The organism is Parasphingomonas frigoris (genome assembly GCF_036663815.1).
Taxonomy (GTDB): domain Bacteria; phylum Pseudomonadota; class Alphaproteobacteria; order Sphingomonadales; family Sphingomonadaceae; genus Sphingomonas.
Window position 1 is genome coordinate 686195 of record NZ_JAXOJQ010000001.1, and the last position, 56708, is coordinate 742902.

53 protein-coding genes (2 of these 53 running past the window's edge) are annotated in these 56708 nt (G+C 66.9%); 26 read left to right on the forward strand and 27 right to left on the reverse strand.

Annotated elements, in window-relative coordinates:
• Positions 1-631, reverse strand: the 5' end (the start) of a protein-coding gene (locus U1872_RS03190; protein ID WP_332791410.1) for a leucyl aminopeptidase. The gene continues 845 nt to the left of window position 1, outside the view; the window shows 631 of its 1476 coding nt (coding positions 1-631); it begins with the start codon at positions 629-631; the stop codon falls past the left edge of the window.
• 195 nt (positions 632-826) lie between these two features.
• Between U1872_RS03190 and U1872_RS03195 the strand changes: the two genes are divergently transcribed.
• The 4 genes from U1872_RS03195 (at position 827) to rsmA (ending at position 6401) form a co-directional block, all read left to right on the forward strand.
• A complete protein-coding gene (locus U1872_RS03195) occupies positions 827-3061 on the forward strand; it encodes an LPS-assembly protein LptD (protein ID WP_332791411.1) in 2235 nt (744 codons plus the stop codon).
• Positions 3062-3176: 115 nt separating this feature from the next.
• Positions 3177-4571, forward strand: a complete 1395-nt coding sequence (locus tag U1872_RS03200; RefSeq protein ID WP_332791412.1) for a peptidylprolyl isomerase — start codon at positions 3177-3179, stop codon at positions 4569-4571.
• A gap of 16 nt (positions 4572-4587) precedes the next feature.
• On the forward strand, positions 4588-5583 hold the full coding sequence (gene pdxA / locus U1872_RS03205) for a 4-hydroxythreonine-4-phosphate dehydrogenase PdxA (protein ID WP_332791816.1): 996 nt from the start codon (positions 4588-4590) through the stop codon (positions 5581-5583).
• Entirely contained in the window at positions 5580-6401 is an 822-nt protein-coding gene (rsmA, locus tag U1872_RS03210) for a 16S rRNA (adenine(1518)-N(6)/adenine(1519)-N(6))-dimethyltransferase RsmA (protein ID WP_332791413.1), read from the forward strand. Before pdxA ends, rsmA begins: the two co-directional genes overlap by 4 nt.
• Before the next feature lie 63 nt (positions 6402-6464).
• On the opposite strand, the gene U1872_RS03215 is transcribed toward rsmA, so the two are convergent.
• From U1872_RS03215 to guaB, 3 genes are all read right to left on the reverse strand, one after another.
• Complete coding sequence (locus U1872_RS03215; RefSeq protein WP_332791414.1) at positions 6465-6971, reverse strand: tetratricopeptide repeat protein; 507 nt, start codon at positions 6969-6971, stop codon at positions 6465-6467.
• Between the two features lie 34 nt (positions 6972-7005).
• Complete coding sequence (locus U1872_RS03220) at positions 7006-8178, reverse strand: RsmB/NOP family class I SAM-dependent RNA methyltransferase (RefSeq protein WP_332791415.1); 1173 nt, start codon at positions 8176-8178, stop codon at positions 7006-7008.
• A 135-nt stretch (positions 8179-8313) separates the two neighbouring features.
• A complete protein-coding gene (gene guaB / locus U1872_RS03225) occupies positions 8314-9771 on the reverse strand; it encodes an IMP dehydrogenase (RefSeq protein WP_332791416.1) in 1458 nt (485 codons plus the stop codon).
• 612 nt (positions 9772-10383) lie between these two features.
• Here guaB and U1872_RS03230 point away from each other — a divergent pair.
• The 3 genes from U1872_RS03230 (at position 10384) to U1872_RS03240 (ending at position 12849) form a co-directional block, all read left to right on the forward strand.
• Positions 10384-11301: a COG2958 family protein gene (locus U1872_RS03230; protein WP_332791417.1), complete on the forward strand. Its 918-nt coding sequence runs from the start codon at positions 10384-10386 to the stop codon at positions 11299-11301.
• A gap of 133 nt (positions 11302-11434) precedes the next feature.
• Complete coding sequence (locus tag U1872_RS03235) at positions 11435-12403, forward strand: SPFH domain-containing protein (protein ID WP_332791418.1); 969 nt, start codon at positions 11435-11437, stop codon at positions 12401-12403.
• On the forward strand, positions 12400-12849 hold the full coding sequence (locus U1872_RS03240) for an NfeD family protein (protein WP_332791419.1): 450 nt from the start codon (positions 12400-12402) through the stop codon (positions 12847-12849). The genes U1872_RS03235 and U1872_RS03240 overlap by 4 nt, the downstream gene beginning before the upstream one ends.
• A 70-nt stretch (positions 12850-12919) precedes the next feature.
• Here U1872_RS03240 and U1872_RS03245 read toward each other — a convergent pair whose 3' ends face one another.
• The 3 genes from U1872_RS03245 to U1872_RS03255 are packed head-to-tail and all read right to left on the reverse strand — an operon-like array spanning position 12920 to position 15377.
• Positions 12920-13234 carry a hypothetical protein gene (locus tag U1872_RS03245; protein ID WP_332791420.1) on the reverse strand — a complete coding sequence of 105 codons (315 nt, stop codon included), beginning with the start codon at positions 13232-13234 and terminating at the stop codon, positions 12920-12922.
• A gap of 41 nt (positions 13235-13275) precedes the next feature.
• Entirely contained in the window at positions 13276-13728 is a 453-nt protein-coding gene (locus tag U1872_RS03250) for a hypothetical protein (RefSeq protein ID WP_332791421.1), read from the reverse strand.
• Between the two features lie 41 nt (positions 13729-13769).
• Entirely contained in the window at positions 13770-15377 is a 1608-nt protein-coding gene (locus U1872_RS03255) for a phosphoenolpyruvate carboxykinase (RefSeq protein ID WP_332791422.1), read from the reverse strand.
• A 167-nt stretch (positions 15378-15544) separates the two neighbouring features.
• On the opposite strand from U1872_RS03255, the gene U1872_RS03260 reads away from it, so the two are divergent.
• From U1872_RS03260 to U1872_RS03290, 7 genes are all read left to right on the forward strand, one after another.
• The gene (locus tag U1872_RS03260; protein ID WP_332791423.1) at positions 15545-16252 is read left to right on the forward strand and encodes a response regulator; all 708 of its coding nucleotides are present in this window, start codon (positions 15545-15547) and stop codon (positions 16250-16252) included.
• Positions 16221-17837 carry a sensor histidine kinase gene (locus tag U1872_RS03265; RefSeq protein ID WP_332791424.1) on the forward strand — a complete coding sequence of 539 codons (1617 nt, stop codon included), beginning with the start codon at positions 16221-16223 and terminating at the stop codon, positions 17835-17837. The genes U1872_RS03260 and U1872_RS03265 overlap by 32 nt, the downstream gene beginning before the upstream one ends.
• A complete protein-coding gene (locus U1872_RS03270; protein ID WP_332791425.1) occupies positions 17834-18259 on the forward strand; it encodes an HPr kinase/phosphorylase in 426 nt (141 codons plus the stop codon). The genes U1872_RS03265 and U1872_RS03270 overlap by 4 nt, the downstream gene beginning before the upstream one ends.
• Positions 18256-19221: an RNase adapter RapZ gene (rapZ, locus tag U1872_RS03275; protein WP_332791426.1), complete on the forward strand. Its 966-nt coding sequence runs from the start codon at positions 18256-18258 to the stop codon at positions 19219-19221. Before U1872_RS03270 ends, rapZ begins: the two co-directional genes overlap by 4 nt.
• Before the next feature lie 13 nt (positions 19222-19234).
• Positions 19235-19642: a PTS sugar transporter subunit IIA gene (locus U1872_RS03280; protein ID WP_332791817.1), complete on the forward strand. Its 408-nt coding sequence runs from the start codon at positions 19235-19237 to the stop codon at positions 19640-19642.
• Entirely contained in the window at positions 19642-19914 is a 273-nt protein-coding gene (locus U1872_RS03285) for an HPr family phosphocarrier protein (RefSeq protein WP_332791427.1), read from the forward strand. Before U1872_RS03280 ends, U1872_RS03285 begins: the two co-directional genes overlap by 1 nt.
• Positions 19915-20026: 112 nt before the next feature.
• On the forward strand, positions 20027-20827 hold the full coding sequence (locus U1872_RS03290; RefSeq protein WP_332791428.1) for a TrmH family RNA methyltransferase: 801 nt from the start codon (positions 20027-20029) through the stop codon (positions 20825-20827).
• A gap of 97 nt (positions 20828-20924) precedes the next feature.
• Here the strand turns inward: U1872_RS03290 and U1872_RS03295 are convergent, their stop codons facing one another.
• Positions 20925-21584 carry a tetratricopeptide repeat protein gene (locus U1872_RS03295; protein WP_332791429.1) on the reverse strand — a complete coding sequence of 220 codons (660 nt, stop codon included), beginning with the start codon at positions 21582-21584 and terminating at the stop codon, positions 20925-20927.
• Between the two features lie 63 nt (positions 21585-21647).
• Entirely contained in the window at positions 21648-23126 is a 1479-nt protein-coding gene (locus tag U1872_RS03300; RefSeq protein ID WP_332791430.1) for a DNA recombination protein RmuC, read from the reverse strand.
• 151 nt (positions 23127-23277) lie between these two features.
• On the opposite strand from U1872_RS03300, the gene U1872_RS03305 reads away from it, so the two are divergent.
• A complete protein-coding gene (locus U1872_RS03305; RefSeq protein WP_332791431.1) occupies positions 23278-24936 on the forward strand; it encodes a formate--tetrahydrofolate ligase in 1659 nt (552 codons plus the stop codon).
• Between the two features lie 188 nt (positions 24937-25124).
• Positions 25125-25310 (forward strand): hypothetical protein, encoded by a 186-nt coding sequence (locus U1872_RS03310; protein WP_332791432.1) that lies wholly within the window; start codon positions 25125-25127, stop codon positions 25308-25310.
• A gap of 135 nt (positions 25311-25445) precedes the next feature.
• Here the strand turns inward: U1872_RS03310 and def are convergent, their stop codons facing one another.
• The gene (def, locus tag U1872_RS03315) at positions 25446-25976 is read right to left on the reverse strand and encodes a peptide deformylase (RefSeq protein ID WP_332791433.1); all 531 of its coding nucleotides are present in this window, start codon (positions 25974-25976) and stop codon (positions 25446-25448) included.
• Between the two features lie 295 nt (positions 25977-26271).
• Positions 26272-26868 (reverse strand): recombination mediator RecR, encoded by a 597-nt coding sequence (gene recR / locus U1872_RS03320; RefSeq protein WP_332791818.1) that lies wholly within the window; start codon positions 26866-26868, stop codon positions 26272-26274.
• A gap of 132 nt (positions 26869-27000) precedes the next feature.
• Here recR and fmt point away from each other — a divergent pair, with 132 nt between their 5' ends.
• Positions 27001-27963 (forward strand): methionyl-tRNA formyltransferase, encoded by a 963-nt coding sequence (gene fmt, locus U1872_RS03325; RefSeq protein WP_332791434.1) that lies wholly within the window; start codon positions 27001-27003, stop codon positions 27961-27963.
• Positions 27960-28700 (forward strand): tRNA pseudouridine(38-40) synthase TruA, encoded by a 741-nt coding sequence (gene truA / locus U1872_RS03330; RefSeq protein ID WP_332791435.1) that lies wholly within the window; start codon positions 27960-27962, stop codon positions 28698-28700. Before fmt ends, truA begins: the two co-directional genes overlap by 4 nt.
• On the opposite strand, the gene U1872_RS03335 is transcribed toward truA, so the two are convergent.
• The 7 genes from U1872_RS03335 to U1872_RS03365 form a co-directional block, all read right to left on the reverse strand.
• A complete protein-coding gene (locus U1872_RS03335; protein WP_332791436.1) occupies positions 28691-29875 on the reverse strand; it encodes a class I SAM-dependent RNA methyltransferase in 1185 nt (394 codons plus the stop codon). The genes truA and U1872_RS03335 overlap by 10 nt on opposite strands.
• Positions 29872-31281: an NAD(P)H-hydrate dehydratase gene (locus U1872_RS03340; protein WP_332791437.1), complete on the reverse strand. Its 1410-nt coding sequence runs from the start codon at positions 31279-31281 to the stop codon at positions 29872-29874. The genes U1872_RS03335 and U1872_RS03340 overlap by 4 nt, the downstream gene beginning before the upstream one ends.
• Positions 31278-31697 carry a hypothetical protein gene (locus tag U1872_RS03345; protein WP_443025307.1) on the reverse strand — a complete coding sequence of 140 codons (420 nt, stop codon included), beginning with the start codon at positions 31695-31697 and terminating at the stop codon, positions 31278-31280. Before U1872_RS03345 ends, U1872_RS03340 begins: the two co-directional genes overlap by 4 nt.
• A complete protein-coding gene (ilvD, locus tag U1872_RS03350) occupies positions 31684-33405 on the reverse strand; it encodes a dihydroxy-acid dehydratase (protein WP_332791439.1) in 1722 nt (573 codons plus the stop codon). Before ilvD ends, U1872_RS03345 begins: the two co-directional genes overlap by 14 nt.
• Positions 33406-33413: 8 nt before the next feature.
• The gene (locus U1872_RS03355) at positions 33414-34157 is read right to left on the reverse strand and encodes an N-formylglutamate amidohydrolase (RefSeq protein WP_332791440.1); all 744 of its coding nucleotides are present in this window, start codon (positions 34155-34157) and stop codon (positions 33414-33416) included.
• Between the two features lie 202 nt (positions 34158-34359).
• On the reverse strand, positions 34360-35184 hold the full coding sequence (locus U1872_RS03360) for a 4-(cytidine 5'-diphospho)-2-C-methyl-D-erythritol kinase (protein ID WP_332791441.1): 825 nt from the start codon (positions 35182-35184) through the stop codon (positions 34360-34362).
• A gap of 120 nt (positions 35185-35304) precedes the next feature.
• Positions 35305-36948 (reverse strand): electron transfer flavoprotein-ubiquinone oxidoreductase, encoded by a 1644-nt coding sequence (locus U1872_RS03365; protein WP_332791819.1) that lies wholly within the window; start codon positions 36946-36948, stop codon positions 35305-35307.
• Between the two features lie 147 nt (positions 36949-37095).
• Between U1872_RS03365 and U1872_RS03370 the strand changes: the two genes are divergently transcribed.
• From U1872_RS03370 to U1872_RS03385, 4 genes are read left to right on the forward strand one after another with little or no spacing between them, the layout of a single operon-like run.
• Complete coding sequence (locus U1872_RS03370; RefSeq protein ID WP_332791442.1) at positions 37096-37848, forward strand: uracil-DNA glycosylase; 753 nt, start codon at positions 37096-37098, stop codon at positions 37846-37848.
• Positions 37845-39647, forward strand: coding sequence for a lytic transglycosylase domain-containing protein (locus U1872_RS03375; RefSeq protein ID WP_332791443.1), 1803 nt, complete (start codon positions 37845-37847; stop codon positions 39645-39647). The genes U1872_RS03370 and U1872_RS03375 overlap by 4 nt, the downstream gene beginning before the upstream one ends.
• Positions 39637-40164, forward strand: a complete 528-nt coding sequence (moaB, locus tag U1872_RS03380; RefSeq protein ID WP_332791444.1) for a molybdenum cofactor biosynthesis protein B — start codon at positions 39637-39639, stop codon at positions 40162-40164. Before U1872_RS03375 ends, moaB begins: the two co-directional genes overlap by 11 nt.
• Positions 40161-40493 carry a hypothetical protein gene (locus tag U1872_RS03385; RefSeq protein ID WP_332791445.1) on the forward strand — a complete coding sequence of 111 codons (333 nt, stop codon included), beginning with the start codon at positions 40161-40163 and terminating at the stop codon, positions 40491-40493. The genes moaB and U1872_RS03385 overlap by 4 nt, the downstream gene beginning before the upstream one ends.
• 9 nt (positions 40494-40502) lie before the next feature.
• Here U1872_RS03385 and U1872_RS03390 read toward each other — a convergent pair whose 3' ends face one another.
• Positions 40503-40841 carry a VOC family protein gene (locus tag U1872_RS03390; RefSeq protein WP_332791446.1) on the reverse strand — a complete coding sequence of 113 codons (339 nt, stop codon included), beginning with the start codon at positions 40839-40841 and terminating at the stop codon, positions 40503-40505.
• A gap of 57 nt (positions 40842-40898) precedes the next feature.
• Between U1872_RS03390 and U1872_RS03395 the strand changes: the two genes are divergently transcribed.
• Both U1872_RS03395 and U1872_RS03400 read left to right on the forward strand, forming a co-directional pair.
• Positions 40899-41972: a PA0069 family radical SAM protein gene (locus U1872_RS03395; protein ID WP_332791447.1), complete on the forward strand. Its 1074-nt coding sequence runs from the start codon at positions 40899-40901 to the stop codon at positions 41970-41972.
• Positions 41969-42262, forward strand: coding sequence for a DUF167 domain-containing protein (locus tag U1872_RS03400; RefSeq protein ID WP_332791448.1), 294 nt, complete (start codon positions 41969-41971; stop codon positions 42260-42262). The genes U1872_RS03395 and U1872_RS03400 overlap by 4 nt, the downstream gene beginning before the upstream one ends.
• 178 nt (positions 42263-42440) lie before the next feature.
• Here U1872_RS03400 and U1872_RS03405 read toward each other — a convergent pair whose 3' ends face one another.
• The 7 genes from U1872_RS03405 to U1872_RS03435 form a co-directional block, all read right to left on the reverse strand.
• Positions 42441-44021, reverse strand: a complete 1581-nt coding sequence (locus U1872_RS03405; protein WP_332791449.1) for a long-chain fatty acid--CoA ligase — start codon at positions 44019-44021, stop codon at positions 42441-42443.
• Between the two features lie 107 nt (positions 44022-44128).
• Positions 44129-47725 carry a DNA polymerase III subunit alpha gene (dnaE, locus tag U1872_RS03410; protein WP_332791450.1) on the reverse strand — a complete coding sequence of 1199 codons (3597 nt, stop codon included), beginning with the start codon at positions 47723-47725 and terminating at the stop codon, positions 44129-44131.
• 219 nt (positions 47726-47944) lie between these two features.
• Positions 47945-48424, reverse strand: a complete 480-nt coding sequence (locus U1872_RS03415; protein WP_332791451.1) for a glutathione peroxidase — start codon at positions 48422-48424, stop codon at positions 47945-47947.
• Positions 48421-49023: a GNAT family N-acetyltransferase gene (locus U1872_RS03420; RefSeq protein ID WP_332791452.1), complete on the reverse strand. Its 603-nt coding sequence runs from the start codon at positions 49021-49023 to the stop codon at positions 48421-48423. Before U1872_RS03420 ends, U1872_RS03415 begins: the two co-directional genes overlap by 4 nt.
• Positions 49020-49694 (reverse strand): ABC transporter ATP-binding protein, encoded by a 675-nt coding sequence (locus U1872_RS03425; RefSeq protein ID WP_332791453.1) that lies wholly within the window; start codon positions 49692-49694, stop codon positions 49020-49022. Before U1872_RS03425 ends, U1872_RS03420 begins: the two co-directional genes overlap by 4 nt.
• On the reverse strand, positions 49687-50937 hold the full coding sequence (locus U1872_RS03430; protein WP_332791454.1) for a lipoprotein-releasing ABC transporter permease subunit: 1251 nt from the start codon (positions 50935-50937) through the stop codon (positions 49687-49689). Before U1872_RS03430 ends, U1872_RS03425 begins: the two co-directional genes overlap by 8 nt.
• Before the next feature lie 473 nt (positions 50938-51410).
• A complete protein-coding gene (locus U1872_RS03435) occupies positions 51411-53891 on the reverse strand; it encodes a TonB-dependent receptor (protein WP_332791455.1) in 2481 nt (826 codons plus the stop codon).
• Positions 53892-54150: 259 nt separating this feature from the next.
• On the opposite strand from U1872_RS03435, the gene U1872_RS03440 reads away from it, so the two are divergent.
• Both U1872_RS03440 and U1872_RS03445 read left to right on the forward strand, forming a co-directional pair.
• Positions 54151-54621 (forward strand): Hsp20 family protein, encoded by a 471-nt coding sequence (locus U1872_RS03440; RefSeq protein ID WP_332791456.1) that lies wholly within the window; start codon positions 54151-54153, stop codon positions 54619-54621.
• A gap of 155 nt (positions 54622-54776) precedes the next feature.
• Entirely contained in the window at positions 54777-55925 is a 1149-nt protein-coding gene (locus U1872_RS03445; protein ID WP_332791457.1) for an aspartyl/asparaginyl beta-hydroxylase domain-containing protein, read from the forward strand.
• A 27-nt stretch (positions 55926-55952) separates the two neighbouring features.
• Here U1872_RS03445 and pyrG read toward each other — a convergent pair whose 3' ends face one another.
• Positions 55953-56708: the final stretch of a CTP synthase gene (pyrG, locus tag U1872_RS03450; protein ID WP_332791458.1), read on the reverse strand. 879 nt of this gene lie beyond the right edge of the window; 756 of the gene's 1635 nt are visible here — the last part of the coding sequence; its start codon lies off the right edge, out of view; its stop codon occupies positions 55953-55955.

A 56708-nucleotide genomic window follows, 5' to 3' on the forward strand; every position in this document is an offset into this window, starting at 1 on the left:
CGAGTACGGTGACTTCGAGGCCAAGGCCTTCGACCTCGGCGAGCACCTTGGCGACGAACGTCTCCGGGTAAATCTTGTTGGGTGGCTCGGCGACGAGCGTGCGCGTCAGTTCGAGCCCCTCGGTCAGCGCCTTCTGCTTGCTCCACTCGGCGTCGGTGCCGTCGGGGGCGCCGTGCAGCACGATCGTGGTGAGCGTCGGCTTCGACTTCTCGGGCAGCTTGGTGCGATACACGTCGTGGCGCCAGCCGCGCTGGGCGGCAGCGGCGGCGAAGCGGGCGGCGGCCTTGGCGGTCGCGCTGGCGCCCGAGAGATCGACGCTTGCGGACCCTACGCCCGAGGTCAGCAGGCGTGCGGTCAGCGCGCCACCGGCACGCTCGTAATCGGCTTCGCTGCCAGCGCCTGTGCCGAGCAGCAGCACGCGGCGAACGCCGCCGGCGCCGTCGGCGACGAAGGTCTCGACGACGCTCGCCGTCTCGCCCTCGAACCGGCTGGCGCGCGCCGCGCCCTTGACCAGATCGAGCGTCGCCGCGTCGATCAGCGTGGTGGCCAGGCGCGCCAGCCCGTCCTTCTCGACCGGGAAAGCGAGAGCTGCGGCGGACGCCGGCGCGGCGCTGGAAAAGTCGATCTGCATGAAAGCCTCGATTGGGATCAGGTCTGCGTGAGTCGTCGGTCTGTAGGACAGCCGAGCCCGGCTGGCAAAGCATCGCGCGACGAAATCGCCGCAGCACGATTGCAGCGCGGCGGTGTCGATGCGATAGGGCGGGATCGACCAGCGGCATCCGGACAGAGATCGGGAGCCTTCTCGCATCAGGGTGTTATTTCCGACGTGAAGCGTGCCGTTTTCCTTGCCAGTTGCGCCTCCCCGCTGCTGTTCGCGCTCCCCGCGACGGCGCAGGACCTGCAGACGCGTACCGTTCCCCCGCCGCCGCCCTCGACCGCGCAAAGCCCGGGGGAGGATCAGGTCCAGTTCAACGCCACCGCGCTGGAATATGACAGCAAGGACGACGTCGTCACCGCGACCGGCGACGTCCGCATGTACCGCGAGGGCAATCGCCTGCGCGCCGACAAGGTCGTGTGGAATCGCAAGACCGGCAAGGTCAACGCCGTCGGCAACATCGCCGTCGTCAATCCGGGCGGCGACACCGCATATGGCGATTCGATCGAGCTCACCGACGCGCTCAAGGACGGCATGGTCGACAACATGCTGCTCGTGCTCGAGAAAGGCGGCCGGCTCGCGGCACGCAAGGGCACCCGCTCGCTCAACGAGACCGTCGTGCTCGAGGATGCCGCTTATACGCCGTGCGCGGTCACGACCGCGAGCAATTGCCCGAAGGAACCGTCGTGGAAGATCACCGCGGTGCGGGTGATCTATCGCCCCGAGCGCAACCGGATCTATTACAAGGGCGCGCGGATCAACCTGTTCGGGCTGCCGACCGTGCCGCTGCCGGCCTTTTCCAATTCGATCGGCGACGGCAACGACAATGGCCTGCTCGCGCCCGATTTTCGCTACGGCCGGGTCAACGGCTTCGAATTCGCCCAGCCCTATCATTTCGCGTTCGGTCCCGATCACGGGCTGACGGTAACGCCGCGCTTCTTCAGCCAGGTGCTGCCGATGCTCAAGGCGGAGTATAGTGCGCTCAACACCCGCGGCGCCTATCGCATCGCCGGCTATGTGACCGCCAGCCCGCGCAGCAACGACCTGCTCACCGCGACGCCGCCGGGCACGCCCAATTCCTTCCGCGGCTATCTCGACGGGGTGGCCAAGTTCCAGCTCACGCCGAACTGGACGCTGAGCGGATCGCTGCGGCTGACGACCGACCCGACCTTCCTGCGCCGCTACGACATTTCGACCGACGATCGGCTGCGCAGCACGGCCAGCCTCGAGCATATCGACCTCAACAGCTATTTCGCGATCAGCGGCTGGTATGTGCAAACGCTGCGCGTCGGCGACCGCCAGGCGTTACAGCCGATCGCGCTGCCCGAGATCGACTATCGTCGGCGGATGAAGGATGGCCTGCTCGGCGGCGTCTTCTCCTTCCAGGTCAACACGCTCGCCATCTCGCGGCCGGCCGGCCAGGACACCCAGCGCGCCTTCGCGAGCGCGCAGTGGGAGTTGCGCAAGCTGACGCCGTTCGGCCAGGAAGTGACCTTCACCGCATTCGGCCGCGGCGACCTCTACAACAGCAGCAACACGCTCGCGACGACGGTGGCGAGCTATCGCGGCAACAGCGGGATCAGCGGTCGGCTGATCGGCGCGTTTGCGGTCGATGTGAAGTGGCCGCTGATCGGGGCCTTTTTCGGCGGGACGCAGCGCCTGACGCCGCGCGTGCAGATCGTGGCGTCGCCGCAACTCGGCACGATGGCGGTGCCCAACGAGGATTCGCGCTCGGTCGATCTCGAGGATTCGAACCTGTTCGCGCTCAACCGCTTCCCCGGCTACGACCGCTACGAGGATTCGGCTCGCGTCACCTACGGGCTCGACTGGGCGGTCGACCTGCCCGGCTTCTCGCTCGCGACCAATGTCGGCCAGAGCTATCGCCTCAACAGCCGCCCGACGCTGTTCCCCGATGGCACCGGCCTGTCAGGCCGCGTTTCCGACATCGTCGGGCGGACCGAACTGCGCTTCCACGACTTCGTGTCGGTGATCCATCGTTATCGGCTCGACCAGGGCAATCTTGCGATCCGCCGCAACGAGCTCGACGCGACGGTCGGGTCGCGCAGCACCTATGTGTTGGTCGGTTATCTGCGGCTCAATCGCAATATCGACCAGACGCTCGAGGATCTGCGCGATCGCGAGGAACTGCGCGCCGGCGCCCGCGTCCAGGTGTCGCGCTTCTGGTCAGTGTTCGGCTCGACCGTGATCGACCTGACCAACCGCAACGAGGACCCGCTGTCGCTCGCCGACGGATTCGATCCGGTGCGACACCGGCTCGGCGTGCAATATGAGGATGATTGCCTGCGGCTCGGCGTGACCTGGAAGCGCGACTATCAGACCGCCGGCGACGCGCGCAGCGGCAACAGCTACCTCTTGACGCTGGCGTTCAAAAACCTTGGCCGCTAAGCACTGGTTCAGACGGATCGGCGCATTGCAGCGTCCAGTCGATGCTGGGCCGGTAGATTGGGGCCATCGATACGGGCCAGATCGATGCACACCGTGCGGGATGGGATTTTAATACGTGAAGACTGACACAGTGAAGAAGACCCGCCTGGGTCGCGGCATCGGGATGGGCGCGCTGATCGCGGCTTTGCTCTCCACCAGCGGCGGTTCGGTCGCGCAGACCGCGCCTGGCGAGCCCACCCCGCAGGAATCTGCGCGCGCGGCGTCGCTCGACCTGCCGTCCAACCCGACGATCTTCGGCAAGGTCGATCCGACGATCCGCAAGCCGACCGCGATCGTCAACGGTGCGGTGATCACCGGGACCGACATCGACCAGCGCGTCCAGTTGCTGGTGTCGGCACGCGATCTCAAGCTGACGCCCGCCGAGATGGCGCAATATCGCCTGGTGATCGTCCGCCAGCTGATCGACGAGACGCTGCAGATCCAGCAGGCGAAGACCGCCGACGTCAAGATCGCGCCCGAGGAAATCAGCAAGAGCTACGAAACCGTCGCGCGCAATTTCGGGAAGTCGCTCAACGAGATGCGGACGTATCTGCGCTCGATCGGCTCGTCCGAGCGCTCGCTCAAGCGCCAGATCGAGGCGGAACTCTCGTGGAACCGCTATTTGCGGCGCAAGGTCGACGTCAATGTCGGTGACGAGGAAGTCAACGCGATCATCGACAAGATCAAGAAGCAGCAAGGCACGACCGAATATCACGTCCGCGAAATCTATCTTGCGGCCGATGCCGATCGCTCGCCCGAGGTGTTCGCCCAGGCGCAGCAGATCATGACTTCGATCCAGAAGCGCGACAAGGGCGAGGACACGTTCGGTTACTATGCCCGCCTGTCGCAGGCGACGACGCGCAACACCGGCGGCGATCTTGACTGGCTGAACGAGCAGCAGCTGTCGCAGCTGCCGGCGCCGCTGGTCGAGGCGATCAAGTCGATGACCCCCGAGCATCTGGCCGGGCCGATCGCCGTGCCGGGCGGCTTCTCGATCATCTATCTGGTCGACACGCGCAAGATCGGCGTGGCCGATCCGCTCGACGCCAAGCTGACGCTGAAGCAGGTCAGCGTGCGCTTCCCCGAGGGAATCACGCAGGCGCAGGCCGATGCGCGGGTGACCGAATTCGCCAAGCTCAGCTCGGCGATCCGCGGCTGCGGCGAAGTCGCCAAGGTGGCCTCGGCACTCGGCGCGGACGTGGTCGACAATGATTCGGTACGGATCAAGGATCTGCCGGTCGCGCTGCGCGAGATCATGCTCAAGCTGCAGGTCGGCGAATCGACCCCGCCGTTCGGCTCGGCCAAGGACGGGATCCGCTCGCTCGTGCTGTGCGGTCGCGACGAAGCGACGGGTGCCAACATCCCGGGGATGGAACAGGTGCGCAGCTCGATGGAAAACCAGCGCGTCAACCTGCGCGCGAACCAGCTGCTGCGCGATCTGCGGCGCGACGCGATCGTCGAATATCGTTGACCGAGGCGTGACCGACATGCTCGCGCCGCTCGCCATATCGATGGGGGATCCGGCGGGCATCGGGCCCGAGGTGATCGCCAAGGCGTGGGCCAAGCGTGTCGAGGCGGGGCTCGCGCCTTTCTTCACGACGGGCGACGCACGCGCGATCGCAGCGGTGTGGGATGGTCCGGTGACGGCGATCTCGCATCCCGATGCCGCCAACGGCGTGTTCGACTCGGCGTTGCCTGTGCTGACCGTCGAGGACGGCGGCGAGATCGTCCCCGGCAAGCCTGACGTCGAGGGCGCGCGCTGTGCGCTGCGCGCGCTCGAGTTGGCGGCGGGGCTGGTGCGCTCGGGCGCGGCGCGCGCCTTGGTCACCGGGCCGGTGTCGAAGGCGCAGCTCTATCAGATCGGCTTCAATTATCCCGGGCAGACCGAGTTCGTCGCCGAGCGCTGCGGCATCGCCGGGGAAAATGCGGTGATGATGCTGGCCGCACCCGATCTGCGGGTCGTGCCGATCACCACCCACGTTCCGCTCGCCACGGTGAGCGGCTTGCTGTCGATCGAGCTGATCGTCGCCAAGGGCCGCGCCACGGCGCGCGGCCTGACGCGCAATTTCGGCATTCTCAACCCGCGGCTCGCCTTTGCCGGGTTCAACCCCCATGCCGGCGAGAGCGGCGCGATCGGGCGCGAGGAGATCGATCTGATCCAGCCGGCGATCGCGCAGCTGCGCGCCGAGGGGATCGACGCGAGCGGGCCGTTCGCCGCCGACACGATGTTCCACGCTCGCGCTCGGGCGACCTATGATGCCGCGTTGTGCTGCTATCACGACCAGGCACTGGTGCCGCTCAAGACGCTCTACTTCGACGATGGCGTCAACATCACGCTCGGCCTGCCGATTGTGCGCACCTCGCCCGATCACGGCACCGCGTTCAACATCGCCGGCAAGGACGTCGCCGAGCCCGGCGCGACGATCGCGGCGATCCGGCTCGCCGGGGACGCCGCCGACCGACGCGCCGCTGCCGACGCATGACGACACCCGACCTGCCTCCGCTGCGGGAGGTGATCGCGCGCCACGGTCTCAACGCCAGCAAGGCGCTCGGCCAGAATTTCCTGCTCGATGCGCAATTGCTCGCGCGGATTGCCCGGATCCCGGGCGACCTGGCCGATGCCGAGGTGCTCGAGATCGGCCCAGGACCGGGCGGGCTGACGCGGGCGTTGCTTGGCGCTGGCGCGCGAGTCACGGCAATCGAACGCGACCATCGCTGTATCCCGGCACTGGCCGAATTGGGCGAGGCCTTCCCCGGCCAGCTGCGCGTGATCGAGGGCGACGCGCTCGAGATCGACGGCGCGGCCCTGTTCGAACGCAAGCCGCATATCGCGTCCAACCTGCCCTATAACATCGGTACCGCGTTGCTGGTGCGCTGGCTGTCGGCCGAGTGGACGCCGTGGTGGCAGAGCCTGACGCTGATGTTCCAGCGCGAGGTCGCCGAGCGGATCGTCGCGCCGACCGATGGCGAGGCGTATGGCCGGCTCGCGGTGCTGGCGCAGTGGCGCAGCAAGGCGACGCTGGCGCTGCCGGTGCATCGATCCGCCTTCACCCCCCCGCCCAAGGTGATGTCGGCGGTGGTGCATATCGTGCCGGGCGAAGCGCCAGACGGCGTGCGCTTCGCGACGCTCGAACGGTTGACCGCGGCGGCGTTCGGGCAGCGGCGCAAGATGCTGCGGCAGAGCCTGAAGGGCGTGCCCGGCGCGCTGGCAGCGCTCGATACCGTCGGGATCGACGCAACGCGGCGGGCGGAGACGGTGAGCGTCGCGGAGTTCGTCGCGCTGGCGCGGGCGTTGGGGTGATGGGCAGGCCCCTGCGCTAATCGCTTCCCCGCCGAAGGCCGGGGAAGCGTCACGGACGAAAGGTCAGTCTTTCTTCGGGAGCGCTGCCGGCACCGTCGTCGCGGCGGTGACGATCGGCGGGCCCTTGGCGATCGAAGCCGTCAAAACCGCCACTTCGGGGCAGGCGCGCTTGGCGCAGACCGATTTGACCTTGGCGAGATTTTCGCGGGCGCGCGACACCGCACCCTTGGCGACGAGCGCCTCGCCCTGCCCGGTCAGCGCGGCGACGTCGTTGGGATCGAGCGACAGCGCCTCGCGGTACAGCCGGATCGCCTTGCCCGGCAGGCCGCGCGCCTTGGCGACCTCGGCCAGCGTGACGAAGGCGCCGCGATTGCGCGGGTCGACCGCGACCGCGCTTTCGAGGATGTCGGTCGCTGCTTCGAAATTGCCGGCCGATTGCAGGGCGCGGCCCTTGGCGAGCAGCGCCAGCGAGCGCGCGTCGATCGCGTCCTCGGCCCGTTGCCCCTGCACTGCGGTCGCGACGGTAACCAGCGTCAGCGCGGCAGCGACGGCGACGGACGTGTAACGCATGAGATACTCCAGCTTCGACACGTCGATATGGCTATCACGGCGCGATCAGGCGCGCGACAAAAAAGCCGTCGGTCGCGTCATGCGCCGGCGTCAGGCGGACGCCGGCGCCGTGCTTGCGCCCGACCGGCAGCTTGAGCGGCTGCGCCTTCCAGCCGGGGTCGGCGGTAAGGAAGTCGGCGACCTGCCCTGCCCCTTCTTCGTCGAGCAGCGAGCAGACGATGTAGACCAAAGCCCCGCCCGGCTTGACGAGGTTGGCGCCGACTTCGAGCACGTGCTTTTGCGTCTCGACCAGCCGCTCGATCCGGTCGGGCGTCAGGCGCCAGCGCGCCTCGGGGTTGCGGCGCCAGGTGCCGGTGCCCGAGCACGGCGCATCGATCAGCACGCAATCAGCGCTGTGGAGCCAGTCGTCGAGCATCTCGACCTCGCGGCCGGGGTTGAGCAGGCGCGTCTCGATGATCCCCGAGCGGGCGCGTTCGGCGCGCGGCGCCATGCGCGAGAGGCGCATGCGGTCGGTGTCGGTCGCGAGCACTTCGCCCTGCCCTTCCATTACCGCGGCGAGCGCGAGCGTCTTGCCGCCGGCGCCGGCGCAGAGATCGACGATGCGCTGGCCGGGCTTGGCCTTGGCGGCGAGCGTGACGAACTGGCTGCCGGCGTCCTGCACCTCGATCGCGCCGTGATTGTAGGCGGGGAGGTTCTCGACCTGCGTACCCGAGGGGAGACGCAGACCGTCGGGCAGGCCGGCGATCGGCTCTGCGCCTTCGATGTCGATCTCCTCGACGATCATCCGGTTGATGCGCGCGTCGAGCGGGGCGCGGCTGATGAGCGCCTCGAACTCTTCATAGCCGAGGTCGGACGAATGCAGGCGGTCGATGATCCACGTGGGCGCGACGCCCGAGGGGGCGGCGGTCTCGTGCTTGCCGATCGGCGCGGGGCCGTGGCCGACGCCGTCGAAGGTCGCGGCGACTTCGGGATCGGCCTGCGCGACGGCGATCATTGCGGCGCGGCCCGAGGCCGGGCGTTCGCCCGCTGCGCGGATCGCGGCGTAGACGAGCTCGCGGACGGCGCGGCGGTCCTTGCTGCCGGCGTAGCGGCGCGTGCTGAAATAGCGCGCGATCAGCGTGTCGGCAGCGGCGCCGCTGTCGCGGGCGCCGGCGATGATCTGGTCGAGCAGCTCGATCGCGGCCTGGGTGCGGGCGGATGGGGTCATTGTTGGTCTTTCTCCCTCTACCCGCTTGCGGGGAGAGGGTCGGGGAGAGGGGCAGTGCTGTGTTACCGAGCGGAACGGGTGTTGAGGCGTCCCCCTCTCCCCGGCCCTCTCCCCCCAGGGGGAGAGGGAGGAGGATTACCTGGTCGGGTAGTTCGGGGCTTCGCGGGTGATGTCGACGTCGTGGACGTGGCTTTCCTTGAGCCCGGCGCCGGTGATCTGGACGAAGCGGGCACGCGCCTGCAGGTCTTCGAGCGTCGCCGAGCCGGTATAGCCCATCGCCGCGCGGATGCCGCCGACGAGCTGGTGGATCACGTCCCTGGCGGGGCCCTTGAAGGCGACCTGGCCTTCGATCCCCTCGGGGACGAGCTTCATCTGGTCCTTGATGTCGCCCTGGAAATAGCGGTCGGCAGAGCCGCGGCCCATCGCGCCGACCGAGCCCATGCCGCGATACGATTTGTACGCGCGGCCCTGGAACAGGAAAGTCTCGCCCGGCGCTTCCTCGGTACCCGCAAGCAGCGAGCCGATCATGCACGCCGACGCGCCCGCGGCGAGCGCCTTGGCGAGATCGCCCGAGGTGCGCAGGCCGCCGTCGGCGATCACCGGCACGCCGTGCTTCTGGCCGATCTCGGCACAATCCATCACGGCGGTCAGCTGCGGCACGCCGACGCCGGCGACGACGCGGGTGGTGCAGATCGAGCCCGGGCCGATGCCGACCTTGATGCCGTCGGCGCCGGCGTCGATCAGCGCGCGGGTCGCCTCGCCCGTGGCGACGTTGCCCGCGATGACCTGCACCGAATTGCTGAGCTTCTTCACCCGCTCGACCGCGCGCGCGACGTCGCGATTGTGGCCGTGCGCGGTGTCGATCACCACCAGGTCGAGCTCGGCATCGACCAGCGCCTCGGTCCGCGCGAAGCCCTTGTCGCCGACCGTGGTCGCTGCCGCCACGCGCAGGCGGCCGGCATCGTCCTTGGTCGCGTTGGGATAGGTGACCGCCTTCTCGATATCCTTGACGGTGATCAGGCCGACGCAGCGATATTTGTCATCGACGACGATCAGCTTCTCGATCCGCCGCTGATGGAGCAGGCGGCGCGCCTCCTCCTTGCCGACGCCGGTCGAGACGGTCGCGAGGTTCTCGTGCGTCATCAGCTCGGAGACGGGCTGGTTGGGGTTCTCGGCGAAGCGCGTGTCGCGGTTGGTGAGGATCCCGACGAGCGTGCCGTCGGCCTCGACCACCGGGATGCCGCTGATCTTGTGGCGCAGCATCAGCGCCTGCGCCTCGGCGAGCGTCGCGGACGGGCTGATCGTGATCGGGTTGACGACCATGCCGCTCTCGAAGCGCTTGACCGCGCGGACCGCGGCGACCTGCTCGTCGATTTCCATGTTGCGGTGGAGCACGCCGATGCCGCCGAGCTGCGCCATGACGATCGCCATGTCGGCCTCGGTCACGGTGTCCATGGCCGACGAGAGGATCGGGATGTCGAGAGAAATGCCGCGCGTGACGCGCGTCGCGGTGTTGGTCTGGCTCGGGACGATGTCGGATTCAGCCGGCACGAGCAGGACATCGTCGAAGGTGAGGCCGAGGCGAATGTCCATGAAAATGCCGTTTCCTGCTGGCCCGGGGAGGTCGGGTGGGTGCGAGTCGTGGCGGTCCATGTAAACAACGGGCGCGCGGGGCGCTAGGGGGCGGGCGGCGTTGGGGCTGAGCCCCTCTTCCGAAGGGAGGGACAAGACGAGGAAAGCAGCACGATGCGACGAACCGTTGGGCGGTTGACTCGATTGACCCCAAGACGTGATGTTTACTTTTCCGATCGTTTCCCTTTTTGCACTAATGAGCGAAGAGTATGATTCGTCCGCCGGGTTTCCACTCCCTGACGCATGCCAACACATAGGACGCGCGAGAGTAGCGGGACCGCGAGGGTAAGGAGCCGGACGATTCAAAGAACGGTCAGAACATACCACGAACAGGTTTATGTAGGACAGGGAAATCGGATGTCTCCCAAACGAAAAACCAGCACGATGTTCGCTTGACCGCTACCACCGTCGAGGGCAGCCTTAGGGATTGCTGTCGCGCCACTTAGGTATGCTTATAGAATCGCTTGGCCGCCTCGGTCCGATCAACACCAAAATCGACACCTAAGTTACGAGGGGTCGTCAGCGGAGAAAATGGCTTTGCGATTTACAATAAATACGGCTGCAGCCGAGTGCTTGCGCGCACATCCGGGACATCGTTTCAAAGCACGTGATATTGCTGATTGGATTTTCGCGAAATATCCGGCTGAATGTCAGGCGAAGCTCGAACGCAGCCCTGTTCTAAAAAGCGATGCGGACCTGCTACAGCAGTTGGTCGCTGAAATTGGCGCGAACCGGCCTCAGATCGTAAAGTCGAACCCACAAGTCCGAACTGTCGAGGTTCGTCCCCGGTTGTTTTATTGGACCGAAGAGACCGAAGAGCAGGAAGCGACGCTCGTCGAGGAACGGGGGGCATTAGTCGAAGGGGTGGAACTGGCGAGCCCTGGCGAGGACACCCAAGCCACCGCCACCGTCTATGAGGCGGATTTGTATCCCAAGCTCGGAGCCTTTCTCAGCGCCGAGTCTAATCTATATGTGCAGAGGATCGACGAGAAACGGTCTTCAAATAAGCGCGGGCCTCAGGGTAATAGATGGCTTTATCCTGACCTGGTTGCGATGGAGGATCTGACGCGGGGCTGGACCAAGGAAATACGAGAGTGCGTTTCTGAAGTAGGTGCCCGAAAATTTCGTCTATGGTCCATCGAGGTAAAGCTGCTGCTGAATCGGTCAAACGTCCGTGAAGCATACTTCCAAGCTGTTTCTAATTCATCGTGGGCGAATTTCGCATACTTGGCTGCCGCGGAGATCGAGGGGGCGGACACGCTAAAGGAGCTACGAATTCTGAGTTCCTTGCATGGGGTGGGGCTCATCAGGATTGACGGAAATGTGCCGACCGATAGCGAAGTCCTAATTCCGGCTCGTGAACGCTCAGAGGTGGATTGGGCGAACTGCGATCGGCTGGCCTCTGAAAATGCGGACTTTCAGACGGTGATCCACCGGCTTTGGGAGTTCCATCGGACCGGTGCCGCTAAATCTGCAGAATGGAAAGTTTAGAGGCACTTGCGCACTAGGGCACGTGATTGCCATGGCGCGCGTCAGCCGCGAGCCCCCCCCTACCCACCACCCCCCAATCTGCTAAAACCCCACCATCGCGCCCGCCCCTCCGCGGTCGCGCAAGGGGATCCCCATGGCACTCATCATCGCCGGCCTGCTCGTCTTTGTCGTACTGCTCTACCTCATGCTCGGCATGAAGGTCGTCCGCCAAGGCTATCAGTACACGATCGAACGCTTCGGCAAGTTCACCGCGGTCGCCAAGCCCGGGCTCACCTTCATCGTGCCGCTGTTCGACCGGGTCGGTCGGAAAGTGAACATGATGGAGCAGGTGCTCGACATTCCCGGCCAGGAGATCATCACCAAGGACAATGCGATGGTCGCGGTCGACGGCGTGGTGTTCTTTCAGGTGCTCGACGCGGCCAAGGCGGCGTATGAGGTGAGCGACCTGTATCTCGCGATCATGCAGCTCGCGACGACCAATCTGCGCACCGTAATGGGGTCGATGGATCTCGACGAGACGCTGTCGAAGCGCGACGAGATCAACACGCGGCTGCTGATGGTGGTCGATCACGCGACCGAGAGCTGGGGCGTCAAGATCACGCGCGTCGAGCTGAAGGACATCCGCCCGCCCGCCGACATCGTCAATGCGATGACCCGCCAGATGAAGGCCGAGCGCGAGAAGCGCGCGACCATTCTCGAGTCGGAAGCGGCCCGCCAAAACGCGATCAACCGCGCCGAGGGGCAGAAACAGTCGCAAATCCTCGAGGCAGAAGGTCGCCGCGAATCCGCCTTCCGTGACGCCGAGGCGCGTGAACGCGCCGCACAGGCCGAGGCGAGCGCGACCAAGGCGGTGTCCGACGCGATCGAGGGCGGCAGCGTCCAGGCGATCAACTATTTCATCGCGCAGAAATATGTCGAGGCGATCGGCAAGTTCGCAACCTCGCCCAACGCCAAGACGATCCTCTTCCCGGTCGAGGCGACGCAGCTGATGGGGACGCTCGGCGGGATTGGCGAGCTGGCGCGCGAGGCGATCGTCGGGTCGCCTTCGGCCTCGCCGGTGGTCAAGCCGCGGCCGCGTCCGTTCGAGGAGCCTGTGGCGTGACGCTGTTCGGGATCGACTGGAGTCTGGGCGCGCTGTGGCTGGCGGCGGCGCTCGCGCTGGTGATCGCCGAGATGCTCGTGCCGGGGTTCTTCCTGGTGTTCCTCGGCGCGGGCGCGGTGGGGACCGGGTTGCTGGTGCTGATCGTGCCGGAGGTGCCGATCGTGCTGCAGGCTTTGGTTTTCGCCGGGCTGACCGCGGGGGCGGTGGCGATCGGGTGGCGCTGGTATCGCGGGCTCGACACGACCGCGGCGGAGCCGCCGCTCAATGACCGGGCGGCGCGGCTGATCGGGAAGCGCGTGCTGGTGTGCGAGGCGATCGTCGATGGCGAGGGGCGCGTGACGGTCGGCGACGGTGCGTGGAGCGCGACCGGGCCCGATGCGGCGGTTGGCGAAAGCGTGCGGGTCGTCGGGGCGGATGGGAGCGTGTTGCGGGTCGAGCTGGGCTGAGCGCCTCGAAAGGCTGCCTCTATAGCGCGGATCGGTCGCGGGCCGGAGCGCTGCGACCGATCCGGACGGCTCATTTCTTCCCGAAGAAACCCTCGGCCAGGCCACCGAGCTGGCCGAGCACCCCGCCCTGTTCGGCGAGCTGGCTCGCAAAGCCGGCAAGCGCGCCCTCTCCGCCGAGATGCGCGAGGATCTGCTGGAGCGTGTCGGTCGGCAGGCCGGTGGTCTCGGCGGCGGTCGCGACGGTGTCGCCGGGTGCGGCATGCGCCTGGCCGAGCGCGGCGACCGCCGATTCGATCTGCTCTGGGGTCAGGCCGATCTTCTCGGCGAGGTTCTTCATGTCGACGTTTTGGGTGACTTGGCCGAGCAGGCCGTCGAGCATTCCCATGGGTGCATCCTTGATCGTCAATTGGCGAGAAGCCGAGCGTATCACGCCCCCGGCAGCGGCGCGAGATCGGGTGCGACGAAAGCGCGCCGCGCCGCGACCGAAAAGAGCCGCGCGCGGCTGTAGAAGCGCAGCGTCCAGTCGCGCTGGCCCGCCGGGCTGGCGAGCAGCGCGTTGACGCTGGCGACGAGTGGTTCGGCCGGGTCGCGCGTAGCGAGATGCGCACGGATGCCGGCGAGATAGGCGCGCGTGATCGTGTCGTGATAGCCCTGGCTGTCGTCATTCACCCCGCCGACGGCTGCGTTGTAGAGCGAGATGATCGTCGCGATCTGCGCGTCCAGCTCGATGTCGGGCCGGTCGCGGGCGAGCCAGAGCGTCGCGGCGAGATGCGCCTCGTGCGTCCAGTCGGGGCGCGGCAGGCTGCGGTCGAGGAGCCCCTCCCCCACGCGCCGGATCGCGGCGTTATCGGGGAAGGGGCGCAAGGGTACATCGGTCATCGGATCGGGCTCCAACAGGGCCCGATCCGGGAATCGGGCGGTCAGGCGGGGACGCTGACTTTCGGCGCGGATTGTCGCACGCCTTCGTCGACATGCTCGGCGAATTGCGCGAAGTTTTCCACGAACAGATCGACGAGCCTGGCTGCGGTCGCGTCATAGGCGTCCTTGTCCGCCCAGGTTTCCCGCGGATCGAGGATCGCGCTGTCGACGCCGGGCACCGCGACGGGAACCTTGAAGCCGAAGTTCGGATCGGTGCGGAACTCGGCCGTGTTGAGGCTGCCGTCGAGGGCTGCATTGAGCAAGGCGCGCGTCGCCTTGATCGGCATGCGGCTGCCCGTGCCATATTTGCCGCCGGTCCAGCCGGTGTTGACCAGCCAGCAATCGACCCCGCCCTTGGCGATCCGGCTCTTGAGCAGATTGCCGTAGACCGACGGGTGCCGCGCCATGAACGGCGCGCCGAAGCAGGTCGAGAAGGTCGCGTCGGGCTCGGTCACGCCGATCTCGGTGCCGGCGACGCGTGCGGTATAGCCCGAGAGGAAGTGATACATCGCCTGTTCGGGGGTGAGCTTGGCGATCGGCGGCAGGATGCCGTACGCGTCGGCGGTCAGCATCACGATGTTGCGCGGCACCGGCCCCATGTTCTTTTCAGACGCATTAGGGATGAAGTCGATCGGATAGGCGCCGCGGCTATTCTCTGCGAGGCTGGCGTCGTCGAGGTCGAGCTGGCGCGTCACGGCGTCCATCACGACATTCTCGAGGATCGTGCCGAAGCGCTTGGTCGTCGCGAAAATCTCCGGCTCGGCATCGGCCGAAAGGCGGATCATCTTGGCGTAGCAACCGCCCTCGAAATTGAACACGGCGGTGTCGGACCAGCCATGCTCGTCATCGCCGATCAGCGTGCGGCTGGCGTCGGCGCTGAGCGTCGTCTTGCCGGTGCCCGACAGGCCGAAGAACACCGCGGTGTCGCCGTCGGGGCCCATGTTAGCGGAGCAGTGCATCGGCATCACGCCGGTCGGGGGCAAGAGATAGTTGAGCAGGCTGAACACCGACTTCTTCATCTCGCCGGCATAGCGCGTGCCGCCGATCAGGATCAGCTTGTCGGTAAAGTTGACCGCGATCACGGTCTCGCTGCGGCAGCCGTGGCGCTCGGGCGAGGCGCGGAAGCTCGGCAGGTCGATGATCGTGTAGTCGGGGACGAAACCGCGCAGCTCGCTCTCTTCGGGGCGGACGAGCATCGTGCGGATGAAGCTGTTGTGCCACGCCAGCTCGTTGATCACGCGGACGTTGACGCGGTGCTCGGGCTGCGAGCCGCCGAACAGGTCCTGGATGAAGAGATCTTCCTTGTCCCGCAACGCGGACAGGAAATCAGCTTTGAGGACAGCGAAATGCTCCGGGCTCATCGCCTTGTTGCTCTTGCCCCACCAGACGGTGCTCTCGGTCTCGGCATCGCGGACGATGAACTTGTCCTGCGCCGAGCGGCCGGTGTGCGCGCCGGTCTCGACCACCAGCGGACCGTCGGCGGACAATTTGCCCTCGCCGCGGGCGATCGCCGACTGGATCAGCCGGGCGGTGACGAGGTTCCAGTGGAGGCTAGCGCGGGTTTCGATGCCCTGCGACTCAAGGCCGTTGGTCGGAATACGATCGCTCACTGGTGGGTCTCCTAATTGTCCCGCGCGGGCCATTTGACCTCGCATCTCTTGCTTCCGCGCATATCGAGGCGTCGCACGCCGGTCAAATCGCTCCGTTCAGCTTCCATTGAGGCTGACCGCCTAATGGATTAAGCCGCCTGCGAAATGATGAAGGAATGCCCCCGCCGATGACGGCAACGATCGCGCTGGTCGATGACGACCGCAACATCCTCACATCGGTATCGATCGCGTTGCAGGCCGAAGGCTTCGTCACGCGGCTCTATTCCGATGGCGAGACCGCGCTGAAGGCGCTGATCGACAATCCGCCCGACATCGCGATCCTCGACATCAAGATGCCGCGGATGGACGGGCTCGAGCTGCTGCGCCGGTTGCGCGAGAAGAGCATGATCCCGGTCATCTTCCTCACCTCGAAGGATGACGAGCTCGACGAGGCGCTCGGGCTCGCGATGGGGGCCGACGACTATATCGCCAAGCCCTTCTCGCAGCGGCTGCTGATCGCCCGGATCCGCGCGATCCTGCGGCGCGCCGACCTGTCGCAGGGCGGTGGCAGCGGCGACGAGGCGACGCCCGAGAGTTCGCTGGTACGCGGACGTCTGGGGATGGACACCGCGCGACACCGCGTCACCTGGGGCGGCGAGACGGTCGTGCTGACCGTTACCGAATTCCTTATCCTCGAAACGCTCGCGCAGCGGCCCGGCATCGTCAAGACGCGCAACCAGCTGATGGATGCCGCCTATCACGACGACATCTATGTCGACGACCGCACGATCGACAGCCATATCAAGCGCGTGCGGCGCAAGTTCCGGCAGGTCGACCCCGAGTTCGACGCGATCGAGACTCTCTATGGAGCGGGCTATCGTTTTTCCGAAGATTGAGCCGTTCGTCGACCCGCGTGCGGCGCAGGTCGCGGCGGGCGACGACGATGCCCGCGCGCTCTCGCTGCGCTGGTCGGCGCGCGTTTCGCTCACCCCGCGCATCCTGTTCGTCAACGTCTTCGCGCTGGCGATGCTGGCGGGTGGTTTCTTCTATCTCGATTCGTATCGCAGCCGGATCGTCGACGGGCGCGTCACGCAGTCGATTCGCGAGGCGCGGCTGATCGCGGAGGCGGTGGTCGCGGTGCCGACCGCGCAGCGCCCCGATCTCGCGGTCAAGCTCGCCCGCGACATGGGCAGCTGGGTGCGAATCTACGATGCCGATGCCAGGCTGATCATCGACACGCGCGCGCTTGGGCTTCGCAACTTCGTGCTGCAGGATCCCGACAAGCAGGATTGGAGCCAGGGCGCGGCGCGCTTCCTCGATGCCGGGATCGACACGGTCGTCGGCACGCCGCGCGCGCCGCTGTATCGCGAACGCAGCAACGGCCTGGCCTGGCCCGATGTGCGCACGGTGCGCTCGGCGCCGACCGTCGCCGCGACGGTGTGGCGCGCGCCCGATCGCACGCCCGTGATCACCGCGGCCTCGCCGATGCCCGGCGGCAGCGTGGTGCTGACCACCTACAACGCACGCGACATCACCCAGACGGTGCGCGTCGAGCGCTTTCGCCTGAGCATCGTGCTGTTCGTCGTGGCGATCGTCTCGGTGCTGCTGTCGCTGTTCCTCGCCCGCACGATCGTGCGCCCGCTGCGGCGGCTTGCCTGGTCGGCGGTGCGCGTCCGATTGGGCCGCGCGCGTGAAGTCGTCGTGCCGCGCCTGCCCGAGCGGCGCGACGAGATCGGGATGCTGGCGCGCGCGCTGTCCGACATGAGCCTCGCCTTGCGCGCGCGGATCGACGCGATCGAGGCGTTCGCCGCCGATGTGACGCACGAGATGAAGAACCCGCTCGCCTCGCTGCGCTCGGCGGTCGAGGGACTGGCGATGGTCAAGGACCCGGCGTTGCAGGAGAGGTTGCTGGCGATTGTGCGCGACGATGTGCACCGGCTCGACCGGCTGATCACCGACATTGCCGAGGCATCGCGGCTCGACGCGCAGCTCAGCCGCGCCAAGTTCGAGCCGGTCGATCTCGGCGCGATGCTGACCGCGCTGATCGCGAGCCGCGAGGCGCGCGGGATCGAACGGGGCATCCGCTTGCGCTTCGTCCAGCCGAGCGCGGAGCCGCTGGTCGTGCTCGGCGAGGGCGCGCGGCTCGAGCGCGTGTTCGAAAATGTCATCGAGAATGCGGTCTCTTTCTCGCCCGACGACGGCTTGATCGGGATTTCCGGCTCGCGCGAGCAGGAGGTCGTGACGATCGCGGTCGAGGATCTTGGGCCGGGGGTGCCCGAGGACGCGCGCGAACAGGTGTTCCAGCGTTTCCAGTCGCTGCGCCCCGAGGGCGAGGCGTTCGGCAAGCATTCTGGCCTCGGCCTCGCGATCGCCCGGACGATCGTCGAGGCGCATCAGGGCGCGATCGTCGCCACCGCGCGCGACGACGGAGCGCGTGGTGCGCGCTTCGTCGTGCGGCTGCCGACCGGGGTCCGATCGTGAGCAGCACCCGGCTGCACGCCACGACCGTCGCGATCGGCGACGTCGCGGTGCTGCTGATCGGGGCGTCGGGCAGCGGCAAATCGGACCTCGCGCTGCGCCTGATCGACCGGGGGGCGGTGCTGGTGAGCGACGACATCACCGACCTGACCGAGCGCGACGGAACCCTCTACGCCGCGCCGCCGGCCACGATCGCCGGGAAGATCGAGGTGCGTGGCCTCGGCATCGTCGAAATGGTCTATAAAGAAGCTATGCCTGTCGCGCTCGTAATCCGGCTCGACGGCGTGATCGAACGGATGCCGCCCGAGGATAGGACCATGGCGATCGCGGGGATCGCTCTTCCGGTCGTTGCCCTCGATGCATTCGCCGCATCGACGCCGATCGCGGTGGAATTGGCGCTCGCGCACGCTAGAGAGGCGCGATGAAGCACGATCCCAAAGATATCCTGCTCGTTACCGGCATGTCGGGTGCGGGAAAGTCGACCGTGCTGCGCACGCTCGAGGATCTCGGATGGGAGGTGGTCGACAATCTCCCGCTGCTGCTGCTCGACCGGCTATTGAGCGCGCCGCTGCCCGAAGGAGTCGAGCGGTCGGGGCAGCCGCTCGCGCTCGGCATCGGCGCGCGGACCCGCGATTTCGACCCCGACCGGATCGTGTCGCGGATCAAGCAATTGCGCGAGGCGCACGGCTACGACATCGGCACCTTGTTCCTCGATTGCGCCGGTGGCGAGCTCGAACGGCGCTATTCCGAGACGCGCCGCCGCCATCCGCTCGCGCTCGACCGGCCCGCGTCGGACGGCATCGCGCGCGAACGCGAAATGCTGGCACCCTTGCGCGGTTGGGCGAATCGGCTGATCGACACCACTACCCTCACCGCGAACGAGCTGGCGCAGCAGGTGCGGACGACCTTCTCGGGCGAACAGCTCGGCGAGCGGTTGGGCGAGCCGACGCTGTCGGTGACGTCGTTCGGCTTTGCGCGCGGGCTGCCGCGCAATGCCGACCTGGTGTTCGACATGCGCTTCCTGCGCAATCCGCACTGGGTGCCCGAATTGCGGCCCGGGACCGGGCTCGACGCCGACGTCTCGGCCTATATCGCCGAGGATCCGGCCTATGACGCCGCGCTGGCGCAGATCGAATCGCTGCTCTTGCTGCTGCTGCCACGCTACCGCGCCGAGGGGAAATCCTATGTCACGGTGGCATTTGGCTGTACTGGAGGGAGACATCGCTCGGTGCATGTGACCGAGCGGGTTGCGGCGCGGTTGCGCGCCGAAGGATTTTCGCCCACGGTCGCGCACCGCGATCTCGCCGCCGCTCCCCAGGACTCGCTGGAGGGCATGCGCGACGAGACGCCGGACGAAACGATGGCTGATGGGGCGCCTGTTGCATGAGTTTGGTGGAACGATGATCGGACTGGTTCTCGTAACCCACGGCCGGCTGGCCGACGAATTCGTCACTGCGATGGAGCATGTCGTCGGCAAGCAGGAAGGCGTGGCGACCGTCAATATCGGTCCCGAAGACGACATGGAGGCGCGCCGCAACGACATAGCCGAGGCGATCGCGCGCGTCGACACCGGGCGTGGCGTCATCCTGCTGACCGACCTGTTCGGCGGCACGCCGTCGAACCTCGCCATCTCGCTGATGGAGCGTGGGCGGATCGAGGTGATCGCCGGGATCAATCTGCCGATGCTGATCCGGCTCGAATCGGCGCGCAAGAAATTGAAGATCGTCGAGGCGGTCGCCGCGGCGCGTGAGGCCGGGCGCAAATATATCTCGGTTGCGTCCGAAGTGCTGGGCGAGGCGGCCGCCTGATGGCTGTGACGCGGTCGGTGCTGATCACCAACAAGCGCGGGCTGCATGCGCGTGCGTCTGCCAAGTTCGTCACGCTGGCGGCGGCTCAGCCGTGCGAGTTGCTCGTCGAGAAGGACGGCGCCGGATCGGTGACGGGCACCTCGATCATGGGGCTGATGATGCTCGGCGCGGCGAAGGGCGACACGATCATCATCTCGGCCGAGGGCGACCATGCCGAGGTCGCGGTTGGTGCGCTGTGCGACCTGGTCGAGGCGAAGTTCGGCGAGGATTGATACGCCTTCTTCCCCCCTTCCGCTTGCGGGAGGGGTTGGGGGAGGGCATGTGGCGGCGATGCGCGATGACAGCCCCTCCCCTAGCCCCTCCCACAAGTGGGAGGGGAATTAGATGCCCCGCGAAATCACCGCTTATTCCAACCCGCTGATCAAGCGCGTCCGCTCACTGCGCGAGAAGCGTCATCGCCGCGACGAAGGGCTGTTCCTCGCCGAGGGGCTGCGCATCCTGACCGAGGCACGCGAGGCCGGGCGGATCCCGCAATTCCTGTTCTTCGCGCGCGACAGCGCCGCGCATCCGCTGGTCCAGGCGCTGGTCGTCGCGGTCGAGGCGAGTGGCGGCGAGGCGATCGAGACCGTTCCCGACATTCTCTCCAAGCTCTCGGGCAAGGACAATCCGCAAGCGGTGGTCGGCGTGTTCGCGGAGTTCACCGCGACGCTCGACTCTCTCGACCGGAGCAGCGCACACACCTGGCTGGTCGCCGAGCGGCTGCGCGATCCCGGCAATCTCGGCACGATCCTGCGCACTGGCGACGCGGTCGGTGCGGGCGGGCTGATCCTGATCGGCGAATGCGTCGATCCCTTCTCGGTCGAGGCGGTGCGCGCGAGCATGGGCGCGCTGTTCACCGTGCCGGTGGTGCAGTGCGAATGGGATGAATTCTTGCCGTGGCTGCGCAGCGGGCCGGGGCAGCTCGTCGGCCTGAGCCTCGACACCACGGTCGATTACCGCTCGGCGCGCTATGCAGCGCCGACTTTCCTGCTGACCGGCAACGAAGCGCAGGGCATGCCCGACGCCTATGCCGCGCAGTGCGACCTGCTGGTCAAGATCCCGATGCTCGGCAAGGCCGACAGCCTCAACGCCGCGGTGGCGACCGCAGTGATGGCGTATGAAGTGCTGGGGCAGCGTTCGACCTAAGGCTGACGCCGATCGAGCTTCCGGGTTTCGATAACATCAGTTTCACGGGAAGAGGATTTCAGGCAATCTCGGGTTGGACGCCGGCAAACGGAGACCTTTAGCTCGGGGTGCGGCGCTGGTCGGCGATGTAGCGCAACTCGTTCTTGGCCTTGGCGTCGTTCGGATCGAGCTCGAGGCATTTGCGATACAGCGCCTCGGCCTCATCGAACTTGCGCTGTTCGCTCAGCGCATAGCCCATGCAGCGCCACGCCAGCCCTTGCTCACGCTTCACCCGCTCGGGCGCGGAAAGATCTGCATAGCCCGACGCGCGCTCGCACAGCTCGAGCATCTTGGCCCAATTGCGCTCGGGGCGGTAGGATTGGCCGAGCTCGGTGAGGAAATGCGCATGCATCGGGGCGAGCTCGACGAGGCGTTCGTAGGTGGCCCGCGCTTCGGGCAAGCGACCGAGATCGACCAGTGCATAGCCCTTGACGAACAAGGCGTCGCAATAGTCGGGACCGAGCGCGACGGCATCCTGCTTCGCGCTCGCCGCCATCCCCATGTAGGCGAGCGTCTGGACGGTCGTCATGCCGCAGAAGCGGCGGCGCTTTTCGCTGGCCTGCGCCTGTTCGAATGCCGCAATCACCGGGCCGATCGTATCGAGCGCGACCTGTGCCTGGCCTTTCAGCAGGGCTGCCGATGCCGCGTCGAGACCGGTCCGTTGTGCCGTGGCGGAATCATCGGACGCGGCGGTTGCCGGGCTCGCCGCAAGGGCCATCGCGACAGCTATCCAAACGTCCCGCCGCATGTCCCATCCCCCGAGCCGATTCGCGCTAGACGATTAGTCTGCCACGCTTTCTTCGGATTGCGGCAGCAATTTCGGCGTGTCGTCATAGCGTGCGAGCACTTCGACCGGCGACACATCCTCCAGCTCGCGCGCGCCGGTCTCGATGTTGAGGTCGCGGAACTTGCGGCCGGTGACCATCAGGCGTCCGTTGAACGAGTTGGAGAAGCTGTTGAAATTGTTGACCGCGCTGTTGAGCCCTGCCCCGACCTTGCGCAGATCGTCGGCCACCTTGGCGAGGCGGTCGTGCATTTCCTTGCCGAGCCGGCCGATCTCGGCGGCTTCCTTCGCTAGCCGCTCCTGACGCCATACCGCCGCGACGGTCCGCGCGATCGCGATGAGGTTGGTCGGCGTCGCGAGCAGAACGCGCTTCTCGAAGGCGAAGTCCCACAAGGTCGGGTCCTGCTCGAGCGCGGCCGAGAGGAAATGTTCGCCAGGGACGAACATGATGACGTAATCGGGCGCGTCGGCGAACTGGCTCCAATAGGCCTTGTTGCCGAGCCCGTTGACGTGTGCGCGCATCGCCGCAGCGTGCAAAGCGAGGCCCTTCGCGCGCTCCTCCTCGTCGACCGCGCCGAATGCGTCCTGATAGGCATTGAGCGACACCTTGGCGTCGATCACCAGCGCACGCCCGCCGGGCACCTTGACGATCGCGTCGGGGCGCAGCCGCCCGCCGGCGCGCTCGTCGGCGTCGCCGCTCGCGACCGAGACTTCAGTCTGGAAGTCGGTATGTTCGGACAAGCCACAGGTTTCGAGCACATTCTTCAGCTGCTGCTCGCCCCAGCGGCCGCGCGACTTCGGTGCGTTGCGCAGCGAATTGACGAGCTTGGCGGCCTCGCTCGACACCTTCTCCTGGCCGACGCGCAGGCCCTCGATCTGGCCCTTGAGCTGATCGAACGCGCTGACGCGATCGAGCTCGACCTTGGTCACAGCCTCCTCGTAGCGCAGCAGGCGGTCGCTGACCGGCTGGAGCATCGACTTGAGGTTGGCGCCCGCCGTTTCCTCGGACTGGCGGAAGCGCTCGTCGGCGCGCTTGAGGAAGATATCCTGCGCATCCGTGAGCAATTTGTTCGAGACTTCGGCGAACTGCGTCGCGAGCAGCTCCTTGGCGTGGAGCAGCTCGGCGATCCGCGTCTCGTGCGTCTCACGTACCATCTTGAGCCGCGCTTCGTCGGCGTCGCGCATCTCGGCGAGGCGGCTCTCGAAGGCAGAGCTATGCGTTTTAAGCGCGGTATTCTCGAGCCGGGCGATATCGCGCTCGTTGCGGATCGCGGTGAGCTCGGCGCGCAGCTGGTCGGCGGCGCGGGCGCGCTCCTCGGCGCTGGCGAGATCGACGATCGCGCGCTTGAAATCGGCCTCGCGCGCCGCGGCGTCGGCGCGGACGGCGGCGAGCGGGCGCCCGGCAAGCACCCAGCCCAGCGCCAGCCCGATCAGCAAGGCGGCCATCGCAAGCAGGGCAATCGTCAATCCGGTCATCTTGGGTCTCGCTGGAACATTGAGCGAACCAGTAGCCCGCGCGTGACGGATGGTAAATGCTCGCGCGACGGACCGAGCGGTAATGCCCCGACACAATCCTGCGTCATCATTCTCTACCTGCCCTTTTGCTTGGGATTTGGTAGGGCAAGGTATGCTCACCGACATTGCCATCTCGCGCGCCGCAACCCTGCAACCCATCGGCGCCATTGCGGCGGCGGCCGGCATTCCGCCGAAAGCGGTCGAGCCCTATGGCCACCACAAGGCGAAGATCGACCTTGCCGCCCTCCCGGCCACCACACAGGGCAAGCTGATCCTCGTCACCGCGATCAACCCGACGCCGGCGGGCGAAGGCAAGTCGACGACGTCGGTCGGGCTCGCTGACGCGCTCAACCGGACCGGACGCAGGACGATGCTCGCGCTGCGCGAGCCTTCGCTCGGGCCGTGCTTCGGCACCAAGGGCGGCGCGACCGGTGGCGGCTATGCGCAGGTCGTGCCGATGGAGGACATCAACCTCCACTTTACTGGCGACTTTCACGCGATCACCTCGGCGCACAATCTGCTCGCGGCGATGATCGACAACCATGTCCATTGGGGCAATGCACTCGACATCGACGTGCGGCGGATCGTCTGGCGGCGCGTGCTCGACATGAACGATCGCGCGCTCCGCGACATCGCCCAGTCGCTCGGCGGCCCGGCCAATGGCTATCCGCGCGAAAGCGGCTTCGACATCACCGTCGCTTCCGAGGTGATGGCGATCCTGTGCCTCGCGACCGATTTGCATGATCTCGAGGCGCGGCTCGGGCGGATCGTCGTCGCTTATACGCGGGGCAAGCAGGCGGTGACCGCCCGCGATCTCAAGGCCGATGGCGCCATGGCGGTGCTGCTCGCCCAGGCGATCAAGCCCAACCTCGTCCAGACCTTGGAAGGCACGCCGGCGTTCGTCCATGGCGGGCCGTTCGCCAACATCGCGCATGGCTGCAATTCGGTGATCGCGACCCGCGCGGCGCTGGGGCTGGCCGACTATGTCGTAACCGAGGCCGGGTTCGGCGCGGATCTGGGCGCGGAGAAGTTCTTCGACATCAAGTGCCGCCAGGCCGGGTTGAAGCCCGCGGCGGCGGTGATCGTGGCGACCGTACGGGCGCTCAAGATGAACGGGGGTGTTGCCAAGCCCGATCTCGGCGCGCGCGATGCCGAGGCAGTGCGACGCGGTGGCGTCAATCTCGCACGGCATGTCGAGAATGTGCGGGCTTTCGGCGTACCGGTGGTGGTGGCGATCAACCGCTTCGATGGCGATACGCCCGAGGAAGTCGCGGTAATCCACGAGATCGCCGCCGCGCAGGGGTGCGAGGCGGTGCTGTGCTCGCATTGGGCCGAGGGTGGCGCGGGGGCGATCGCGCTGGCCGACAAGGTTGCCGCGCTGGCCGACGCGCCGTCACAATTCGCGCCGCTCTATCCCGATGACCTCTCGCTGTTCGACAAGATCAACACCGTCGCGACGCGGATCTACCGCGCCGAGGAAGCCGTCGCCGAGCCGTCGGTGCTGGCGCAGCTCGCGCGGTTCGAGGCGGCGGGGTTCGGGCATCTGCCGGTGTGCATGGCGAAGACGCAGTACAGCTTCTCGACCGATCCGGCCAAGCTCGGCGCGCCGACGGGACATGTCGTGCCGGTGCGCGAGGTACGGTTGAGCGCGGGCGCGGGCTTCGTGGTGGCGATCTGCGGGGAGATCATGACGATGCCGGGCCTGCCGAGGGTGCCGGCGGCGGAAGGGATCCGGTTCGGGGCAAACGGCGAGATCGAGGGCTTGTTCTAGCGGGGGATCGATGCCCTGTGGCGCGACGCCGTCCGGGACGCGCGCAAAACACGTGCCGCCCGGGTTGCGTAAACCATAAAATACATCAATCTTTTTGCGGCTATCGGTGCGGAAGCTTCCTTGGTACGGCGTTGCTCGAACCCGGTATTATGCTGACGAGGGGGCGTACGATGGAACGGTTTTCGCCAATGTTCGTGCTGATTTCGATATTCGTGTCGGGCAGCATTGGCGCGTCGGCCGGGTTTGTGATCGGTGGGCTGATGGCGTCGGGCAAGGTGAGCGACCTCGAATCCCGGGTCTACTTGCTCGAGCGGCTCATTACGAAGCTGACGGGCGAAGCCGCCCTGCCCGCCGAAGTCACGGATTTCCGATAATCCACCGACCCCACGAAGGATCCGGAAACGCCCTGGCGTCGGTGACGGCAAGCCCCTCGGCAAGCGCGGACGCCCTCACCGATCGGCGGAAATATTGGCCGCCACGGCCTCACCAAGCGCGATAGGCCCCCCGGATCACGCCGCCTTGCGCATCTTCGTCAGCTTCTTGAGCAGCATGTCGCGCTTGAGCTTCGAGATGTGGTCGATGAACAGCACGCCATTGAGATGGTCGATCTCGTGCTGCAGCGCGGTTGCGAGCAGGCCGTCGAAATCGCCCTCGTGGGCGGCGCCCTGCTCGTCGAGCCAGCGCGCGCGGCAGCCGGTTGGGCGCTCGACCTCGGCATATTGCTCGGGGATCGACAGGCAGCCCTCGTTGTAGAACGAGGTTTCCTCGCTGACCGAGATCAGCTCGGGGTTGATGTAGACGAGCGGCTTGCGGACCGGCTTGGCGTCTTCTTCCGCGGACTCGGGCTCCTGCAGGTCAATCACGACGATGCGCTGCTCGATGCCGACCTGCGTTGCCGCAAGGCCGATGCCGCGTGCGTCGTACATCGTGTCGAACATGTCGGCGACGATCTTCTTGACGGCGTCGTCCACCGTCTCGACGGGCTTGGCGACGGCACGGAGGCCGGGGTGCGGGACTTCAAGGATTTCTAGGACAGCCATTCCCGCGAGCTAGGAAAGGTCGGGCTGCGCGTCAAGTTTTAGAAGGAGGGTTGATTCACACGAAGACACGAAGGCGCGAAGCAGAAGCAGATTTGGTTTACGCGAAGGCGCGGAGAAGCGTTATCGGGATGACCGCCCGCGCACTGGGCAACAGCAGCCCTGCGGCTAGCGATTTAGAGAGCCGCTGCGCGGCGGGCGCAACCTCTTCGTGCCTTCGTGTCTTCGTGTGAAACTCCCTCTTCTGCCTTCTCCTCCGCGTCTCCGCGTGAACGAAATTTTCTTCGCTTTGCGGGCTTCAAGCCACCGGCCGCCGCGCCCGCAGTGCCTGCGCCAAGGTCCCCTCGTCGAGATAATCGAGCTCACCCCCGACCGGCAAACCATGCGCCAACTGCGTGATACGGATCGGGAAGCGTTCGATCCGTTCGGCGATGTAATGCGCCGTGGTCTGGCCCTCAAGCGTGGCGTTCATCGCCAGGACCACCTCGTCGATGCCGCCATCGGCGATCCGGCGGACGAGTGATTCGATCGCGAGATCCTCCGGGCGAACCCCCTCGAGCGCCGACAGCCGCCCGCCGAGCACATGGAAGCGCCCAGGAAACAGCCGCGAGCGATCGAGCGCCCACAGGTCGGCAACTTCCTCGACCACGCACAACGCGCGCGCATCGCGGCGCGGATCGGCGCAAACTCCGCACGGATTCGCCGTGTCGATATTGCCGCAGATCGAACAGGTTGAGAGGTTTTCCTCGACCGCCATCAAAGCATTAAGCAACGGCGCCAGCGCGCCCTCGCGCTTCTTGAGCAGGTGCAGCACCGCGCGGCGCGCCGACCTGGGGCCAAGGCCGGGAAGCTTGGACAGGGCCTGGGTCAGCGCTTCGATTTCGGGAGAGGCCATCGCCATGAGATAGGACGCGCGGAAGCGTTCGTCACTAGCGCGTCGCCCCGGCTTCGCGTCGCCCCCAACGGTCCGGCCTGCGCGGGGGCGACGACACTTGTGTTTACCGTCGCCCGATCGCAAAGCGCCGGGATGCGGATCATCTTCATGGGCACGCCCGATTTCTCCGTCCCCGTGCTGCAGGCACTGGTCGATGCCGGGCACGACGTCGTCGCGTCGTACAGCCAGCCGCCACGGCGTGCCGGGCGCGGCAAGACGCTCACCCCCTCTCCCGTACAGGCGCGCGCCGAAGCGCTGGGGATCGCGGTGCGGACACCGGTGACGTTGCGCGATGCCGACGCGCAGGCCGAGTTCGCAGCCTTCGGTGCGGATCTGGCGGTGGTCGCGGCTTACGGCCTGATCCTGCCGCGTGCGGTCCTCGACGCGCCGGTACATGGCTGTCTCAACGTCCACGCCTCGCTGCTCCCGCGCTGGCGCGGCGCCGCGCCGATCCAGCGCGCGATCCTCGCCGGTGATGCCGAGACGGGGGTGTGCATCATGCAGATGGAGGCCGGGCTCGATACCGGGCCGGTGCTGCTCCGCAATGCGACGCTGATAGCCGCGAAGACCGCAGGCGGGCTGACCGACGAACTGAGCGCGATGGGCGCGCGTCTGATGGTGCAGGTGCTGGGCGATCTCGCCGCCTATCCGCCCGAAACGCAGCCCGAAGTCGGCGTGACTTACGCCGCCAAGATCGACAAAGCCGAGGCGCGGCTCGACTTCACTCAAAGCGCGGCGGCGGTCGAACGGCAGGTCCGCGGGTTCAATCCGCCGGGGGCGTGGTTCGAAGTCGCCGGCGAGCGCGTGCGGGTTCTCAGCGCCGAGCTTGACCGTCATCCCGGCGCAGGCCGGGATCGCCCGGAGGAGAGCGTATCCGATCAACCAGGCGGCCCCGGCCTGCGCCGGGGCGTCGGCATTGTGCTCGACGACCGGCTCACCATCGCCTGCGCCGACGGCGCGATCCGCCCTACCCTGCTCCAGCGCGCCGGGCGTGGCGCGATGACCGCGGGCGAGCTGCTGCGCGGCTTCCCGATCCCCGCGGGGACGCAGCTTTGACGCGGTTCGCGCTGACGGTCGAATATGACGGCCGTCCGTTCGTCGGCTGGCAGCGGCAGGACAATGGCGCGAGCGTGCAGGCCTCGATCGAACGCGCAGTCCACTCTGTCACCGGCGAGACCGTGGCGGTGCAGGCGGCGGGGCGGACCGACGCCGGCGTGCACGCGCTGGGGATGCGCGCGCATGTCGATATCACGCGCGAGATCGCCGCATTCCGGCTAGCGGAGGCGCTCAACGCGCTGCTGCGGCCCGATCCGGTTGCGATCGTCGCCTGCGAGATCGTCCCCGACGACTGGCACGCGCGTTTCTCCTGCGTGAAGCGGCATTACGAATTTCGCATCGTCACCCGGCGGGCGCCGCTGACGGTCGAGCGCGGCCTCGCCTGGCGCGTGCCGACGGCGCTCGACCCGATCGCGATGGCGCAAGGCGCGCAGCACCTCGTAGGGCGGCATGACTTCACCACCTTTCGCGCGGCGCATTGCCAGGCCGACAGCCCGGTACGCACGCTAGACCGGCTAGACGTGGTGGCGGACGGCGACCGCATCAGCGTGTTCGCCTCGGCGCGGTCGTTCCTGCATCATCAGGTGCGCTCGATGGTTGGGTGCCTGTCGCTGGTCGGCCAAGGCAAATGGTCGCCCGACGACATGGCTGCCGCGCTCGAGGCCAAGGATCGCACGCGGCTCGGCCTCAACGCGCCGCCCGACGGCCTCTATTTCCTGCGCGCCGATTACGTCTGACGGCTGAACCGCGCGGCCAGCTCGGCATGCGTTGACCAGCGGAACTGCCCGACCGGCTGCACCCAATCGAGCGTATAGCCGCCCTTCGACAGGATCTCCGCATCCCGCGCGAAGCTGCTGGGATTGCACGAGACATAGGCGATCACCGGCACCTTCGAGGCGGCGAGCTGGGCGATCTGTTCCTTCGCCCCTGCCCGCGGCGGATCGAGCACGATCGCGGCGAAGCGATCGCATTCGGCGCTGGTCAGCGGGCGGCGGAACAGGTCGCGATGTTCGGCGAACACCGTGCGGCCGGCCTGCGCCGCGCCGGCCTTGAGCGCGAGGATCGCGTCGCGGCCCGCCTCGGCAGCATAGACCTTGCCCGGCATCGACAGCGCGAAGGTGCCGAGCCCGGCGAACAGATCGGCGGTGATCCGCGCGCCACCGATCGCTTCGCGCACCGCCGCGACCAGTGCCGCCTCGCCCTCGCGCGTCGCCTGGAGGAAGCTGCCGGACGGGAACGGCACGGCGACGTCGCCGAGCGTAATCGTCACCGGCTCGGGTTCCCAGCGCGTCTCGGGCCCGATCCCGTCGTCGAGCGCGAGGCGCGCGACACCGTGCGCGCCGCAGAACGTGGTGATCGCCTCGGCGATGGCGAGGCTTTCGGAAAAGCTTCCCTCGATCAGGATGTCGATGCCCTGGTCGAGTTCGGTCAGGTGGACGCGCGCGCGGCCCTTCAGCGCGCGGGCGAGCAGCTTGCGCAGCGGTGCCACGAGCGCGATCAGCGTCGGCGTCAGAATCCAGCATTCGCGCAGATCGACGATCGCATGGCTCGCCTGCGCGCTGAAACCGAGCTGCACCGCGCCACCGCGCGCCTCGGCATGGAGCGTCGCGCGCCGGCGCGTGCGCGGCGGCGACAACGTCGCGGGTCGGATCGGCGCGCTCAGCCCCTGCGCAGCGAGCGCGCCGGCGATGCGATCGATGAGGAAGCCGGCATAGCTCTCGTCGTCGAGATGCTGGAGCTGGCAGCCGCCGCATTCGGGGAAGTGGCCGCAGGGCGGTTCCTGATGGTGCGGCCCGGGGATCACGACGTTGTCGGGGGTGAGCGTGTCGCCCGGGGCGGCGTAGGCCGCGTGGCGGCCGTCGGCGGTGATCCCGTCGCCACGCGCGGCGACGCGGATAATCAAATCGTTCATGACCAAAGCTTTACGGAGGATAGGTGATGCGCGAGATCATCGGCGACGAACGCGCTGCCGAGCTGGCGGGCGGCCTCGCCGTGGAGCCAGACCGCCGCGGCGACATGGCTGAGGAGATCGGGCGCGGCGGTGCGATCGGTACGCGTGGCGGCAAGCGCGTTGACCGCGCCGGCCAGCACGTCGCCGGTGCCGGCGGTCGACAGCCAGGGGGAGCCGTTCGGCGCGACGACGATCCGGCCGTCGGGCGCGGCGATCACGGTGTCGCTGCCCTTGAACACGGTGATCGCGCCCGATGTGGCGGCCGCCGCCCGCGCTGCGTCGATCTTGCTGCCGCTCCACTCGCCGAACATCGCGGTGAATTCGCCGCCATGTGGGGTGAGGATCGTCGGGGCAGCGCGGTCGTGGAAGGTACGGCCGTCGAGCAAGTGGAGCGCATCGCCGTCGATCACCAGCGGGCGATCGGTGGCGAGCGCCGCAGACAGCTTGGCGCGCGCGGCGGCGTCGCGGCCGAGCCCCGGGCCGATCAGGATGCAGCCGATCCGCCGCTCGTCGAGCGCCCCGGCCGACCATGGCTTGCAGACGAGCGCGTGCGGGCTGCCCCATGGCAGCGTGTCGGCGAGCAGCAGAACATAGCCCGCCCCCGTCCGCATCGCCGCCTCGGCAGCGAGCGCGCCCGCACCAGGCATCAGGCCGCCGACGACGGCGACCATCCCGCGGCTATATTTGGTGCTCGCCGCGCCCGGCCGGTCGAGCCGTGGCCGGGCGATCACCGTGGCCTGCGCCAGGTCCGTGGCGGCCACGCCGATGTCGATCAGCCGCACCGTCCCGCAAAAATCTGCATAAGGCGCAAGCACATGCGCTGGTTTGATCGCGCCAAGTGCGAGCGTGATATCGACCCGCAGTGGCGGATCGCTCAGCAGTTCGCCGGTATCGGTCGCGACACCGGTCGGCAGATCCACCGCGATCGAGAGCGACGCGGCTTGGCTCAGCGCGTTCAGACGCTCGGCGAGCGTAGGCTGGACGCGCCGCGTGAGCCCGGTGCCGAACACCGCATCGACCAGGATCGAAGCTGGCGCGGCTTCGGTCAAAGCCTCGACTGGCCCGCCCCACGCGGCGCGTGCCGCAATCGCGGCAGGACTTTTGGGCTCGCCCGTCGCCGCTACCCGCACCGCGACCCCCTGCTCGCGCAGCATCCGCGCGGCGACATAGCCGTCGCCGCCATTGTTGCCGGGTCCGCAGGCGACCAGCACCGGCGCGCCAGCACCGAGCCGCTGCACCGCTGCCGCCACGCCAGCGCCGGCGCGGTCCATCAGCGCGCCCACGCTCGATCCCACCGCGATCGCGCGATCCTCGGCTGCGCGCATCTGCGCCGCCGTCAGGATCGGCAGCCCGTCGATCGGGATCACGACGCGGGCGCGGCTTTGGTCTGGACGCCGCCCTTTACTGTCGCGGGCAGGCGATAGCGATCGCCGCCGAGCGCGACCTCGATCTCGCCGGTGTCGATCACGCGTACCACGGCGCGCTCGGCCCCATCGGCGGCGATTACGCCGCGCCCGTCCTTGGTCACCAGCAGGCGGTGGAACGCGCCGTCGGGGTGGCGCAGCGTCAGGACCAGTCCGGCGTCGCTCTGCGCCCGGTCGACCGTGCACGTCCGTGCGAAGTCGCCCGATCCGGCCTGCGCGCAGACAATATTGCCGCTGTCGTCCTGCCGCCGGCGCTGCTCCGCCTCGACCTTGGCGAGCGTCGCATGATCGGTGCGTTGCTCGCCGCAGGCACCGAGCGCGAGCACGGAGGTCAGAAAGATCGCGCTAGATATCCGCATAGACATGAGTTTCGGACGCTGCTCCAGGGTGCGTTACGGCGCCCTTATAAGCAGGGCCGACCGTCTGGGAATAGCGCCACAGCACGCCCGACTGGTAATCGTTGACGCGCGCCTGCCACGCCGCCTTGCGCGTCGCCAGCGTTTCGGCGGGAACGTCGAGGTCGATCGTGCCGGCCTCGGCGTCGATCCGGATCGTGTCGCCATCCTCGATCAACGCGATCGGGCCGCCGACCGCCGCCTCGGGACCGACATGGCCGATGCAGAAGCCGCGCGTACCGCCCGAAAAGCGTCCGTCGGTGATCAGCGCGACCTTCTCGCCGAGGCCGAGGCCGTAAAGCGCCGCGGTGGTCGACAGCATTTCGCGCATGCCGGGGCCGCCGCGCGGACCTTCGTAGCGGATGACGATGACTTCGCCCTCGTTGATATGGCGTGCCTCGACCGCTGCGAAGCACTCTTCCTCGCAATCGAACACGCGCGCCGGGCCGGTGAACTGCAGCCGGTGCATGCCGGCAACCTTGACGATCGCGCCATCGGGGGCGAGCGACCCGCGCAGGCCGACCACGCCGCCCGTCGTCGACAGCGGCGCCTTGACGTCGTAGATCACCTTCTGGTCGGGGTTCCACGTGACCTCGTCGATATTCTCGCCGAGCGTCTTGCCGGTGACGGTCAGGCAATTGCCGTCGAGGAAGCCGCCCGCGAGCATCGTCTTCATCAGCATGTAGACGCCGCCGGCCTCGTACATGTCCTTGGCGACATACTTCCCGCCAGGCTTGAGATCGGCGATATAAGGTGTTGATTTGAAAGCTTCGGCAACGTCGAACAGGTCGAATGCGATGCCCGCTTCGCTCGCCATGGCCGGCAGGTGCAAAGCCGCGTTGGTCGAGCCGCCGGTCGCCGCGACGACGCGGGCGGCATTAACGAACGCCTCGCGCGTGCAGATGTCGCGCGGGCGGATGTTGCGCGCGATCAGCTCCATTACCTGGTCACCGGCGGCGATCGCGATCTCGTCGCGGCCGCGATAGGGCGCCGGCATCATGTTCGAATTGGGCAACGAAAGGCCGATCGCCTCCCCGACGCACGCCATCGTGTTGGCGGTGAACTGGCCCCCGCATGCGCCGTGTCCCGGGCAGGCGACCTTCTCGAGTTCGATCAGCTCCTGCAGCGGGCAACCGCCAGCGGCATATTTGCCGACCGCCTCGAACACGTCGACGACGGTGACGTCCTTGTCGTGGAAGCGGCCAGGCAGGATCGAGCCGCCATAGACGAAGATGCTCGGGATATTGAGGCGCAGCATCGCCATCATCATCCCCGGCAGCGACTTGTCGCATCCGGCAAAGCCGACCAGCGCGTCGTAGCAGTGGCCGCGGACCGACAGCTCGACCGAATCGGCGATCACTTCGCGGCTGACGAGCGAGGACTTCATCCCCTGATGGCCCATCGCGATGCCGTCGGTGACGGTGATCGTGTTGAAGCGGCGCGGCATTCCGCCGCCCGCGATCACGCCCGCCTGCGCGGCATCGGCCTGCGAATCGAGCGTGGTGTTGCACGGCGCCGAATTGTTGCCGGCCGAGGCGAGCGCGACGAACGGCTTGGCGATGTCCTCCTCGGCAATGCCCATCGCATAATAATAGCTGCGATGCGGGGAGCGTTCGGGCCCTACCGAAACGTGACGGCTGGGGAGCTTGGATTTGTCGAAGGTGCGAGTCATGCGAAAGCCTATGTCGCGAGATGCCCGTCCGACGCAAGTCTGTTGCTGATCTCGCGCAGGATTGGCGCGAGGATCATCGTCCAGCGGTGAACGCCCGCGGCATCGCGAAGCAGGTCGTTGCGGATCTCGATCGAGAGGCTGGCAATGCCATTGCCCTCGCCGTGCCGGTCGAGCGTCGCGTTGAGCAAGCGGCCGGAATAGGGTTCGTTGTCGCCGGGCGCGAGCCCATGCGCGGCGAGCAGGTCGAGCGCAAGCTTGGCGGCACGACGGTCTTCGTTCGAGAGGATGCCGATTTCCCATGGGCGCGGCGTCCCCGCGCCGCTTTCGAGCTGCGGCGTGAAGCTGTGGATCGCGGCGATCAGCGTCGGCCGCGCCGCTGCGATCGTGGCGGCCAGCGCGTCGTGATACGGCGTATGGAAGCGGGCGATGCGCTCGGCGCGATCGACACCGCTGTTGCCGGGGATGCGATGGCCGTCACTCTCGACCGGGATCAAGCCTGGGTGATCGGTCGGGCGATTGAGATCGATCACCAGCCGCGAGACCGTCGCGAGCACGGCCGGCGCCTCTAGCACCGCCGCCAGCGCCTCGGTCAACGCGGCGGTGCCGATGTCGATCGCGATATGCTTGGTGAGACTGTCGGGAGTGATGCCGAGATCGATGCCGGGCGGCACCGCGTTGGACGCGTGATCGCAGACCAGCAGGATAGTTGGGTCGGTGCCAGCGATGCGGCGCGGGGCGTGAGCGGGGGTCATAAGGCGATTGGGGCGGCAAGGTTTCCCTCGCCGCCCCGTCGGGGGGATGGCGCAGGGCAAGGCCGTGGACCACCGGCGGGCGCACCGCAGTTAGCGACGGACCCGTTCCTGGCTGTCGTAGCAAGGGACGGGCCAGTCGCGGATTTCCGGGCTTCTCGCAAATCCGGTCGGCGAGACTGTCCCAAATTGGCGCGGCTGGGCGTCACGCGAGTCGCGTTTCGAGACACCACCACGCGGGTTGCGCGGTGCGGATGCGGGTGGCCGCCGCGGCGCGGTCCGCGGCGCTGGCATAGAGTGCGAAGCAGGTTGCGCCGGATCCCGACATTCGCGCGAGGATCGGTGCGGGCATCGCGAGCAGGTCGAGCACCGCATCGATCTCGGGCGCGAGTTTGCGCGCGGGCGGTTCGAGGTCGTTGCGCGCGGCCAGCGCCACGGCGAGCACGTCGCCGTCCGGCATCGCACCGCGATCCGCGCCGTCCCACGCCTTGAAGACGGCAGCCGTCGACACCGCGACGCCGGGATTGACGAGCAGCGCCGGCATCCCGCTCGGCCCGTCGAGCGGCGCGAGGCGTTCGCCCCGCCCCTGCCCCAGCGCGGTGCGACCGAGCAGGCACGCCGGCACGTCGGAGCCGAGCGTGGCGGCGATATCGAACAGCGCGGGATCGTCGATCGCGATACCGTTCAGCCGAGCGAGCGCGCGCAGCGCCGCGGCAGCGTCAGCTGAGCCGCCTCCGATGCCCGACGCAACCGGCAGATGTTTGTCGAGCGTGAAGGCACCGGCTACGTCCAGACCATAGCGCTGTGCAAAGGCGCGTGCGGCGCGCAGGACGAGATTGTCGTCTTCCGCCCGCAGCCCAGCACCGAACGGACCAGTGATCGTCAGCGACAGCGGCCCTGGCTCCAGCGTCACCGTGTCGCCATCGGTGACGAAGGCGAACAGCGTCTCGAGCTCATGATAGCCGTCCGCCCGCCGCGCGCGGACGTGGAGCGCGAGGTTGATCTTGGCGGGGGCGGTCTCGGTGATCATTCTCTTCGTCCGGTTGAGAGCGCCGCGGCAAAGCCGCGTCGTCGGACGGCGCTTTGGGCGCCGCCGGCCGGGCGCGCCATGAGGCGCGACGCAGCATCGCTGCGTCTTGCCCGGCGCGCCTTACATGTTCGGGTAGTTCGGCCCGCCGCCGCCCTCTGGCACGACCCAGTTGATGTTCTGCGTCGGGTCCTTGATGTCGCACGTCTTGCAGTGGACGCAGTTCTGCGCGTTGATCACGAACTTGGGATCGCCGGTTTCCTCGCCGACGATCTCGTACACACCCGCAGGGCAATAACGCTGCGCCGGCTCGTCATAGAGCGGCAGATTGTGCTTCACCGGGACATCCGGGTCCTTGAGCGTCAGATGTACCGGCTGGTCCTCCTCGTGATTGGTGTTCGAGACGAATACCGAGGACAGCCGGTCGAAGGTCAGCACGCCGTCGGCCTTGGGATAGACGATCGGCTGGACCTGGTCCTTGCGCCAAAGGCTCTCGTGATCGGGGTGATGGTGCAGCGTGAAGGGCACCTTGAGCCCCCAATGCTCGAGCCACATCGTCACGCCGGCGAGCCCCGAGCCGACGAAATCGCCGAACTTCTTGACCAGCGGCACGACGTTGCGGACGACCGACAGCTCCTTCTTCACCCAGCTCTGCTCGAAGGCGGCCGGATAGGCGGCGAGCTCGTCATGTTCACGCTGGCTGAGGATCGCCTCGGCGGCGGCCTCGGCGGCGAGCATGCCCGACTTCATCGCGGTGTGCGTGCCCTTGATCCGCGGCACGTTGAGGAAGCCCGCGCTGTCGCCGATCAACGCCGCGCCGGGCATGACGAGCTTGGGGATCGACTGCAGCCCGCCATCGCTGATTGCGCGCGCGCCATAGCTGACGCGCTTGGCGCCCTTGAGCAGCGCGGCGATCTCGGGATGCGTCTTCCAGCGCTGCATCTCCTGGAACGGCGAGAGATACGGATTGGTGTAGTTGAGCCACGTCACGAAGCCGATCGAAACCTGGCCATTGGCCTGGTGATAGATCCAGCCGCCGCCGTTCGAGCCGTGCGTCTCGCTGAGCGGCCAGCCCTGCGTGTGGATCACGCGGCCGGGCGAATGGAGCGCAGGATCGATGTCCCACAATTCCTTGACGCCGAGCCCGTAGACCTGCGGATCGCTGTCCTTGGCGAGATCGAAGCTGCGGATCACCTGCTTCGACAGATGCCCTCGGCAGCCCTCGGAGAAGAAAGTGTATTTCGCGTGGAGCTCGAGCCCCGGCGTGTAATCGGCCTTGTGGCTGCCATCGCGCGCGACGCCCATGTCGCCGGTCGCGACACCCTTTACCGAGCCGTCGTCGTTATAGAGGATCTCGGCGGCAGCGAAGCCCGGGAAGATCTCGACACCGAGTTCCTCGGCCTTGCCCGCCAGCCAGCGGCAGAGATTGCCGAGGCTGCCGGTATAGGTGCCCTTGTTATGCATGAACGACGGCGTGAGGAAGTGCGGCAGGTTGCGCTTGCCGCCTTTGCTCAGCACCCAGTGATGGTTCTCGGTGACGGGCACCTCGGCGAGCGGGCAGCCGTCCTCGCGCCAGTTCGGCAGCAATTCGTCGAGGCTCTTGGGGTCGATCACCGCGCCCGACAGGATGTGTGCGCCGACTTCCGAGCCCTTTTCGAGCACGCAGACCGACAGCTCGGCGCCCTTCTCTGCCGCCACCTGTTTCAGCCGGATCGCCGCCGACAGGCCCGATGGGCCGGCGCCGACGATGACGACATCGTACGGCATGGACTCGCGGTGGTTTTCGCCTTCACTCACGTTACATCTCCAATCGGGGCGCCGTCGCGGCGGGCTCGTCGCGCGCGCGGCACTTCCTGCCCTGCTGCGCGTGCCAGCGAATTGACCTTCGCGTCAACATGGTAGCTATAGGGATCTATGGGGGCTGACCAAAATATCGACTGGCGGATGGCCGCGGCGAGCGCGCTCGAATGGTGGCGCGACGCCGGGATCGACGCGTTGGTCGACGAACAGCCGCGCGATTGGACCGCGGTCCCGACCGCGCCGGTCGTGGCGCAGGCGCAGGTACAGGCCCGCATCGCCGTAGCGGCACCCGTGGTGTTGCCGCTGCCCCGGACGCTCGATGATTTTCTCGCTTGGCGCGCCGGTCCCGACGCGCCCGAGGCCGGCTGGCCGGGTAATCCGATCGCGGCATCGGGAGATCCCTCGGCCGCAATCATGATCCTGACCGATTTGCCCGATCGCGACGATAGCGACTCGGGGAGCCTGTTCAGTGGCGCGGTCGGGCGCCTGTTCGACCGGATGCTCGCAGCGATCGGCCAGAGTCGCGATTCGGTCTACCTCGTGCCGATGTGCAGCCTGCGCCCCATGGCCGGGCGGATCGCGCCCGAAATCGAGGCGCGGCTCGTCGAGGTTGCACGCCACCATGTCGGATTGGTTGCGCCAAAGCGGCTGCTGGTCCTCGGCAATGCGCCGAGCCGTGCGTTGACCGGGATGGACGTGGCGCACGCGCGCGGTAGTTTACACTCGATTAACCTAGAAGAGGGCATGCCGGTGTCGGTGGTCGATGTGGTGGCCAGTTTCCATCCGCGGCTCTTGCTGGAACGTCCCGCCGAAAAGGCGCGGGCGTGGAAGGATTTGCAGATGTTGATCGCAGGGTTGGGCGCATGAGCGCGAAACTGGCTTTCCTTGCCTCCTGCCTGCTGGCGGCGCCGGCGGTGGCGCAGGCTGCCGGTGAGCCACCGATCGGGTCTACCCAGTCGCTGCCGAGGAGCAGTGTCCCGCAGCAACTCGATGCCGAACAGCGCGACGGCTATCGCGCGGTGTTCGCCAATATCCGTGATCAGAAGTGGCAGGATGCGCAGCTGCTGCTGACCTCGCTCAAGCCAGGCCCGCTCCACGCGATCGCGCAGGCCGAATTGCTCACCGCCAAGGGATCGCCCAAGGCTGAGCTCGACCCGCTGATGAAGCTGCTCGCCGACGCGCCCGAGCTGCCGCAGGCCAAGCAGATCCTGACGATGGCGGCCTCGCGCGGCGGGGTCGGCCTGCCGCCGCTGCCGGAAGCGCGCGCGCTGCGCTGGATCGACGGCGCGCCCGCGCGCAAACGCGCCAAGAGCTTCGGCACCGGCGACATGGTCGCGGTCGAGTTTGCGCTGCGGATGCAGCCCTTCATCAAGGACGATCGCGGCGCCGATGCGCAGGCCTTGCTCGAATCGACGCCCGGCCTGTCGTCGGATTCGGTGACCGAGTGGCAACGCAAGATCGCCTGGATGTACTATCTGGCCGGCGACGACACCAATGCCCGGATGATGGCCGCCAAGGCCGCCACCGGTTATGGCGATTTCGCGGTCGAGGCGATCTGGGTCGGTGCGCTGGCATCGTGGCGCCAGCATGATTGCGCCGCTGCGGGAACGCTGTTCCAAAGCGTCGCGGCGCGTGCGAGCGACATCGAATTGCGCGCGGCAGGCCTCTATTGGGCGGCGCGCGCCGACATGGAATGTGCACGGCCCGACCGGGTCGAGAACCGGCTGAAGAACGCCGCGCAATATCGCGAGACCTTCTACGGCCTGCTCGCGCGGCAGGCACTCGGCATCAAGGATCCGGCGACGCGGCCGATGGCGGCTTCGGTGGCGAGCGACTGGCAGCTGCTCGGGCGTCGCCCCAACGTTCGCGTAGCCGCGGCACTGGTCGAGATTGGCGAGACCGGCCTCGCCGACGCGGTGGTCCGCCAGCAGGCGCGGATCGGCGATCCTTCGGAATATCCCGCGCTCGTCCGGCTCGCCGCGGCGCTCGATCTTCCCGCGACGCAGGTGTGGCTGTCGCACAATGGCCCGGTTGGCGCGACGCCGCCGCTCGAGGCGCGCTTCCCGGCACCGAATTGGGCGCCCGATGGCGGCTGGCGCGTCGACAAGGCGTTGGTGTTCGCGCACACGCTGCAGGAATCGCGCTTCCGCACCGATGTGGTGAGTGCGGCGGGTGCATACGGCCTGATGCAGGTCCGCCCCGGCGCGGCGACCGACATTGCGCGCAAGCAGGGCCGCAGCTTCGATCGCAGCGCGCTGTCGCGGCCCGGTACCAATTTCGAGGTCGGCCAGAGCTATCTCGAGCAGTTGCGCGACCAGCGGTGCACCGAAGGGCTGCTGCCCAAGGTGATCGCCGCCTATAATGCCGGCCCCGGTCCGGTCGAGCTGTGGAACGCGCAGACTCGCGATGGCGGCGATCCCCTGCTCTACATCGAATCGATCCCCTATTGGGAGACGCGCGGCTACGTCACCACGGTGCTGCGCAATTACTGGGTCTATGAGGCGCAGACCGGCAAGCCGGCGTCGATCAGTCGCGCGGCGCTTGCGCAGGGCATGTGGCCGCGCTTCCCCGGCCTGCCCGGCGCGACTGCGGTGCGGCTGACCTCGAGCAACGGCTATCGCGCGTCGGCGAGCCTTCCCAACAAGGCAGTCGCCAGTGCCAATTGACGAAGGCACGATTTTTCTTCCCGTCCGGATTGCTGTTCTTACCGTCTCTGACACGCGCGGCCTGGCCGACGATCGGTCCGGCGACACGCTGGTCGCGCGGCTGACCGACGCCGGACATATCCTTGCGGCGCGCGAGATCGTGAAGGACGATGGCGATCTGCTGGTCGCGACATTCCATCGCTGGATCGACGATCCCGAGATCGACTGCATCATCTCGACCGGCGGCACTGGCGTGACCGGGCGCGACGTTACGCCCGAGGCGATCGAGCGCGTCGCCGACAAGCTGATCCCCGGGTTCGGCGAACTGTTCCGCTGGCTGAGCTTCAAGACGATCGGCACCTCGACCGTCCAGTCGCGTGCGTGCGCGTGCGTGACGCGCGGGACGTACATCTTCGCGCTGCCGGGTTCGACGGGCGCGGTGAAGGATGGCTGGGACGGCATCCTCGCGAGCCAGCTCGACAGCCGGCACAAGCCCTGCAACTTCGTTGAACTGATGCCGCGGTTGCGCGAACGGTGACGTCGCGCCAGCCGGTTCCGCGTGCGGCCCGTCGCTGGATCATCGTTGGCTTGGTCGTCCTTGGCGGCCTGCTTCTTTTCTGCGCCGGCATTGTGCTGGGACGGCACCAGGCCGCCACGCTACAGCCGCCAACGCAGCGACGCAGCACTGCCGCCACATCACCCAAAGCCCGCTTCCGCAACGTCTTCTCGACGTCGATCACGTCGGACCCGCATGTCCTCGACGAGCAGCGCAAGGTGGTCGAGATGCTGGAAAGCGCGTGCAAGCAGCATCGCCAGAATTGCGACACCGCGCGAAATGCCCGCTTCTATCTCGACGCGCACCAGTAGGCGCCGCAATCAGCCCGCCGACTGCATCGCCGCCAGTTCATGCCCGGCCACATCGCGAAAATGGAAGCGCCGTCCACCGGGAAAGGCGAAGATCGGCGTGGTGATCTCGCCACCCGCGGCTCGCACCTTCGTTTCGCAGGCATCCAGATCGGCGACTTCGATGACCGGCAGTGCGGCGGCGGTCGCCTCGGCGGGATCCGCCTGGAACCCGATCTCGGTATCGCCGGTCGTCGTCGCGGCATAGGTCGGCCCGAAGTCGCTGAATTGCCAGCCGAATGCTGCCGAATAGAAGGCCTTGGCGGTCGCGGTATCGCGCACCGGCAGTTCGAGATAGTTCAGTCGCGCCATTTTCGTCACCCCCACGATGTTCTTGTTGCGTTCTGCTGCACTTGCTAAACCGCGTCAATGGCCGAAAAACGCCCCAACCGCGGTGCGACGCTCAATCGCGAGAGCCAGCGCTTCAACCTGCCCGTGCGCGAGGCCGATGGCGACTGGCTTGATGATAGCTATGCGATCGATGGCGAGACGCCGCGCCTCCGAACCACCGTGACGGTCGAGCGCGCGCGGACGATCATCAGCCGCAACAGCTCGCCCGACATCGGCTTCGACCGCTCGATCAACCCGTATCGCGGCTGCGAGCATGGCTGCATCTACTGCTTCGCGCGGCCGACCCATGCTTTCCACGATCTCTCGCCTGGCCTCGATTTCGAGAGCAAGCTGTTCGCCAAGCCCGATGCCGCTGCGTTGCTGCGCGTGGAGCTGGGCAAGCGCGGTTATGTCGCGCAGCCGATCGCGTTCGGGACCAATACCGATCCGTATCAGCCGATCGAGACCGACTGGCGGATCACGCGCACCTGTCTCGAGGTGCTCGCCGAGACCAACCACCCGCTGACGATCACCACCAAGTCCGACCGCGTCGTGCGCGATATCGACGTGATCGCGCCGATGGCGGCGAAGGGGCTGGCGGCGGTGGCGATCTCGCTCACGTCGCTTGACCCGAAGATCGCGATGACGCTCGAGCCCCGCGCGCCGACCCCGACGCGGCGGCTGACGGCGGTGCGTGCTTTGGTCGCCGCGGGCATTCCCGTCCATGTCTCGATCGCGCCGGTCATTCCCGCGATCACCGATCACGAGATCGAGGAACTGATCGCGCGTGCCGCCGAGGCGGGTGCGCGTTCGGTCTCGTTCATCCCGGTGCGGCTGCCGTGGGAGGTGGCGCCGCTGTTCAGGGCGTGGCTCGACGCCCACTTTCCAGACCGCGCGAGCAAGGTGATGGCGATCATCGGCTCGATCCGCGAGGGACGCGAGAACGATCCCGGCTTCTTCACGAGGATGCGCGGCAGCGGGCCTTGGGCGGAGTTGCTGCGGACGCGTTTCCAGATCGCGTGCCGCAAACATGGCATGAATGTAGAGCGGATTGCGCTACGCAGCGATCTGTTCCGCCCGCCGGCGGGGCCGCAGGGGGATCTGTTCGGATGAGCCGCGTCAAGCATCGCCTGCCCGACCGCGCCGCGGTGTTCGCGCTGATAGACGAGCGCGGCCAGATCGCGGTCCGCGCGACGCCCAATGCGAGCGCGGACGCGGTGTTGCTGCCCGCCGCAGATGCGCCGCGCGTGCTGTCGATCCGGACGACCGTCACGCCCGAGAACGGCAAGGCCAACGAGGCGATTTTGATATTGCTCGCCGAAGCGCTCGGCTGCCCGAAATCGGCGCTGACGCTGGTGCGCGGCGCGACCGCGCGCGACAAGGTTGTGCTGGTCGCCCGCTAGCGACAATCGCCCCGCCCCGCCCCGCCCCGCTCTTCTCCGCTTCCCCGGCGAAGGCCGGGGCCCAGGAGTAGAACGGTCGGATGCGGGCCGTGCGCTCGAAGAGCTAGGCCATCGCTCCTGGGCCCCGGCCTTCGCCGGGGAAGCGGGATTTCGGTAAGCCCGAGATCGTGCGTCCGGCTCACCCCGCCAGCACATGATCCTTGAAGCGGGCGCGCAGCGCGGTCTTGAGGATCTTGCCCGTCGCGGTGTGCGGCAGATCTTCGACGAAGACGATCTCGTCGGGCAGCCACCATTTCGCGACATGCTCGCCCAAATGCGCCCGGATCTCGGCAGCCTCAACCCTACTGTCGGGCTTGCGCACCACCACCAGCAACGGGCGCTCGTCCCATTTCGGATGATAGATCCCGATCGCGGCGGCTTCGGCGACGCCGGGGCAGCCGACCGCAGCATTTTCGAGATCGACCGACGAGATCCACTCGCCGCCCGACTTGATCACATCCTTGGCGCGATCGGTGATCTGCATCGTGCCATCAGGATGGAGCACCGCGACATCCCCGGTGTCGAACCAGTTATCGGCATCGACCGCGTCCTCCTCCGCGCCGAAATAGCGCTGGACGATCCACGGACCGCGCACCTGCAACCGCCCTGACGAGACGCCGTCGCGCGGCTGCTCGATATCGTCGTCGTCGAGCACGCGCAACTCGATCCCGAACGGGATGCTGCCCTGCTTCTGCAGCAGATCCAGCTGGTCGTCGCGCGACAGCTCGTCCCACTCGGGCGGCGGCGCGGCGGCGGTCGCGACGGGCGAGGTCTCGGTCATCCCCCAGAGGTGGATCACCTTGATTCCCATATCTAGGAAGCGCGCGATCATCGCGCGGGGTGCCGCCGAGCCGCCGACGGTGATCGCCTCGAGCGTGCGCGGCATCTCGCCGGTCGCCTCGATATGCTGGAACAGCGCCAGCCACACAGTCGGCACGCCGCCCGCCAGCGTCACGCGCTCGCGGTTCATCAGGCCGCACAGCACCGCGGCATCGTTGACCGCCGAGAAGACCAGTTTGGTCCCGGCAAGCGGCGCGGCGAAGCACAGGCCCCAGGCGGCGGCGTGGAACAGGGGCACGATCGGCAGCACGGTCGAACGTGCGCTGAGCGTCATCACCGCGGGCGAGGCGGCGTGCATCGCATGGAGCAGTGTCGAGCGGTGCGTGTAGAGCACGCCCTTGGGATTGCCCGTCGTACCGCTGGTGTAGCAGAGCATGCACGGCTCGCGCTCGCCATCCTCGACCCAGGTATAGGCGCCGGTTTCGGCGTCGAGCAGCGCGTCGAAGGTGCCGTCGTCGAAACAGATATACTGCTCGATGCTGGTCCAGAGCGGCTTGAGGCGATCGACCAGCGGCTGGAACTGCTTGTCGTAGAGCAGCACGCGGTCCTCGGCATGGTTCGCGATGTAGACGAGCTGTTCGTCGAACAGGCGCGGGTTGATCGTGTGGACCACCCCGCCCATCCCGATCGTGCCGTACCAGGCGACGAGGTGCGGTCCGTGGTTCATGCCGAGCGTCGCGACGCGGTCGCCGGGGGCTATGCCGAGGCGTTCTAGCGCTTGGGCCAGCCGCTTGGCGTCGTGGGCGACACCGGCCCAGTTGCTGCGCGTCTCGCTGCCATCGGCCCAACGCGTGACGATCTCGCGCCGGCCATGCTCGCGCGCGGCATGATCAAGCAGCCGCGGCACCCGCAATTCGAAATCCTGCATTCCACCGAGCATTTTAAACTCCCCTCCCGCTTGCGGGAGGGGTTGGGGGAGGGCCTGTATTCGCCCGCTCTCCACACTCCCCTCCCCTAGCCCCTCCCGCAAGCGGGAGGGGGACTGATTTATCCCACCAGCGACAGCTGCGCGCCGCTGGTGCGCAGCACCACATTGCCGACATCCTGCAGCGCTTCGATCCGGCCGACAAGCTCGCCGTCGAGCAGGAAGTCGCGACCCAGCAGAACGCGGGCGGTATTTCCCTCGGGAACCGCGACCGTCGCCCACACCTCGCCACGTGCGCCGCGCGCATCGCCGATCATCGCCGCGAGCGACGCCATGCCGGCGGGCGAGTCGATCGTCAGCTCGAGGCTAAAGCGCGCGTCGTTGGCGAGTGCCTCGAACGGCTGGATTCGCTTGACCGAAACACGCGGCGTTTCCTCGCCCGGCCGCCGGTCGAGCTCGACCGTCACCAGCCCGCAGCCGCCGTTGCGCGCAGCTTCCTCGAGATCGGCGGCGACCGAATCGTCGAAACAGGTCGCGACGAACTGCCCCGATGGATCCGACAGCGTCGCCATCAGATATCGTTTCCCGCGCGCCGAGGTGCGCCAGCGCGCATCCTCGACCAACGCCGCCATCGTCGCGCCGGTCCGCGTCCCGTCGTCGGGGATGTTGAGCTCGCCCAACGTCGCGAAGCTGCGCGCGCCGTGCATCTTCGCGAGATGACTGTGGCGGTCGACCGGATGCGCCGAGAAATAGAAGCCGAAGGCGTCGCGCTCCTGGTCCATCCGCTCGGCGAGCGTCCAGCGCGCCGACAGCGGCAGCTTGATCGGCGGCTCGGACGCCTCGGCAGTGCCGAACAGACCGCCCTGCCCGCTGGTCTTCTGCTCGTGGATCCGCGCGGCGGTCGCCAGGATCGTCTCGGCGCAGGCGAGGATGCCCGCGCGATTGTCGTTGAGCCCATCGAACGCGCCCGCTGCGGCGAGCGTCTCTAGCTGGCGCTTGTTCATCACGCGCGGGTCGATCCGGCGCGCGAGATCGTCGATCGAGTCGAACCGCCCGCTCGCGTCGCGCTCGGCGACCACCTTCTCCATCGCCCCCTCGCCGACCGATTTCAGCGCGGCGAGCGCATAGCGCACGGCGAGCCCGTCGCCGCTGTCTTCCACCGTGAAGTCGGCTTCGCTGCGCAGGATGCACGGCGGCAGCAGCTTGACGCCAAGCCGCCGCATGTCATCGACGAAGATGCTGAGCTTGTCGGTCAGCGTAAGATCGAAGCACATCGAGGCCGCGAAGAATTCGTGCGGATGATGCGCCTTCAGCCACGCGGTCTGGTACGATAGCAACGCGTAGGCAGCGGCATGCGATTTGTTGAAGCCGTAGCCGGCGAACTTGTCGATCAAGTCGAACAGCTCGTTCGCCTTGGCCGCTTGGATGCCGTTGATCGTCAGGCACCCTTCGGCGAAATGGGCGCGCTGCGCGTCCATCTCGGCCTGGTTCTTCTTGCCCATCGCGCGGCGCAGCATGTCGGCCTGCCCCAGCGAATAGCCGGCGAGGATCTGCGCGGCCTGCATCACCTGTTCCTGGTAGACGAAGATGCCGTAGGTCTCGGACAGAATCCCCTCGAGCAGGGCATGCGGATATTCGATCGGCTCGAGCCCGTTCTTGCGTCGGCCGAACATCGGGATGTTGTCCATCGGGCCCGGGCGATAGAGCGAGACGAGCGCGATGATGTCGCCGAAGTTCGAGGGGCGCACCGCCGAGAGCGTGCGCCGCATGCCCTCGGATTCGAGCTGGAACACACCGACCGTGTCGCCCTTCTGGAGCAATTTGTAGACGCCCTCGTCATCCCATTCGAGCGCATCGAGATCGAGCACCACACCGCGCGCGGCGAGCAGGTCGATCGCCTTCTTGAGCACGGAGAGCGTCTTGAGGCCCAAGAAGTCGAACTTCACCAGGCCAGCGCCTTCGACATATTTCATGTCGAACTGGGTGACGGGCATGTCCGAACGCGGATCGCGATAGAGCGGTACGAGATCGGCGAGCGGCCGGTCGCCGATCACCACGCCCGCGGCGTGCGTCGAGCTGTGACGCGGCAGGCCCTCGAGCTGCATCGCGAGGTCGAGGAGGTGGCGGACATTGCTGTCCGACTTATACTCGGCATGGAGTTCGACCACGCCGTCGATCGCGCGCTTCAGCGTCCACGGGTCGGCGGGCAGGTTCGGGATCAGCTTGGCGAGCCGGTCGATCTGGCCATAGCCCATCTGCAGCACGCGGCCGGTGTCCTTTAGCACCGCGCGCGCCTTCAACCGCCCGAAGGTGATGATCTGCGCGACCTGGTCGCGGCCGTATTTCTCCTGAACGTAGCGAATCACCTCGCCGCGGCGGGTTTCGCAGAAATCGATGTCGAAGTCGGGCATCGACACGCGTTCCGGGTTGAGAAAGCGCTCGAACAGCAGCCCCAGCTTGATCGGATCGAGATCGGTGATCGTCAGCGCCCAGGCGACGACCGAGCCTGCGCCCGAGCCACGGCCCGGGCCGACCGGGATGTCGTGGTCCTTCGCCCATTTGATGAAATCGGCGACGATCAGGAAGTAGCCCGGGAAGCCCATCTGGATGATGACGTCGAGCTCGAAATCGAGGCGGGTGCGGTAGACGGCGCGCCAGTCATCGGCTCCCCTCCCGCTTGCGGGAGGGGCTGGGGGAGGGCCTGAACTTTCCAAAGCCGGCTGAGCGGAGGCACGCCCCTCCCCTAACCCCTCCCGCAAGCGGGAGGGGGATGAAATCGCCAGCTCCGCGATCCGGTCCAGCCGCCGTTCCAACCCCGCATGCGCATCCTCGCGCAGCTTGGCCGCCTCGGCGGTCGGGTCACCCGCCAAGCTCGGCAGGATCGGCTTGCGCTTGGGCGCCGCGACGCCACAGCGTTGCGCCACCACCAGCGTGTTGGCGATCGCCTCGGGCAGATCGGCGAACAGCTCGCGCATGTCCTTGGCGGGCTTCATCCACGCATCGGGCGAGCTGCGCACGCGGTCTTCGGTCGCGATATAGGTCGAACTGGCGATGCACAGCAGGATGTCGTGCGCCTCGCTGAACCCCGGCTCGGCATAGCAGCACGGGTTGGTCGCGACGATCGGCAGGTCGCGCGCATAAGCGAGGTCGAGCAGCGCCGGCTCGGCCTTGCCCTCTATCTCGTCGAGACGGCGGGTGAGTTCGATATAGAGCCGGTCGGGAAACAGCGCCTGGAGCTTGTCGCAATAGGCGAGCGCACGATCGGGCTGATCCTCGGCAAACAGCCGCGCGAGCCCGCCTTCGCGGCCCGCGGTGAGCGCGATCAGGCCATCGGTGCGGCCTTCCAAAGCCGCGAAGTCGACATGCGCGGCAAGTTCGAGCGGGCGATCGAGATGCGCCTGCGAAACGAGCACGCACAGGTTCTGATAGCCGACCTCGTCCTGCGCATAGAGTGCGATCCAGTCGAGCACCGGCGGCGTGCCCTCGGGCATGCCAGGCCGGCACACGCCAAGCATTGCGCCGATGATCGGCTGCACGCCCGCGGCCCGCGCCGCGTCGGAATAGGCCATCGCGGCATACAGGCCGTTGCGATCGGTCAGTGCGGCGGCGGGAAAACCGAGTTCCTGCGCGCGCTTGGCGATGGCCTTGGGCTCGATCGCGCCGTCGAGCATGGTGAAGGAGGAGAAGATACGAAGGGGGACGAAACCGGAATGCGACATGGATATGACTATGGGGCGTGCGCCGGTTTTGGGGAAGGCGGTGACTCGCAAAATGCGGTGGATATCGTTCGAGGGTCGATAGTAGGATTTGTCACGCGAAGGCGCGAAGGAAAGTGGAAACGCGCGCAGCGCGCCCATCACCGGTCCTAAGCAATTCGAGGGTGAGCTGGATCGAAGCGCCCTCGTCGCGCCTTCGCGCCTTCGCGTGACTCCCTCTTCTTAAAGCAGCTTCGCGATATCCGCCTCGATATCGGCGGGCTTGGTCGTCGGCGCATAGCGCTCGACCACGCGGCCGTCCTTGCCGACGAGGAACTTGGTGAAGTTCCACTTGATCCCCTCGGTCCCGAGGAAGCCCGGCGCCTGCTTCTTGAGTTCGGTGAACAAAGGATCGGCGTTCGATCCGTTGACGTCGACCTTGGCGAACACCGGGAAGGTCACGTCGTAGGTCAGCGAACAGAAATTGGCGATCTCGGCCGCATCGCCGGGCTCCTGCGCGCCGAATTGGTTGCACGGGAAACCGAGCACTTCGAAATCCTGCCCTGCGAACGTGCGGTGCAGCGCCTCGAGCCCCTCATATTGCGGCGTAAACCCGCATTTCGACGCCGTGTTGACGATCAAAAGCACCTTGCCGGTATAGCGCGACAAATCGACAGGCGCGCCGTCAGCACCCTTGACGGTCAGATCGGTGATCGCGGTCATGCGGATTTCCCTTCGTTGCGCGCGAGCAGGAAGCGCAGGTTGCGCTCGACCCCCGCCCATTCGCTGGCGATGATCGAATAGACCACAAGATCGCGCACGCGGCCATCCATCACCTGATGGTTGCGCAAGATCCCGTCGCGCTTGGCGCCGAGCCGCTCGATCGCCGCCTGCGAGCGCTTGTTGAACCAGTCGGTGCGGATCTGCACCGCGTTGCAGCCCATGACCTCGAAGGCATGGCGCAACAGCAGCAGCTTGGCCTCGGTGTTGACGCCGCTGCGCTGCACCGATTTGGCATAGAACGTCCCGCCAATCTCGAGCCGCTTATGCTGCGCGCTCATCCGCATATACCGCGTCAGGCCAACGACGCACCCGTCGGGCGTGCAGACGGTAAACGGCATCGCCCGCCCGAAGTCGCGTTCCTTGAATAGCGCCGCCATGAAGGCCTCAGGATCGGTCAGCGTCGAGACGTTGGTAAAGAACAGCTCGCTAATCTTGCCATCCGCCGCCGCCGCGACGATCGCGTCGCGATCCGCTGGCTGCGTCGGCCGCAACGTGACGTGGTCGCCACTCAGCGTCGGCGCGTCGGTCCAGGCGCTCACGCCAGCCGGCCCTCGTGCAGCCGCACCACCCGGTCCATCTTGAGCGCCATCCGCTCGTTATGCGTCGCAACCAGCGCGGCGGTCCCCTCGCCGCGCACCAGCCGGAGGAACTCGGCCAGCACGATGTCGGCGGTCGCCTCGTCGAGATTGCCGGTCGGTTCGTCCGCGAGCACCAAAGCCGGCTGGTTGGCGAGCGCGCGGGCGACCGCGACGCGCTGTTGCTCGCCGCCCGACAATTGGCTCGGGCGGTGCGTCAGGCGGTGGCCGAGGCCGAGCGCGGTGAGCAAGGCGGCGGCGCGGTCGTTTGCCTGCGGATGCGTCTTGTCGCGGATCAGCTGCGGCAGGACGACATTCTCGGTCGCGTTGAAATCGGGCAGCAGGTGATGGAATTGGTAGACGAAGCCGAGCTTGTCGCGGCGAACGCGCGTGCGACCGTCCGAGTCGAGCCGCGCGGCCTCTTCCCCGTCGATCATGATCGAGCCGCCGAAGCCACCCTCGAGCAGCCCGACCGCCTGCAGCAGCGTCGACTTGCCCGACCCCGACGGCCCGAGCAGTGCGACGATCTCGCCCGCGCCGACCTGCAGGTCGATGCCGCGCAGCACTTCGATCGTCTGGCCGCCCTGCTGGAAGCTGCGCGTCAGCCCGGTGACGGCGAGGACGGGGCTATTCATAGCGCAAAACCTGGACTGGATCGGTGCTCGCCGCCTTGAGCGCGGGGTAGAGCGTGGCGAGGAAGCTGAACAGCAACGCCATCAGCGCGATCACCGTCACCTCGACCGGATCGGTCTTGGCGGGCAAGGTGCTGAGGAAGCGGATCGAGGGATCCCACAGATTTTGCCCCGTGACGAGCTGGACGAAATCGACGACATTCTGCCGGAAATAGAGGAAGATGAAGCCGAGGATCAGGCCGGCGACGACGCCCAATGCGCCGATCGTCGTGCCGACCGTCATGAAGATGCGGATCATCGCCCCGCGGCTCGCCCCCATCGTGCGCAGGATCGCGATGTCGCGCGTCTTGGCGCGCACCAGCATGATCAGCGACGACAGGATGTTGAACACCGCGACGAGGATGATGATCGACAGCACGGTGAACATCGCGACACGCTCGACCGCGAGCGCCTCGAACAGCTGCGCGTTCATCTGCCGCCAGTCCTGGATCACCCCGCTGCGCCCGACCTTGTCGGCGAGCGGCGCGAGGATCGTGCCGACCCTGTCGGCGTCGTTGGTCTGCAGCTCGACCATGCCGACCGAGTCGCCAAGCATCATCAGCGTCTGCGCATCCTCCATCGGCATGACGACATAGGCCTTGTCGAAATCGTAGATGCCGATCGTGAAGATCGCCCCGACGGTATAGCTGACCATGCGCGGCACGGTGCCGAACGGCGTGGTCTGTCCCTGTGGGCTGATCAGCGAGATCTGGCTGCCGACCACCGCGCCCAACTGGTCGGCGAGGCCCGAGCCGATCGCGACGCGGCCGCTGCCGGGGGTGAGCGACGAGAGCGAGCCCATCACGACCTTGCTGCCGATCGCGCGGTTCGAGCGGATGTCGGCGACGCGCATCCCGCGCAGCAGCACGCCTTCGACCCGGCCATTGTAGGTCGCCATAAGCGGCTGCTCGATCATCGGGGTCGCGCTGGTGACGCCCGGCGTCTTGTCGGCGAGCGCGACGATCTCGCGCCAGTCGCGCAGCTGGCTGTTATAGCCCTGGACGACGGCGTGGCCGTTGAGGCCGACGATCTTGTCGAACAGCTCGGCGCGGAAGCCGTTCATCACGCTCATCACGATGACGAGCGCGGCGACGCCGAGCATCACCGCGACCAGGCTGATTCCGGCGACGAGGAAGATGAACCCCTCGCCCTTGCCGGGCAGCAGGTAGCGCCGGGCGATCATGCGTTCGTAACGGGAGAGGATCATGCAAGCGCGTCTAGGACGCCGGCCGGGCGCTGGCAACCGCTTCCCCCCTGTTGCGCAAGCGCCACAGGAGCGTCGCAATCGATACACATCGGCCACATTCCCAATGACAAGCCGCTCACTCACTCTTAACGCTTTTGTCACTGACACACAGGCAACGGCCGTGGTTCGGGGATTGCTTCCAGCGCCGCCATAAAGGCTGGCTGCGGAAGCGAAATGGGGGCTGACGAGCGATCGTCACGCAGGCGTCCGGGTCGGAAACGGCCCGGACGTTTGCCGTTCTGGGGAAGGCGCACACGCTGTGCGCCGGTCCGCGCAGCGGATCGCCAGAACCGGCCGGCGGGTCGCCCCTGTGGCGAACCCGACCGACGGCGGCTTTGCCGACCGGCGCTTTTCCTTACCTTCGCCCCACCGCCCTCACCCGACCTCGCTTCGCTCGGCCACCCTCTCCCGCATGCGGGAGAGGGGGTACAAGCTCAAAACGTCTTCGAGATCGTCCCCCCAAACGTCCGCGGATCGCCCGGCTGCCCGACGATCAGCCCGGTGCTGCCCGACTGCGTCGAGAGCAGCTCGAAATAATCGCGATCGAAGGCATTGCGCACCCACGCGTAGACGTTGAAATCCTTCTTGCGATAGCCGAGCCGGAAATTCGAGAGCGCGTAGCCGTCAATGTAGGTATAGGCCGAGGGCGACGGGTTGGACGAGAAGCGCGTGCGGTAGCTGCCGTCATAGCCGATGTAGACCTGCCCGCCCGACCCACCGACCGGCACGTTATATTCGCCACCATAGGACAGCGACCATTTCGAGATCCCCGGCAGGCGCTGACCCGAAATGTCGCATTGCGCGGGGCTGACGCCGCCAGCTACGCCTGCGGCAGTCGCCGGACTGGTCGCGCTCGCCGCGGTTCCGCCGGTGAGTTCGGGCGGACACGGCGCATTCTTGAAGTCGACATATTTTGCGTCGGTATAGGCGCCGTTGACATAGAGGTTGAAGCGCGGCGTCGGGCGGAAGGTGGTGTCGAACTCGAACCCGCGCGAGCGCACCTTGCCGGCATTGGCGAGGTAGCCGCGGATCACATTGATCGCATTGTTGTTCACGGTCGCCTGGTAATCCTTGATGTCGGTCCAGAAGCCCGCGAGGTTCACCGTGAGGCGACGATCGAGAAACTGCGTCTTCAGGCCGATCTCATAGGCGGTGACCTTTTCGGGCCGGACGGTCTGCGTGGTGAGGTCGACCCCGGTGCTGGTCGAATTGAGCGGCAGCCCCGACAGGTTGATCCCGCCCGACTTGAAGCTGCGCGAATAGGTCGCATAGGCGTGGATGTCGGACGAGACGTCGTACGACAGCGTCGCGTCGCCCGATACGTTCCAGGCGCTGAACTTCGGACTGTAGCTCTGCGGTGCCAGCGTGTTGATCTGGTTCTGGAAGGTCGTGCCCGCCGCCGTGCTGCGCGCCTTCGCCGCCGCCAGCAGTGCCGCGACATTGTCTGCGGTCGCGACGAAATCGTACTGGCTGTTATGGATGCTGACGACCGAGGTGTAGCTCCCCGATTTTTTGTCGTAATTGACGCGCAGGCCCGGCTGGAAGTGGAATTTCTCGGTCACCGCCCAGTTGAGCTTCCCGAACACGGCGAAGCTGGTGTTGTCGAAGGCGATCGTGTTGGTCGAGGTCAGTCCGTCGAGCACATTCGGGTTGGCGGCATCGGCGCCCGACAACAGGAAGCGGCTCGCCGCCGAGCCCTGCGCCTGGGTGCCCTGCGTGTCGATCGTCTGGTTGAAGAAGAAGGCGCCCACGGTGTAGTCAAGCCTGTTCTTGCCGTTCGAGGCGAGCCGGATCTCCTGCGAATATTGCTTCTGCTGCGACGGGTTCTGCGACACCGTGGTGATCGGCAGGCCGATGAAATCGCGGTCATTGGCCGGCTGCCAGTCCCAATAGCGCCAAGCGCTGACCGAGGTCAGCGTCGCCGGCCCGAGATCCCAATTGGCGACGAGCGACGCCCCGCCCACCTCCTGGCGCGAATTGATGCCCGCATCGAGATCGGTCACGCGATCGAACGGGTTGGTGCTCGGCGGCGTATAGCCAAAATTCGCGGCGAGAGCGGCATATTGCCGGCTGGCGACCCGCTGCGTCGTCCCGACCCGCGCATAATATTGCGCGCAGCACAGTGGGTTCTGGACGTTGAAGTCGCCCGACAACGTCAGGCTCAGCGTGTCGGTCGGCTTGTAGAGCGCCTGGCCGCGGAAGCCGAGATTGCGTTGGCGGTGCAGGTCGGTCTTGCTGGTGACGTTGTAGATCGTGCCGTCGCGCGTAGTCGCCGAGGTCGACAGGCGAACCGCCAATGTGTCGGTGATCGGCCCCGATACCGACGTCTTGAACTGCCCGAAATTGTAATTGCCGACGCTCACTTCGGCGCGGACCTCGGGCGAGAAGCTCGGCGCGCGGGTCGTGATGTTGAGCGCGCCCGAGGTGGTGTTCTTGCCGTAGAGCGTCCCCTGCGGACCGCGCAGCACCTCAACGCGGTCGACATCGATGAAGTCGAAGGTCGCCGCCCCGACGCGACCGATATAGACCCCGTCGATATAGAAACCGACGCCCTGCTCGATCCCGTCGTTGGTGAGCCCGAACGGTGCGCCGAGGCCGCGAATGTTGATCGCCGAGTTGCGCGGGTTGCTCGAATAGAATTGCAGCGAGGGGACTTGCTGCTGCAGCCGGTTGACGTTGAACGCGCCGCTCTCCGCGAGCGACTTGCCGGTCAGCACCGAGAGCGCAATTGGCACCGTCTGCTGCGTTTCGGCGCGGCGGCGCGCGGTGACGAGGATGTCCCCGCTGTCCCTTTCGGGCGCGGCGGCCTGTGGATCGGCGGCGGGCGGCGCTGCGGGAACCGGCGGTTCGGCTGGCGTGGGACTCCCTCCCAGCGCAGTCGAAGCAAGCAGCACAGCCGAAAGATGAGCGAACATGAAGGTCCCCTGATGTCGGGTTGTTCCCGAGTCGTTGCATAATGCCCACCATTCGAGGGGATTTTCACTCGCGCTCCTTCTTGGGCGCGCGATAGATCGGCTTTAGTCGCCTGAAATCGCTGCGCCGCCCCCTTGAACCACGTATCGGAAAAACCAAATTTACGGCGTGCGATGCTCGATCCGAGGTCGCATGGGCGGATCGCGCACTGGCGGATCCGGCTCGAATGCCAACCACTCGCTTGTTCGAAGGAGTAACATCATGCGCAATTTCGATTTGACCCCCTATCGCCGTTCGACCGTCGGTTTCGACCGGCTGTTCGACATGCTCGAGGCCAATGCACGGCAGGCGAGCGCCGACAATTATCCGCCCTTCAACCTCGAACGCATCGACGGGGATCGCTATCGCATCACGCTGGCGGTGGCCGGGTTCGGTCGCGACGAGATCGAGATCGTCGCGCAGCAGAATCTGCTCCAGGTGAAGGGCCGCAAGGATGCGCAGGACGAGAGCGCCGCGACCTTCCTGCATCTCGGCATCGCCAATCGCAGCTTCGAGCGCCGCTTCGAGCTCGCCGATTTCGTGCGGGTCGAGGATGCGCGGCTCAACGACGGCCTGCTCGCGATCGACCTGATCCGCGAAGTGCCCGAGGCGATGAAGCCTAAGACGATCGCGATCAAGACCGGCGCCCCGCTGGTTGCGGTCGAGCCGAGCGATGACGCCAAGGCGGCGTAACGTCGCCTGAGGCAAACGAAGCGACGGCGTCCGGAGCAATCCGGACGCTGTCTTTTGGTCGTTGCGGATCCGAAACCGCCTGCTAGCCTGTCGCTGCCGAACCCGGCCGATCAGGAGCATCCGGCCATGCCGCATCTTTCGCGCGATCCCGTCTGATGGCGTCGACGCTGCCGGTCGAGCGCTATCTGAACGAAGGCATCGCCGCGTTGCGACGCGGCGATCCGACTCGCGGCCGCGCCCTGCTTGGCGCAATCGACAGCGATCCGCGGGCGCTGTTCCCGCTCGCTTTCGCCTGTGGTGCGCTCGGCGACGAGGCGGGGGTACGCCGGGCTTTGCAGACGCTGCTCGCGCTCCAGCCTGATCATATTCCGGCGTTGATCATGATGGGCGATCTCGTCGCCCGCACCGACCAGCGCGGGGGCACCGCTTATTATCAGGCCGCGCTCGCGAATGCCGCGCAGCAAAGCACCGCGCTGACCCCCGACCTGCAGGCTGATCTTCAGCGCGTGTCGGCTTGCGTTGCGGCGACGTCGCGCGATTATGAGGCGTTCCTGCACGATCATTTGCGCTCCAACGGCATCCGGATGACGCCGGAGAATCGCCGCGTCCGGCAGGCGATCGACCTGCTCACTGGCAAGACCGAGATCTTCGTCCAGCGCCCGTCGAGCTTCTATTTCCCCGGCCTCCCGCAGATCGCCTTCTTCGAGCGCGATCAGTTCGACTGGCTCGCCGCTTTCGAGGCCAAGACGGCCGAGATCCAGACCGAGCTCCTGTCGGTGATGGCAAGCGATGGGGCGTTTCCGGCCTACGTCCAAACCCCCGCGGACCGGCCGCCGCCGCCCAATCCGCTGCGCGACGATCCGAGCTGGGGCGCCTTCCATCTGCTGCGCAACGGCGCCCCGGTTGGCGGCAATGCCGAGCGTTGCCCTGCGACGATGGCCGCACTCGCTGCGGCACCGATGCCGCGAGTCGCCAATCGCGCCCCGATGGCGCTCTTCTCACTGCTCAAGCCGGGGACGCACATCACCCCACATCATGGCATGCTCAACACACGCCTGATCGTGCATCTCCCGCTGATCGCCGCGCCCGATTGTACGTTGCGCGTCGGTGCCGAGACGCGAAGCTGGCGGATCGGCGAAGCGCTGATCTTCGACGATTCGATCGAACACGAGGCGTGGAATGGCGGCGACGCGACGCGCGTGGTGTTGCTGTTCGAAATCTGGCGCCCGGAGCTCTCGATCGCCGAGCGCGAGGCGCTAAGCGTGCTGTTCGGCGCGGTCGGGGCGTTCGTCGATCAGGGGTGACGAACGCCCGTCACCCCCGAGCCGGCATCACACCAGCCGCGATTGTTTGACCGCCGCCGCGATGAAGCTGGCAAACAAGGGGTGCGGATCGAACGGCTTGCTCTTCAGTTCGGGATGGAACTGGACGCCGACGAACCACGGATGGTCGGGCCGCTCGACGATCTCGGGTAACATGCCGTCGGGCGACATGCCGCTGAACACCAGCCCGCCCTGCTCGAGGCGCTCACGATAGGCGGTGTTGACCTCGTAGCGATGGCGATGCCGCTCAGAAATTTCGGTGCCACCATAGATGCTCGACACGACGCTGTTGCCGTCGAGCTTGGCGTCATAAGCGCCGAGCCGCATCGTCCCACCGAGATCGCCGCCATGCTCGCGCTTCTCGATTCCGGCGGTGCTCATCCACTCGGTGATCATGCCGACGACCGGCTCGTCGGTCGGACCAAATTCGGTCGAGCTGGCATCGGGAATGCCTGCGAGATCGCGCGCCCCCTCGACACATGCCATCTGCATTCCGAAGCAGATTCCGAAATACGGGATCTCGCGTTCGCGCGCGAAGCGGACGCTGGCGATCTTGCCCTCGGCGCCGCGCGATCCGAACGCACCGGGGACGAGGATCGCGTGCAGCGGCTCGAGCCGTGCGGTGATGTCGGCATCGTCGGCTTCGAACAGCTCGGCGTCGATCCACTCGACGTTGACCTTCACCTTGTTGGCGATGCCGCCATGGACCAGCGCCTCACCGAGCGATTTGTACGCGTCCTGCAGGCCGACATATTTGCCGACCAC

Excerpts from the sequence above, each read along its gene's own strand:
- pdxA (WP_332791816.1), top strand. The coding sequence starts at position 4,588 with ATGCTCGCGCCGCTCGCCATATCGATGGGGGATCCGGCGGGCATCGGG.
- rsmA (WP_332791413.1), top strand. The coding sequence starts at position 5,580 with ATGACGACACCCGACCTGCCTCCGCTGCGGGAGGTGATCGCGCGCCAC.
- U1872_RS03215 (WP_332791414.1), bottom strand. The coding sequence starts at position 6,971 with ATGCGTTACACGTCCGTCGCCGTCGCTGCCGCGCTGACGCTGGTTACC.
- U1872_RS03220 (WP_332791415.1), bottom strand. The coding sequence starts at position 8,178 with ATGACCCCATCCGCCCGCACCCAGGCCGCGATCGAGCTGCTCGACCAG.
- guaB (WP_332791416.1), bottom strand. The coding sequence starts at position 9,771 with ATGGACATTCGCCTCGGCCTCACCTTCGACGATGTCCTGCTCGTGCCG.
- U1872_RS03235 (WP_332791418.1), top strand. The coding sequence starts at position 11,435 with ATGGCACTCATCATCGCCGGCCTGCTCGTCTTTGTCGTACTGCTCTAC.
- U1872_RS03245 (WP_332791420.1), bottom strand. The coding sequence starts at position 13,234 with ATGGGAATGCTCGACGGCCTGCTCGGCCAAGTCACCCAAAACGTCGAC.
- U1872_RS03250 (WP_332791421.1), bottom strand. The coding sequence starts at position 13,728 with ATGACCGATGTACCCTTGCGCCCCTTCCCCGATAACGCCGCGATCCGG.
- U1872_RS03260 (WP_332791423.1), top strand. The coding sequence starts at position 15,545 with ATGACGGCAACGATCGCGCTGGTCGATGACGACCGCAACATCCTCACA.
- U1872_RS03265 (WP_332791424.1), top strand. The coding sequence starts at position 16,221 with ATGGAGCGGGCTATCGTTTTTCCGAAGATTGAGCCGTTCGTCGACCCG.
- rapZ (WP_332791426.1), top strand. The coding sequence starts at position 18,256 with ATGAAGCACGATCCCAAAGATATCCTGCTCGTTACCGGCATGTCGGGT.
- U1872_RS03280 (WP_332791817.1), top strand. The coding sequence starts at position 19,235 with ATGATCGGACTGGTTCTCGTAACCCACGGCCGGCTGGCCGACGAATTC.
- U1872_RS03285 (WP_332791427.1), top strand. The coding sequence starts at position 19,642 with ATGGCTGTGACGCGGTCGGTGCTGATCACCAACAAGCGCGGGCTGCAT.
- U1872_RS03290 (WP_332791428.1), top strand. The coding sequence starts at position 20,027 with ATGCCCCGCGAAATCACCGCTTATTCCAACCCGCTGATCAAGCGCGTC.
- U1872_RS03295 (WP_332791429.1), bottom strand. The coding sequence starts at position 21,584 with ATGGCCCTTGCGGCGAGCCCGGCAACCGCCGCGTCCGATGATTCCGCC.
- U1872_RS03300 (WP_332791430.1), bottom strand. The coding sequence starts at position 23,126 with ATGACCGGATTGACGATTGCCCTGCTTGCGATGGCCGCCTTGCTGATC.
- U1872_RS03305 (WP_332791431.1), top strand. The coding sequence starts at position 23,278 with ATGCTCACCGACATTGCCATCTCGCGCGCCGCAACCCTGCAACCCATC.
- U1872_RS03310 (WP_332791432.1), top strand. The coding sequence starts at position 25,125 with ATGTTCGTGCTGATTTCGATATTCGTGTCGGGCAGCATTGGCGCGTCG.
- def (WP_332791433.1), bottom strand. The coding sequence starts at position 25,976 with ATGGCTGTCCTAGAAATCCTTGAAGTCCCGCACCCCGGCCTCCGTGCC.
- recR (WP_332791818.1), bottom strand. The coding sequence starts at position 26,868 with ATGGCCTCTCCCGAAATCGAAGCGCTGACCCAGGCCCTGTCCAAGCTT.
- fmt (WP_332791434.1), top strand. The coding sequence starts at position 27,001 with ATGCGGATCATCTTCATGGGCACGCCCGATTTCTCCGTCCCCGTGCTG.
- U1872_RS03335 (WP_332791436.1), bottom strand. The coding sequence starts at position 29,875 with ATGAACGATTTGATTATCCGCGTCGCCGCGCGTGGCGACGGGATCACC.
- U1872_RS03345 (WP_443025307.1), bottom strand. The coding sequence starts at position 31,697 with ATGCGGATATCTAGCGCGATCTTTCTGACCTCCGTGCTCGCGCTCGGT.
- ilvD (WP_332791439.1), bottom strand. The coding sequence starts at position 33,405 with ATGACTCGCACCTTCGACAAATCCAAGCTCCCCAGCCGTCACGTTTCG.
- U1872_RS03355 (WP_332791440.1), bottom strand. The coding sequence starts at position 34,157 with ATGACCCCCGCTCACGCCCCGCGCCGCATCGCTGGCACCGACCCAACT.
- U1872_RS03360 (WP_332791441.1), bottom strand. The coding sequence starts at position 35,184 with ATGATCACCGAGACCGCCCCCGCCAAGATCAACCTCGCGCTCCACGTC.
- U1872_RS03365 (WP_332791819.1), bottom strand. The coding sequence starts at position 36,948 with ATGCCGTACGATGTCGTCATCGTCGGCGCCGGCCCATCGGGCCTGTCG.
- U1872_RS03370 (WP_332791442.1), top strand. The coding sequence starts at position 37,096 with ATGGGGGCTGACCAAAATATCGACTGGCGGATGGCCGCGGCGAGCGCG.
- U1872_RS03375 (WP_332791443.1), top strand. The coding sequence starts at position 37,845 with ATGAGCGCGAAACTGGCTTTCCTTGCCTCCTGCCTGCTGGCGGCGCCG.
- U1872_RS03390 (WP_332791446.1), bottom strand. The coding sequence starts at position 40,841 with ATGGCGCGACTGAACTATCTCGAACTGCCGGTGCGCGATACCGCGACC.
- U1872_RS03395 (WP_332791447.1), top strand. The coding sequence starts at position 40,899 with ATGGCCGAAAAACGCCCCAACCGCGGTGCGACGCTCAATCGCGAGAGC.
- U1872_RS03400 (WP_332791448.1), top strand. The coding sequence starts at position 41,969 with ATGAGCCGCGTCAAGCATCGCCTGCCCGACCGCGCCGCGGTGTTCGCG.
- U1872_RS03405 (WP_332791449.1), bottom strand. The coding sequence starts at position 44,021 with ATGCTCGGTGGAATGCAGGATTTCGAATTGCGGGTGCCGCGGCTGCTT.
- dnaE (WP_332791450.1), bottom strand. The coding sequence starts at position 47,725 with ATGTCGCATTCCGGTTTCGTCCCCCTTCGTATCTTCTCCTCCTTCACC.
- U1872_RS03415 (WP_332791451.1), bottom strand. The coding sequence starts at position 48,424 with ATGACCGCGATCACCGATCTGACCGTCAAGGGTGCTGACGGCGCGCCT.
- U1872_RS03425 (WP_332791453.1), bottom strand. The coding sequence starts at position 49,694 with ATGAATAGCCCCGTCCTCGCCGTCACCGGGCTGACGCGCAGCTTCCAG.
- U1872_RS03430 (WP_332791454.1), bottom strand. The coding sequence starts at position 50,937 with ATGATCCTCTCCCGTTACGAACGCATGATCGCCCGGCGCTACCTGCTG.
- U1872_RS03435 (WP_332791455.1), bottom strand. The coding sequence starts at position 53,891 with ATGTTCGCTCATCTTTCGGCTGTGCTGCTTGCTTCGACTGCGCTGGGA.
- U1872_RS03440 (WP_332791456.1), top strand. The coding sequence starts at position 54,151 with ATGCGCAATTTCGATTTGACCCCCTATCGCCGTTCGACCGTCGGTTTC.
- U1872_RS03445 (WP_332791457.1), top strand. The coding sequence starts at position 54,777 with ATGGCGTCGACGCTGCCGGTCGAGCGCTATCTGAACGAAGGCATCGCC.